Origin of the sequence: Nibribacter koreensis, from assembly GCF_039541795.1 — a bacterium.
Taxonomy (GTDB): Bacteria; Bacteroidota; Bacteroidia; order Cytophagales; family Hymenobacteraceae; genus Nibribacter; species Nibribacter koreensis.
Genome location: NZ_BAABGX010000001.1, coordinates 1435065 through 1492735 on the forward strand (window position 1 = coordinate 1435065; position 57671 = coordinate 1492735).

The window sequence follows — 57671 nt, forward strand, 5'->3', positions numbered from 1 at the left end:
AACGCCATGGGTTCTAACACCACAGCCATCTGGAGAGCGCATAAGAAAGGTGCTTTGTTCGCCAACCCTTGCTTCACTCAGATTCACCCTACTTGTATTCCAGTTTCTGGTGGCCATCAGTCTAAACTGACGTTGATGTCTGAGTCCTTGAGAAATGACGGACGTGTTTGGGTGCCTAAGGCCGTAGGTGACAACCGCATTGCCAGCGAGATTCCTGAAGACGAGCGTGACTACTTCCTGGAGCGTAAATACCCATCCTTCGGTAACTTGGTACCACGTGACGTAGCCTCCCGCAACGCTAAATTGGCGTGCGACGAAGGACGCGGCGTAGGAACCACCAAACTAGCCGTGTACCTGGACTTTGCTGACGCCATCAAACGCGAAGGCCTGAATGCCATCAGCCAGAAGTACGGCAACTTGTTTGAGATGTACGAGAAGATCACTGGTGAGAACCCGTATGAACAACCAATGCGCATTTACCCAGCGGTGCACTACACCATGGGCGGCCTTTGGGTGGACTATAACTTGATGACCACCATCCCTGGCTTGTACGCCACGGGTGAGTGTAACTTCTCTGACCACGGCGCTAACCGCTTGGGAGCCTCAGCGTTGATGCAAGGTTTGGCAGACGGTTACTTTGTGATTCCTTATACCATTGGTGACTATTTAGCTCAGAACCCAACCACCCGTGTAGAGACCAGCCACCCTGCCTTTAAAGAAGCAGAGCAGGCCGTACGCGCCGACGTGGACCGCCTGTTGAGCATCAATGGCAGCCGCACGGTAGATGATTTCCATAAGGCCCTGGGTCTTTTGATGTGGGATTACTGCGGCATGGCCCGTAACGCCGAAGGTCTGCAGTACGCCAAGCAGGAAATCAGAAAACTGCGTGAGGATTTCTGGAAAGACGTGAAGATTCTGGGTACCAACGAAGAACTGAACGTGACTTTGGAGAAAGCTGGTCGTGTGGCTGACTTCTTGGAGCTAGGTGAACTGATGGTAGACGATGCCTTGAACCGCAACGAGTCTTGTGGTGGTCACTTCCGTGAGGAATACCAAACCCCAGAGAACGAAGCCCTGCGTGATGATGAGAACTACGCCTATGTGGCCGCTTGGGAATATTCTGGCCCTAACCAACAGCCAGTGTTGCACAAAGAGGACCTCAAGTTTGAGAACGTGAAACTCACGCAGCGTAGCTATAAATAATGAATAATTAAGAATGAATAATTAATAATTAGGTACTTATCCCTATTTGTTCCTTGTTCCATTCTTAATTTTTAATTCTTAATTATTAATTAAAAAAATAATGGCTGGTAATAATCCTAACAGCAAACCAATGAACCTGACGCTCAAAGTGTGGAGACAGAGAAACTCCCAGGCGGCCGGTAAATTGGAAACTTACCAAGTAAAAGATATTTCGCCTGAGATGTCTTTCCTGGAGATGATGGACGTGCTGAACGAAGACCTTCTTCGTGGCGGGGTAGACCCCATCGCATTTGACCATGATTGCCGTGAAGGTATCTGCGGAATGTGCAGTTTATACATCAACGGTCGTGCCCACGGCCCCGAAAGAGGAACCACCACGTGCCAGTTGCACATGCGCAAGTTCTCTGACGGTGACACCATCACCATTGAGCCTTGGCGCGCGGGACCCTTCCCTATCTTGAAGGACCTTTGCGTGGATCGTTCTGCCCTGGACAGAATCCAGCAGGCAGGTGGTTATGTGTCTATCAACACGGGTGGTGTGCCAGACGCAAATGAGATTCCAATCCCTAAGCTAATTGCAGACAAAGCGTTTGACGCGGCTACTTGTATTGGTTGCGGCGCTTGCGTAGCGGCCTGCAAGAACTCATCTGCCATGCTGTTCACCAGTGCCAAGATTTCTCAGCTGGCCTTGTTGCCACAAGGGAAAGTGGAGCGCAAGACGCGCGTGGAGAACATGGTGGCCCAGATGGACATTGAGGGCTTTGGCGCTTGTTCTAACATTGGCGCCTGCGCTGCAGAATGCCCGGTGGGTATCTCTCTGGAGAACATTGCCATGATGAACCGCGAGTACGTATCTGCCAAGTTCACGTCAGAGAACGTTTAAGCACCACTTATGCATCTTGGAAAAGGCGAAGCTGTCAAGGCTTCGCCTTTTTCGTTTTTAGGCTGTTTTCAGGAAAACAGCCTAAAAACGGCTTCTGCTCCTTTTTTTGAGCCGGCCAGAAAACAGTAACTTTGAGCTACTTCTTCGGTTATAGAGACTAAAGACACCTTCCATGATTCTCATCATTTCTGGCACCAACCGTCCTGACTCCCTTTCGCTTCAGATTTCGCAATTGTACCAAGGCTTACTCAAAAGCCGAGGGCAGGAATCTGAAATCTTGGACCTTCAGGACCTTCCTTTAGACTTTGCCTCCCCCGCTTTGTATAACCGTGAGCTTTACTCGCCAGAATTCCTTGCCTTACGGGCCCAGGTGGCCAACGCCCAGAAGATTGTGTTCATAGTACCTGAGTACAACTGCTCTTTCCCTGGGGTCTTAAAAGCGTTCATAGATGGGTTAGAGTATCCAGATGCCTTACGCCACAAAAAAGGTGCTTTGGTGGGCCTTTCTACTGGCAGCCAAGGCGGTGTTTTAGCCTTAAGCCATCTGACGGATATTTTGAATTACTGCGGTTTCCATGTCTTGGCGCAGAAGCCCAGATTACCGTATGTGCACAAGCATTTACAGGATGGGCAATTTACCAATGCGCTGTACTTACAATTAGTAGAAGAGCAGATAGACGCCTTGATCCCGTTTTAGTCAATTCTATAGTTATCACATCAGCCAAGAGCCAATTCGTTTTTAGGCTATTTTCCATAAAACAAGCCAAAAACGATTACCATTGTGCAAGGCCCACTTCACCAATCAACCTGATAAACAAACAGCCCAAAACCGTTTCCGATTTTGGGCTGTTTTTATGAAATCAAGCTAAAAACGCTTAGTCTACATTGTCATGCAGAAAGCGGTTGTCGCCTAGCAACTCATTGTCATCATTCAAGTTGAAACGTGAGATCTGCTGTTCTGTAGATGGGGTTACCACTTCTAGATTCACGTTTCTGCGCAGATAGGCTGGCACTTCTAACTTCTCTTTGATGGAGGCGTCAGAGTGAATGTCAGCGCTAAGGCCACGCAGGCGATTGATGCGCTCTGCGTTGCTACGGCTCACCTCTCTGGTTTCTCTTGCGGGTTCTGCCACTGGTGCATAAGCTGTCTCTTGAAACACCTCCTGGAACACTTCATTGGTAGTTAAGTCAATGACCGTTCTGATGTCGGCTACGGACTCAGGTCTACGCACGGGCTCTGTGGCAATCACCGTAGACGGTGAAGCCGTTGGGGCCACGCTATGAGTTGGAGCTACTACAGGTGCGGTAGGTTCAGAAACATAAGAAGGTACTACCTGAGGCTGAGATACCGCTACTGGCTCTGCCTCAAACGCTTTTTTTGGCTGTGGAAGGTTCTCGTGGTTACGGGCAAAACCGGTGGCGATCACGGTCACTCTAATGCTGGCTCCCAAAGAAGAGTCAATGCCATGACCGAAGATCACTTCAGAGTCATCGCCGGCTTTCTCCTGGATGTAGTCCGTAATCTCCGTTAATTCATCCATCTCCAATTCTGCCTGGTCACCAGACATGATGGAAAGGAGGATTTTCTGTGCACCATGGATGTCCGTGTTGTTTAACAACGGAGAAGAAAGTGATTCTTCGGCGGCACGCAGGGCTCTGTTCTCGCCTTCTGTAATGGCAGAACCCATCACGGCAGCACCAGAGTCTTTCATGACCGTCTTCACGTCTTCAAAGTCCACGTTCACCTCAGAAGTCACGGTAATGATCTCAGCGATAGACTTGGCGGCCGTGGTCAAGACGTTGTCTGCCTTGGCAAACGCTGCTCTGATGGGCAGGTTACCAAACATCTCACGTAGCTTGTCATTGAGGATTACCAGGACGGTGTCACAGTTCTCGCTCAATTCTTTGATACCATTGTCTGCGGCGGTGCGCTTTTTCTTGCCTTCAAAGGCAAACGGAGCGGTCACTATGCCCACCGTCAGGATGTCCATTTCCTTGGCCACCTTGGCAATGACCGGGGCGGCACCAGTACCAGTTCCACCACCCATACCTGCCGTGATGAACACCATTTTGGTATGAGCGCCTAACAATTCTCTAATCTCTTCCTTGCTTTCCAGGGCGGCCTGCTTGCCACGCTCAGGATTGGCTCCTGCTCCCAGACCCTCGGTCAGAGTGGTTCCAATCTGTAGCTTGTTGGGCACGCTACTACTTTTTAAAGCCTGTTCATCGGTATTGCACACCACAAACTCCACGTCTTTAATGCCTTGACTGAACATGTGGTTCACGGCATTACTTCCCCCTCCACCAACACCAATCACCTTAATGATTGATTTGGAGTGTGATGGCACATCAAACTTGTACGATGAAAAACTCATGTCTTACCCTCCTGAATTACGCGTTAATAATTTTGCTGCTTGTCATCAAAGTCATCGATCAACAAGCTTTTGGTGCGATCCACAATATTTTTAAAGAAGCCTACCCCACTGGAGGCCGTCTTTTGCTGCGCTGGTCTGGCCTCGTTCACCAATCGTGCCTCTGAGTGGTTGTTCATCTCTGAGTAACGGTTGGCGCGCTCATCCAAGGCCTGGTAACCGGCCAACACCAATCCAACGGTAGTCGCATACATCGGGCTCTTCACCGAATCAATCCTGCTCTTACCCAAATGCTCATTAGGATAACCTAAACGGGCATCAAGGCCAGTCAAATACTCTACCAGTTGTACCAGATTCTGCAATTGAGCACCGCCACCCGTGATGACAATACCCGCCGCCAATTGGTTGGCATACCCGCTTCTAACAATTTCGGAGTAAACGAGTTCAACAATCTCCTCCATTCTAGCTTCTATAATATAAGCAAGATTTTTCAGAGAAATTTCTTTAGGCGTTCTATCTCTCAAGCCTGGGATGGAAACTATCTCATTCTCAGAGGCTTCGTCCGCAATAGCCTTTCCAAAACGCACTTTCAGCTGCTCAGCCTGGTTCTGCATCACCATGCAACCCTGCTTGATGTCTGAGGTGATAATGTTGCCGCCAAACGGTAGCACCGCCGTGTGACGGATGATGTTGTCCTTGAAGATGGCCAGGTCGGTGGTACCGCCTCCAATGTCAATGAGGGCTACGCCGGCTTCGCGCTCTTCATCACTCAGCACAGACATGCAGGATGCCAGGGGCTCCAGGATCAATTGCTCAATCTCCAGGCCGGCGCGGTTTACGCACTTGTTGATGTTGTTGATGGCGTTTGACTGGGCCGTGATGATGTGGAAGTTGCCCTCCAGACGCACGCCAGACATACCCACAGGGTCCATGATGCCGTCCTCATAGTCCACTTTGTAATCTTGTGGCATTACATGGATGATCTCACTACCCGGGGGGGTCACCAGACGGTACATGTCATTGGTAAGACGGTTGATGTCTTCTACCGTGATCTCACTGTCAGTGGAGGTGCGGGTGATGCTCCCGTTGTGCTGCAGACTTTTGATGTGCTGCCCGGCAATGCCCACGTTCACTACCTTGATGTCAATACCAGATTGCTCCTCTGCCTGACGGATGGCTTTCTTGATGGCGTCTACGGTTTTGTCAATGTTGCTCACCATGCCGCGCACCACGCCCTCAGACACAGCTTTACCCATGCCTAGAATCTCCAGTTTGCCATACTCGTTTTTCCGACCCACTAAAGCGCAGATCTTGGTAGTCCCAATGTCTAAGCCTACAACTATTTTATCGTTGTTCTGCATATTGTTATCTATTCACAAATAATCTGATCCTTGTACTCCACGTTCAGGCGGCTGTATTTCTCCCACCCTACCACTGGCAACACCTCCTTGTAGAAGATGAACAGTTTCCTGAACTTCTCCTCCAGGTGCGTGGGCTTGCCAAACTCTATGCGCTGGTCGCCTACCTGCGTTAAAAAACTTACTTTGCCTTTGGCGTCTATGTCCATATGGGCCAACTGAGCGTCCCAGAAGGGGTCCTGCTCAATGAAGCGTAAAAGCTCCAGGTATGGCCTGCCCACTGAATCCTGAAAAAAGGAGTTGGCAAGGGTTGGTTTCACAGCAGAAGACGTCACAGGAATGACATGCGCCGTGTACAATGAAGACAGAGGTAGCACGTTTCCTTCTTCGTCCAGGTACACGTCACGCTCTGCGCTGAGTAACCGGGCAATAGGTCTGTTTTGCTTGACCAAGACGTTGATGTTACCGTCAAGGTCGTGATAAACCTCCGCTTCTCTTACAAATTTATGCGATTTAATTCGCAATTCAAGTCGCTTGAGGTCAATCTCCCCTTTTTTCATTCCCACTAGCGGCTGGTCTCCATTTCTGGTGATGAGCGCTAGAACTTCCGTTTCACTAAGAAAGTAATTGTTGTACTCATTATCAATTTTAATATTGACTTTTTTACATATTTTATCCTGTTGCCGGGACTTGGAAAATGCCGCCAAAAACAGGAAGCCGCTTAAACACAAAACGGCAAACAGGAGCGCTTTTACTTTTCTATTCCAGAACATGGGCTCTCTCCTCCAAAAGGTCTTTAATACCAGGCACTAAGGTGTCAATATCCCCTGCGCCCACCGTGGCCAACACCGCAAAATCCAAATCCTTTTCTAAGGCGGCTAAGACATCTTTTTTTTCTAAGATCCGTTTGACCGGTCCTTCTATTTTATCATAGATCAACTGGCTGGTTACACCCGGTATGGGGAGTTCCCGGGCCGGGTAAATATCCAGCAACCAAACCTCATCTGCCAGGCTCAAGCTCTCGGCAAAACCCTCCAGAAAATCACGTGTCCTGGTGAACAAATGCGGCTGGAAAATAACCCGCAGTTTCTGCTCTGGGTACAAGGCTCTTACAGATCTTAAGAACGCCTCAATCTCTCTGGGATGGTGGGCGTAATCATCTAGATACACCTTGCCGTTTTTGCCCCAAACTCGCTCAAAACGTCTTTTTACCCCGTTGTAGGCTTCAATTCCCTGTTGGATTTGACTTGGGCTTAACCCTACTAAAGAAACTGCCTGCGCAGCGGCCACGGCATTCTCCACGTTATGGAAACCAGGCACCTGCAAAGCCGTTTCTGGCAGTGCAAAGTTCCGACCTTTGGCAGAGAATTTCATACTTCCGTCGGCAATTTTTATGGGTCCAGCCGCAAGCTCTTCATGCTCAAGCCCATAAGTTATTACCTGCACTGTTGGGTGCACCGAAGTTTTTAAGCTTTGGTCTGCCGTATGGTTCAAAAGTAAGAACCCATTGGGTTTAATCTGGCTCACAAACTGCTTGAAAGACTCCACCAGCGCCTCCTTCTCCCCATAAATATCCAAATGGTCTGGGTCTGTGGACGTCACGATGGCAATGTCTGGATGCAGGGTCAGGAATGATCTATCAAACTCATCTGCCTCTACTACCGCCAAGGCCCATTCCTCCTGCGTGTGCGGCAACAACAAGTTAGAACCTAGGTTGGTAGAGATTCCGCCTAAGAACGCTGAGGTAGAGACATTGGCGTGCTGCAACAGGTGCGCCACCATGGAAGAAGTGGTTGTTTTACCGTGCGTACCCGCTACGGCAATCAGGTATTGGTCAGCCGTGAGCAGACCCAAGACCTGAGACCGTTTCATAATGGTATAGCCTTGCTCCTGAAAGTACTGTCTCTCTGAATGATTGGCAGGCACGGCGGGGGTCAAGACTACCAGCGTTTTTGCCTTGTTTTCCAGAAAAGAGGCCGAAATCAAGTTGATGTCATCGTCAAAGTGAATCTGAGCGCCTTCTTCTATCAATTTTTGGGTAAGGGGCGTCGGGGTACGGTCATAGCCAGCCACCTCAAAGCCTTTGGCCAGAAACCAGCGGGCAATGGCGCTCATGCCAATGCCTCCAATGCCCAGAAAATAGATATGACGGTATTGGCTCAGATTCATTTTACTAGTTTAAAAAGTTCCTGCACAATAGTTTCGGCGGCGAAGGGTTTGCCCAATTGGGCTATGTTTTGGCTTAATTGCTGTTGTTTTTCTGTGTCTTTGGCTAGGTTGAGTGCAATATCCCATAACGTCTGGGCCGCCTCTGCGTCTTTTACTAAGACAGCAGCATCTTTCTGTACTAGCGCCATCGCGTTTTTAGTCTGGTGGTCTTCGGCTACGTTAGGCGATGGCACCAGTATAGATGGTTTTTGCGCAAGGCACAGTTCAGAGATGGACAAGGCACCGGCTCTGGAAACAACTATGTCTGCCGCGGCATAGGCCAAGTCCATGCGCTTCAGGAAATCAAAAGCTTTGATCTGGTCCTGCGGCAATCCTTTCACGGCTTCTTCGGCGGTGCCATAATAGGCTTTGCCCGTCTGCCAGATGAGGTTGTAGCCTGCCTCCTGTATCTTATGCAAAGCCGCCTGCGTGCTCTGGTTCAAAGTCCTGGCTCCCAAGCTCCCTCCTATGACCAAAAAGGTTTTCCGCTCTGGATTTAACCCGAAGAAGCTCATCGCCTCGTCGCGTTTTCCTAGACTGTCCACAATGTCTCGGCGCACCGGATTGCCCGTCATTTCCAGCTTGCTGGCCGGAAAGAACTTGTACATGGTATCATAGGCCACACAGACCTTGTCTACTTTGTCAGCCAACAATTTATTGGTGATGCCCGCGTGCGAGTTCTGCTCCTGGATAAGCGTGGGAATGTGCTGTTTGGTAGCCGCATACAATGTCGGGCCGCTGGCGTAACCGCCTACGCCCACCACCGCGTCTGGCTTGAATTCTTTGATGATCTTACTTGCCTTGCGTAGGCTGGAAATCACCTTAAAAGGAAACGATAAGTTGTCCAGCGTCAAGCGGCGTTGCAAGCCACTGATCCATAGCCCAATAATCTTGTAACCGGACTCAGGCACGCGGGTCATCTCCATACGACCTTCAGCTCCTACAAATAGAATCTCAGCGCTGGGGTGCAGGCGTTTTATCTCGTTGGCAATGGCAATGGCCGGGTAGATGTGTCCGCCGGTTCCGCCACCACTGATGATGAATCTATACACTCTATCCGGCATGGCTCATGGCGTTTGGTTTGTTGGCTACCGGCGCGGCGGCCAACTTGGCCTCATACTCGCTTCGGCTTACAGACAAGATGATCCCAATAGAGATACCCGTGAAAATAAGAGACGTCCCGCCCATACTGAGCAAAGGCAAAGGCAAACCCGTAATAGGACCCAGCCCCACGGCCACGCCCATGTTTACCATGGCCTGTATGACCAGACTAAAACTAATCCCCGCTGATAACAGACCGCCGAACGCTCCCGAGCTGTTCGTGACGGCCACCATCCCTCGATAGAGAAAAGCCAGGTACAGGAAGAGCACCATGGCCCCTCCTATCATGCCATATTCTTCTATGATGATGGCGTAGATAAAGTCTGAGTACGGGTGCGGCAGAAAGTTACGCTGGTCAGAATTTCCCGGACCCTTCCCCAGTACACCGCCCGTGGCGATGGCAATGTAAGACTGCTCCAGCTGGAAGACCGTTTGCGTAGGGTCCATGAAGTTTTCTATGCGGCTGATGGCCGTCTGCATACGCTGGCCAATGGTCAAGGCAATGGTCCCGAAGATGGCGCCCACCACAATCATGATCATGATCTGCTTGAACGGCACGCGTCCAATGAACATCAGCAAAAGACACGTCATGAACAGCAACAAGCCCGTGGAGATGTTACTCATGGCGATCAAACCACAAATCAAACCACTCCACAAGACCAAGGGAATCAAGGTCTCTTTGTAGTTGTCAATGTTCATCTGGCGCTTGCTCAGCATGCTGGCCAGATAAGAAATCAAGGCCAGTTTGGCCAAATCTGAAGGCTGGAACGTCTGGTTGATGATGGGAATGGTCAGCCAGCGCGAGGCCTCGTTGATGTTGGAGCCTTTCAAATAGGTGTAAATCAGCAAGGGCACCGAGAAGACCAGCGCCAGCAAGCTCAGCTTGGCGTAATACTTGTAGTTTACCTTGTGGGCCAGCCACACAAAGGCCAGACCAAGTATGATAAGGCTGGAGTGCTTGAACAGATAGTACTCCGTGTTGCCACTCATTTTCTTGTAAGCCAGCGTACCCGTGGCCGAGTACACTACCGCAATGGAAATCAACGAAAAAGACAAGACGATGCCCCACAGGATGGGGTCCCCTTTCAAGTTGTCACGCAACCAATTCTTCACCTCTGTCATATCCCAGCGCTTTTCAATTTTTGCACCGCCTCGGCAAAAGCACGTCCGCGGTGTTCATAGTTGTTAAACAAGTCAAAACTGGCACAGGCCGGCGACAGTAGAACCACGTCACCTGCCTCGGCGAAGCCTTTTGCCATTCTGACTGCTTCGTTTACATCTTGGGTTTCTACCAGTTGTGGGCAGACCGGCGAGAAAGCGGTTACAATTTTAGCGTTGTCCACGCCCAAGGCCACGATGGCTTTTACTTTCTCTTTTACCAGCGGCAACAAGGTAGAATAGTCATTGCCTTTGTCTTTGCCGCCTACTACCCACACAATGGGTTGCTTAATGCCATCCAGGGCGTACCAAACGGCCTCCACGTTGGTGGCTTTGGAGTCATTAATGAATTTCACCCCGTCCACCTCGCCCACTGGTTGCATGCGATGTTCGGCATTCTGGAAAGTGCTTAGCCCTTCATCAATTTGCTCAGGGGTCAATCCTACTAGTAAGGCCGCACCTACTGCTGCCATGCTGTTGTATTGGTTGTGCTGGCCAATGAGCGGCGATTTGCTTGTGTCTACTTTTGCCGAGATTCCTGAAAAAGAGGCCAAAATCGACTGATCCTCATAGCGCAAGGCCAAGCCGTTTTCATTCTTCAATCCAAAAGGGACAGGCGTTCCTGACACTTCATGGTTGGCTTTGTATTCCTGAATAAGAGCATCATCTTGGTTGAACAGGAGGTACTCAGAGGCTGTCATGTTCTGAGCCAATCTAAACTTGGCCGCCGCATATTTCTCCATCTGGTACTCATAGCGGTCCAGGTGGTCTGGCGTGATGTTTAGCAGAATCCCGATGTGCGCTTTGAACTGGTACATATTGTCCAGTTGGAAACTGCTTAGCTCTACCACATAGTAATCGTAGCCGCCATTAAGTACTTTGCCCGCCAAGCTCTCGCCCACGTTACCCGCCAAGGCTACTTTCAAACCAGCGCTTTTCAAGAGGTGGTAAATCAGTAGTGTGGTAGTGGTTTTTCCATTGGTGCCCGTGATGCAAATGAACTTGCCATCCGTGTATCTACCAGCAAATTCTATTTCTGAGATAACAGGAATACCTTTCTCAAGCGCACCTTTTATTACCGGAGTTGTGTTTGGAATGCCCGGACTTTTGATGATTTCATGGGTGGCGTAAATTTTATCCAGCGTATGGTCGCCTTCCTCGAAGTCAATACCTGCCTTGGTCAACTCCGCTCGGTACTTCTCAGAGATGGCGCCTTTGTCAGACACAAACACGTCATAGCCCTTGGCCTGCGCCAACAAAGCGGCACCTACGCCGCTCTCTCCTGCTCCCAAAATGGCTATTCTCTTGTTCATGGTATTCTTTCGTTTTTGGCTTGTTTTCTGGAAAAGAGGCGAAAAACGCCTATCTCAATTTTAAAGTAGCTAGAGTCAGAATTGCAAGCATGATGCCCACGGTCCAGAAGCGCGATACAATCTTGGCTTCATGGTATCCTAACTTTTGGTAATGGTGGTGCAAGGGTGACATTTTGAAGATTCTGCGACCCTCACCGTACTTCTTCTTAGTGTATTTAAAGTAGCCCACCTGCAACATCACAGATAAGTTCTCAATCAGGAAGATGCCACACAGCACCGGAATCAATAGCTCTTTGCGAAGAATCAAGGCCAACACAGCTATGATTCCGCCAATGGAAAGTGAACCGGTATCGCCCATGAACACTTGCGCAGGATACGAATTGTACCACAAGAAACCCACGCAGGCGCCCACAAACGCGGTACAGAAAATTACCAGCTCACCGGTGTTAGGAATGAACATGATATTCAGATAATCTGCGAAAATGGCGTTACCAGACACCCAGGCAAACACAATCAAAGTAGTAGCTATGATAGCCGAAGTTCCTGCGGCCAGCCCGTCAATCCCGTCGGTGATGTTGGCGCCGTTAGACACTGCTGTGATGATGATAATCACCAGCGGGATGTATAGAAAACGGGCATACGATCCCAAAACTGGACTCGCGAAGCTGAAGAAATTATGATAATCCAGCTCATTGTTTTTAGCGAACGGGATGGTAGTAATCATCTGACGGACGTCTGTGTAGACAGAAGAAGCCTCTACTGCTGAGAGTCCATTGGCCGTTACATATTGGCGCACCACCACGTCATCTGAGAAGAAAAGCGTCAGACCTACAATCAAACCTAACCCGATTTGTCCCAGCACTTTGAATCTACCCGCCAAGCCTTCTTTGTTCTTCTTAAAGACCTTAATGTAGTCATCCAGAAACCCGATGGCACCCAACCAAATGGTGGACACAATCATAAGTAGGATGTACACATTGTCCAATCTGGCCAGCAAAAGCGTGGGTACCAGAATGGCCAATAGAATGATGAGACCGCCCATGGTAGGCGTGCCTCTCTTCTCTAACTGACCGGCCAAACCCAAATCCCGTATAGACTCGCCTACCTGCTTGCGGTGAAGCATTTTAATGAGCCTACCACCAAAAATCATGGCAATCAGGAGAGAGATAAGCGCCGCCAAGCCCGCTCTAAACGAGATATACCGGAAAACCCCGGCCCCGAAGAGGTCAAAGTGCTGGTCTAAGTAGTTAAAAAGGTAGTAGAGCATCTGGTTCTTTTAAGGAAAAGAAGCGCCTGTTAAGGTGATCGCCTCGCCGTAGAATCTAATATCTATTTCTTTCTATTTCTGGAGCAGGGTAAACGTCTCCTGCAGAATTTGCTTGTCGTCAAAAGGTGAGCGTTGTCCCTTCACCTCTTGGTAAGTCTCATGGCCCTTGCCCGCCACCAAGATGATTTCATCTGGGTCGGCTAGCATCACCGCGGTTTTAATCGCTTCCTTGCGATCTACCACGCTCAAGACCTTCTTTAAATCGGTGTGCTTTACGCCCGCCTGCATCTGATTCAGGATTTCCTGGGGGTCCTCGTCGCGCGGGTTGTCTGAGGTTAAGATGACTCTGTCGCTCATGCGGGCGGCGATGTCGGCCATGATGGGGCGTTTTGTCGCATCCCGGTTTCCGCCGCAACCCACAATGGTGATGACTTTCTGCTCTGGCTTTCTGATTTGCTGAATGGTCTGCAACACGTTCTCCAAAGCATCTGGCGTATGAGCATAATCCACAATGCCAGTAATCATGCCCGGGCTTACCACATAATCAAAACGACCGGCGGCGGATGTCAACGAAGAAAGGCTTGTCAAGACTTCCTGAGGGTCTTCGCCAAGCAAAACCGCCGCACCGTACACAGCCAGTAAGTTGTAAGCATTGAAGGTACCGATGAGTTTGAACCACACTTCCTGACCGTCCAATTCCAGTTGCAGGCCTTGGATGGAGTTGTCTAGGAGACGAGCTTTAAAATCAGCCTCTTTGCGCAGGGCGTAGGTTTTCTTCTCACCTTTGGTGTTCTGCAACATGACCATGCCACGCTTGTCATCTGAGTTCACCAGCGCGAAAGCCTTGGGAGACAGATTGTCAAAGAAGAGTTTCTTGGCTCTGATGTATTCATCGAAGGTCTTGTGATAATCCAGATGGTCGTGCGACAGGTTGGTAAAGACCGCGCCGGCGAACTCAACGCCGGTCACTCTGTGCTGTACCAGGGCGTGAGAACTCACTTCCATGAAAACATGCGTGCAACCTGCTTTTACCATCTTCGCCAACAGCGCTTGTAATGTGATGGCATCTGGCGTGGTGTGCGTGGCCGGAATCACCGTTTCGTTGATTTGATTCTGCACCGTAGATAGTAAACCGGCATTGTAACCCAACTCTCTGAACAGTTTATGCAGAAGCGTTACGCAAGTGGTTTTGCCGTTGGTGCCAGTCACGCCTACCAGTTTCAATTGCTTGGATGGATGTCCGTAGAAAGCGGCGGCAACATGACCCATCGCTTCGGCAACGTCCGGTACAATGACAAAGGTGACGTTGGCAGGTGCGTTTTCGGGCTGTTTTTCAGAAAACACGACAGAAACGCCTTGCACTATGGTCTGGGTTATAAAGTCATGGCCGTCGTGCACGGTTCCCTTGATGGCAAAAAACGCCACGCCCGGTCCCGCCTGACGCGAGTCCATGGTTAACGCAGAAAGCTCGGGGTTAGTAGGCCCGAGCAATTGCGAGGACGGTATCGCCTGCAATAGGTTTTGTAGTTGTGCCATTTCGTTCTAAGGTAATAGTAATCCACATGCCTTTTCTCACTGGTACCCCAGCCGGCACGCTTTGTGCTTTCACTCTGCCCAAGCCGGAGGCTCTCACCTTCAAGCCTTGATTTTCCAAGAGGTAAAGAGCGTCCTTTAAGGTCATGTCCTTTACATCGGGCACGCGGCCTTCCTTCACAGGAACCGGCTTCATGGCCACGGAATGCTTTTGCGTATCTACTCTAATCCAGTCTTCTTCTGGGTTCACCGGATGGGCGCTTACCCCTAGCTTGTTGCAAAGCAAGGTCAACTCCTCTTGGTTACCCGCGTGTAGGCTTGGTAGTTTAGGTGCCACATTGGCGGGTCTGCGTACCATTGGCGCGTGTATAGCCAAGTCTTGAGCGTATGCTTTATCAGCTAACTCCCTGAACACGGGGGCCGCTACATCCCCACCATACTGGGCGTTTCTGTTGGGGCTGTCAATAATGACAATACAGCTATACTTAGGTCTATCAGCCGGGAAATAACCCACAAAAGAGGTAGAGTATTTTTTAGTGTACTGGCCCTTTATAACCTTTCTGGCGGTACCTGTTTTACCGGCTACCTTGTAGTCTTTGCTCTTAAGGTTTTTAGCTGTTCCTTTTTCAACCACGCCTTCCATCATCAACTTCAATTCTGCCAATGTCTCATCAGAACAGATTTTCGGGTTTAGGACTTTCGCCTCAAACTTCTCTAATACCTGGTCAGCGCGCTTGATTTCTTTAACGATGATGGGCTGTACCTTCACTCCATTGTTGGCCACGGCATTGTAAAACGCCAAGGTCTGCAACGGCGAAATCTTCAACTCATAGCCAATGGCCATGGTAGATAGGGACGGACGGCTCCAGCTGCGGTCTTTAGGCGTTTTAATGTATGGCACGGCCTCTCCATTCATTTGGAAGCCCAGCGGTTGGTGAAGCCCGAACTTGAACAGATAGTCTACATATTTCTGGGGGTCGTTCCCGAAATGCTCCTGAATTAACTTGGCAATCCCCACGTTAGACGACTTCTCAAACACCTGTTGCAGGGTGATCTTGCCATTGCCGTGGGTATCTGTTTTGACGGCTCCGCCAATACGCATAGACCCGTTGCCGGTGTCAATGGTGTCGGTGAGTTTCATGTCTGAGTCTTCCAGCAATGCCATCATAGAGGCTAGCTTGAAAGTAGAGCCCGGCTCTGTGCGGCCTTGGTTACCCACCGCGTAGTTGTAGTCCTCAACATATACACCAGGACCCGCCTTGCCTAAGTTGGCAATGGCCTTAATCTCACCGGTGCTCACTTCCATCAAAATCACGCACCCGTGGGCTGCGTCATTCAGGGTCAAGGCCTTGTAAAGTGCGCTTTCGGCTACGTCTTGCAGATTTATGTCAATGGTGGTTCTAATGTCGAACCCCGGTAATGGCTTCACTTCGGTGCCATCATAGATGGGCTTGTTACCACCGGCCATGCGCTCGTATAAGGCTTCGCCGTCTTTACCCGCCAGATGACGGTTAAAGCTAAATTCCAATCCCGCGCCTTTCTTGTCCTCGTTTAAGAACCCGATGGTCCGCTTGGCCAAGGAACCGAACGGCAGGAACCGGCGGTCCAGCTTCTCAAAAATGACGCCTCCCTTGTTTTTACCGGCTCTAAAGATGGGCCACTTGGCCATTGCTTTCTTCTCCTGGTAATTGATAAGGCGGTTGTTAATGCGCACATACTTGCGTTTGCTCAGGCGGGCGTTCTTAATCTTGCGCTTATAGTAGTCTGCTGAACGGTCTCCGTAAAAACGTGACAGCTGTAAAGCCAAGGAGTCAATGCCATCTCTAAAGACTTCATCCTTAGAGATGGTAGGGTCAAAGGCCACTCTGTAGAAGGGCAATGAGGTAGCCATGATGCGCTCATCATTGGAATAGATGTTACCGCGGGTGGCAAAAATGGGCTGGTAATGGAAGCGCTTTTCCTGGGCCAGTTCCTTCCACTTATCCCCGTCTTTGAACTGGATATAGCCAACCTTGTAAATAATAGCAAACGCAAACAAGCAGATAGCCAAAAAAGCCACCCGCACGCGCGTTACGATGGACCTTTTAATATTCATCTTTTGGTATCACTACTTGTATGGGTGGGGAGGAACTTTCCATTAAGCCAGAAGCTGCCACGTTGCGGGCCACTTCAGACTGCTTACTCGCCTCCATGTAATCAGACTTGAGGGTGGTAAAGTCAGCGCGTAAATCTTCAGTGTCTGACTTGGTTCTGTCTATCTGTCTAAGGGTGCGCTCTGCGTAATGGCTGTTGCCTATGTAAAAAATGGTCACCGCCATCAAGAACAAAATCTTAGGCAGGTACTTGACCGGCAAACCATCTGCAAAGAACCAGTCTACTTTGGTGTAGCGGTCCAAGAGCTCAAACAGACTGGTACCCTTCTGGCGCGGCGGTCTTGGCGGACGCACGGGCTCCGCCTTAGGCACCGCACGCTGGGTGTTGGCCTTAGATGGATTGGTTCGTGGACGTACAGTATTGACTGCCATGTGCTATACTCGTGTAAAAGTTTTCTACCTCTCTATTTCTTGATTGGTGTCTCTGGGTTTTCTCTTTTCTCAGCTACCCGCAGCTTGGCGCTACGGGAGCGGTTGTTTTCTTGCAACTCCTGGGCGCTGGGCACGATGGGCTTGCGGGTCACAGAATCCAGTGGCTTAATCTCATTCCCAAAGAAGTCTTTCTCCACCTCGCCAAAAAACTTGCCTTTGTTGATGTAGTTCTTCACCAAGCGGTCTTCCAGGGAATGGTATGAGATCACCGATAGGCGCCCGCCTGGCTTTAGAAGCTCCACGGCTTGCTCCAGCATTTCTTCCAAGGCCTTCAGCTCATCGTTTACTTCTATGCGTAGCGCCTGGAATACTTGGGCCAAGTACTTATTTTCTTTTCCTTTAGGCGTGCAGCCAGCTATGGCTTCTTTAAAATCTGCGATGGTCTCAATGTCGCGCACGTTGCGGGCCGACACTATCTCCCGCGCCAGGGTCTTGGCATTCTTCACCTCGCCGTACAGTCCGAAAATGCGGTGCAACTGGTCCTCCTCATAGGTCATGATGACATCCTTGGCCGTCAAGGGGCTGTCTTTATCCATGCGCATGTCAAGAGGGCCGTCAAAACGGGTAGAGAAGCCGCGCTCAGCAGTGTTAAATTGATGCGAGGAAACGCCCAAGTCAGCTAAAATGCCGTCCACCTGGCGCACGCCATACAAACGGAGGTATTTTTTAAGGTACCGGAAGTTGGCCTTGACAAACGTGAATTTGTCAGAAATGAGGCGCTCAGACTGGCGCTCGGCATCAGTGTCCTGGTCAAATGAATATAGTTGGCCGCCTTGCATCTGCTCTAGGATGCGGGCAGAGTGGCCACCGCCGCCAAAAGTGACGTCCACGTAAATGCCTTTGGGTTTTATAGCCAAAGCATCTACCGATTCCTGTAATAAAACGGGGTTGTGGTATTGCATGGCTTGCGTTATTCTATAATGGTGGAAGCCGGTGGATTCCCCAGGTACTTCTGGGCCAGCTGTGAGAAGTTTTGTTGGTCTTTTTCCAGGAACGCGTCGTATTTCTCCGGATTCCAGATTTCTACCCGGTTACCCAACCCTACTACAATCGCTTCTTTGTCAATCTCGGCGTAGCGTACCATGGTCTTGGGCAGGATGAACCGGCCCGCGGTGTCCAGTTCTATCTCTGTGTTGCCCCTAAAGAAATTCCTTTGAAAGTGGCGGTACTCCTCGTTGAACTCATTCAATCCGGCTACGCGGTCATAAATGGCTTTCCACTCGGTTCTGGGGTACAGCACCAAGCAAGGCTCAAACCCTCTGGTCAAAACCACCTGGTTGCCGGAGTCTTCTGGCAGATTGGTTTTGATTTTAGAAGGCAGCACCAATCTTCCCTTGGGGTCTAGCTTACATTCATATTCGCCGGAGAGGAAGTTCATTGGTGTAGGGAGATAACTCTAGTCTTTGGTACAAAACAAAAGTAATAAAGGGGACACCAAAGTCAACCACAGTCTCCCACTTTTTCCCACTTTGTGGATAAATCATGGTTATCCACCCCACTTATGCACATTATCCACATTCTTTCCTGCCACTTCGGGAAAACTTTCTAATAACTATATAGAAAAATTCTTTTATTAAACACGCGAAAACCGAGCTAACAAACTGAAAAACAATTATTTAACCTCATAACCACCAGTAACCTTTTGGCCAAACCAGCAAGTGGAATGAAAGTGGTACAAAGTGGGGCGTTTTTCCGTACCTTTGCGCCATGCGGCCCACTTACCGACATATTCTCCTCCTTTTACTGGCCTTTAGCGTGCTGACGGGCTCTGTGGGCATTGCCGCCACCCAGCGGTTCTGCGCCATGATGGGCATGGAGATTTCTCCGGCCAAGGCAGAGAAAATGGAGGAGATGGGCTGTTGCCAAAAGAAGGCCCAGGCTAATAAATCCTGCGAAGCCGCCGCCGCTCAGGTTGAAAAAGAAGACTGCTGTACTGCCTCTATCACTTATCACAAGCTGGACAACTTAGCGCTTAAGCTGAGTGACAAAGTTGTATTCTACACGCTACTACCAGCGCTGACAAGCTCCTACATAGTACCGCCAACCTTCGTGTTGGTAGCCTCTTCCTCCTGGCCTTCTTTCACAGACGCCTCGCCGCCTCTGGCCGGGCGTGATCTGCTGACCAGACTGCGCATCCTCAACATTTAAAGATTCTATTTCAACCATAAAGAAGTAACGCCTCTTGGCGCGTATTTACTTCTACCTAAAGGAAATAGAGTACTCTTTAAATAAACGCCTTCATGTTTTCATATAATTACCGCGTCTTCTGGACCATGGTATTTCTGGGCCTTTGCCTGCCCAATCTGTCTGTTGCCCAATCGCTTTCTGGCCGGGTGATAGACGCCAACACTTCCTCTGCCCTCATTGGCGCAACGGTCACCTGGTTGGGCACTACCCAAGCCACCAGCACAGACGCCACAGGGTTCTTCCAACTGAAGTCCGCTCCAGCTGGTGAGTCCTCTCTGCTAGTTACTTACATTGGCTATAAACCAGACACCATCCAAGTGCAGGGCCGCTCCAACCTGGTGATCAAACTTCAGTCTAGTGGTTCTTTGAAAGAGGTGACCGTTACTGCCAAGCAGGACCGCTATGATGCCATGTCGCCCACCAACTCACAGGTGATCACAGCCATGGACCTAACCAAGTCTGCCTGCTGCAACCTAGCCGAAAGCTTTGAAACCAACGCCTCTGTGGAAGTCTCCACTTCTGATGCCGTGTCTGGGGCCAAGCAGATTCAAATGCTGGGCTTGGACGGTTCTTACACGCTGTTGACGACTGATAACGTACCGGCCCTCAGAGGCCTGGCCACGCCCTATCGCTTGAACTACCTTTCAGGCACCTACATAGACGCTATTGACATCATTAAAGGGACCGGGAGCGTGCTGAACGGCTACGAATCCATTTCGGGCCAGGTGAACGTGCGTTTGAAGGACCCTGAAAAAACAGATAGACTACATGTGAACCTGTACGGCAACAGTTTTGCCAAATGGGACGCCAACGTGAACACCTCAGCTACGCTCACGCCCAAGTTGAGCACTATCCTCATGCTGCACACCGACCAGCTGAACAACCGTGTGGATGGCAATGACGATGGATTCCTGGATCTGCCCTTAGGCAAGCACTACAATGTGTTCAACAAATGGAAGTACAATACGGGCAAGCAATGGGTGGCGGAATTGGGTGTACAAGCCCTTCATGAAAAACGGACCGGCGGGCAGGTAGGCTACAGAAGCGGCATGCCCCAGGTAGAAGATAGTTTCTATGGCACCGAGTCTGAAACCGACCGCTACAGCGCCTATTCCAAAACGTCCTACACGTTCAAAAACCGGCCGTACCAAAGCCTGGGCTTGATTCTATCTGCCGCACACCATGACTTTGACTCTCAGTACGGAGCCAGAACCTACAACGGACGGCAGAACAGCGGCTTGGCTAATTTGATTTTCCAGTCGGCGTTTGGCAATACGGCGCATACCTATAAAACGGGCTTGAGCTACCAATTAGAAGACTACCAGGAAGAACTAGCTGGCAAAGACTACACCCGCAAAGAGCAAGTGCCGGGTGCCTTCTTTGAGTACATCTACCAGAACAGCACCAACCTCACCCTGGTGGGCGGCGTGCGCGCCGACCATCACAACCTGTACGGCTGGGTGTACACGCCGCGCTTCAATATAAAGTATGACTTCACGCCCAACACCATTCTGCGTCTGGCGGCGGGCAAGGGCTTTAGAGTAGCCAATCCCATCGCCGAGAACGTGGCCTCTCTCATCAGTAACAGGGAGTTTATCTTGGCAGACAACTTACAGCCAGAAAAAGCCTGGAACCTTGGCGGTAGCTTTACCCAGTACTTTGAAGTGGGTGCCCGCAAAGGCGCCTTCATCACAGATTACTACTTCACCAGCTTCCAGAACCAGGTGGTGCCAGATATGTACAGCAGTGCCAACCAAGTGGTGTTCAGCAACCTGGACGGCAGGTCCTTCTCCAAGAGTTTCCAGGCAGAGCTACAGTATGAACTCACTGAGCTACTGGATGTGAAAGCGGCTTACAAGTATTTTGACGTGCGCACCACTTATAACGACCAACTCTTGCAACGTCCCTTCATTCCCAACCACCGCGCCTTCCTGAATCTGGGCTTTGCCACGCCGTTTGACAAATGGCGCGCTGATTTGACGGCTCAGTGGTTTGGTCCGCGCCCGGTACCAGCAATGGAAGCTGAACATGAGGCACACGATGGAATCATCAGGACGCGAACTGTTAGCCCTTATGCCGTGTTTAATGGGCAAATCACCAGAGCGTTCAAGAAATGGGAAGTGTACCTGGGTGGCGAGAACCTTTTGGGTTACAAGCAAAAAAATCCGATTATTGCCGCTGACCGGCCCTTCAGCCAGGATTTTGACGCCAGCATGGTCTGGGCCCCTATTACCGGCAGAGTCATTTACGCCGGCATGCGCTTTACCATAAAATGATTGTTGATTGTCAATTGCTGGTTATTATTAGTTTTAAACAAACACCAATTGACAATTAACAATAAATCCGTTTTTGGCCTGATTTTGGTAAAACAAGCCAAAAACGGATTTGAAATTGAAAACTTATAACTCATACCTTTTAACTCTTAACTACTCAAAATGAAAACGTTAAAAATCTGGATGCTTGCTTTGGTCATGACTGGTTTCGCCTCTTTAGCATTTGCGGCCGGCGGCAAGAAAGGCGATGAAGTGAAATTTAAAACCTCGGCGGTGTGCGGCATGTGCAAAGCCACCATTGAAAAAGGTCTGGCCTATGAGAAAGGCGTGCAGAAAGCCGTGTTGGATGAGAACACCAAGATTGTCACTGTGACCTATGACGCTAAGAAAACGTCACCAGAGAAACTGAAGAAAGCCGTGAACGAGTTAGGCTATGACGCCGATGACAGCCCGGCCACGCCACGTGCCTATGACCGTCTGGATGCGTGCTGCAAGAAAGACGCAGTTCACTAAATAGCGAGCCCTTCCTAATTTCAGAAAAGCCTGCACTTCAGCAGGCTTTTTTATGCCCTTCGTTTTTGGCCTGTTTTCATGAAATCAGGCCAAAAACGAAGGGCTCTTGGCAACATACCATGCACTTCGTACAAACATTAGAAATTCATATTACCTTTAATCCTTCTTGTCTTAGTAAGGCAAACAAACCATCACCAATCCATCCTTCATGCAACTCCGTGCTTCATCAATCATCTGGGCCTTCTTATTCTTAGGAGCCTATCAGAGCGTTGCCCAACAACTGCCCATGCCCCGCAACATTGCCGCCGCTTATCAAAAAGGCACGCGTAATTTAAACGGCACACCCGGCGCGTCTTATTGGCAGAACACCGCTGACTATACCCTCAACATCAATTTTGACCCCAAGTCCAGAAAAGTAGCGGGCACGGTAGAAATTGACTACACCAACAACAGCCCAGACACGCTCAAGCAGATTGTCTTCAAACTGTATCCTAACCTGTACCAGAAGGGCGCCCCCCGAGCCGGCGGCATTTCACCTACAGACGTGAGCGAGGGCGTGCAGATTGAAAAACTGAGCTACAACCAAGAGGCCCAGGATGTGCAGAAACTGCGCATTGACCACACCAACATGACTGTGCGCATCAAGCCTTTGGCGCCTAAGCAGAAAGGCAAATTTAGTATTGCCTATAACTATGAATTGAACGCCGGGTCGCATAACCGCACGGGTCAGGTAAATGAACAGGGTGCCGCTTTCCTGGCCTATTTCTTCCCACGCATTGCCGTTTATGATGACGTGGACGGCTGGAACCGGACGCCTTACCTAGGCCCTCAGGAGTTTTACAATGATTTCTGCAACTTCAAAGTGAACATCACCGTGCCACAGCATTTTGTGGTCTGGGCCACCGGCGATTTAAAAAACGCTGATGACGTGCTCACCAAGAAATACGCCAAGCGTTTGCAAAGTGCAGAGAAGAAAGACGCCATCATCGCCATCATTGACAGCACAGACTTGAAACTCCGTGACATTACCGCCAAGAACGCCCAGAACACCTGGAAGTTTGAGGCCAGCAACGTGATTGACTTCGCCTTCGCCACGTCAGACCATTATCTCTGGAACTCTACCAGCCTGGTGGTAGACCCCAAGACCAAGCGCCGCACGCGCGTAGACGTAGCCTTTAACCCTATTCACCATGACTTCAGAGAGGTGATTGACTTCTCCAGAAAAACAGTAGAGGCCATGAGCTATACCTTCCCTAAATGGCCTTTCCCCTACCCGCACATTACCGTGTTTAACGGCCTAGACCAAATGGAATACCCTATGATGGTAAACGACAACCCAGTGGAGACCCGCGAGGACGCCATCACCCTCACCGTCCATGAGATTTTCCATACCATGACTCCCTTTTACATGGGCACCAATGAAACCAAGTACGGCTGGATGGACGAAGGCTGGGCAACTATAGGTGAGTGGATCATCTCTTCCATCATTGAGCCCAAGTATACTGATGATTACGGTGTAGCGCCTTATGCCACGATGGCCGGCACCGAGGCCGACATGCCCATCGCCACGCTTTCCACGCAACAGTCGGGCACGCCGTTCTTCTTGAATTCTTACCCTAAACCGGCCTTGGGCTACCTGTATGTGAAAGAGATGCTAGGCGATGAGTTGTTCACCAAAGCCCTGCACACTTACATCCGGAACTGGAATGGCAAGCACCCACTCCCTTGGGACTTCTTCCACTCCATGAACGCAGGCGCGGGTCAAAACCTCAACTGGTTCTGGCAACGTTGGTTCTTTGACCACGGCGTACCAGACTTGGCCATCGCCAACGTGCAACAGCAGGCCGGAACTTACGTGGTGACCGTAGAAGCCAAAGGCACCAAACCCGTACCGGTAGAACTCAACATTACCTACGCAGACAATTCTACTGAGAAAGTAAAGCGCAACATTAGCGTCTGGGAAAAAGGAAACACCACCACGCAGCTAGAATTCAAGCCTACCAAAGCCGTGAAGAAACTGGAACTGAAAGGCACCTACATTCCAGATGTCAACCCCAAAGACAACGTCTACGAAGTAAAGTAACATCGCCTTTTAAACGAAAAGCCCCGCTACCTCTTTTGAAGTTGCGGGGCTTTCCGTTTTTGGCCTATTTTACAAAAAACAGGCCAAAAACAGGTTTAAAATATTTACTGAACCTGTTTAGAGTTTTCTAAAATTCCATGGCGCAAGCGTCCGCTTGTGTCCGCACGCATTTTTGATCTGCCATGCGTGCGGATACAAGCGGACGCTTGCGCCATGGAACCCAGTTGTATATCGGCTTTTTATAAACTCTAAACAGGTTCACTGATGACTTTTTACTGTTAACTGCAAATTTTTTACCTGTTTCCTGAAAGTCGGTCTTTCTCTTGGTAGAGTTTCCACCAGGGCAAATAAGGTTTATCATGGTGCTCATAATGATACCCGAAGAAGTAGCAACTGAGGAACGCCCATACGTGATTTCGGCCCTGGGTGGAGGATTTGTGCTTGTTGTCTGGTTCGTGCTCCCCGCGGTGCGGCAAATACGTCCCGAAGTAGAACAACTGAAACGTGGCTAGCACGGCCGGGGCCATCCAAAACAGGATGATGTTCTCCACTGGAAACCAAAGTTGCAGCAAATTATACGTCCCCGCCATCAACAGCACTTGAAGGATGGTGATGTACTGCCGGGCAAAGCTTATGAACCACAGAAAGAAGTTGCCGCCGTGGTAATCGGGGTCCTCCTCAGTAGCTACGTGTTGGTGGTGCAGGTGGTGCTTGGGCAAAAGACGTCCGTAGTAATTGTACGCGAACAGTCCGGCCGTGACGGTGCCTATGATGGTATTCAAACGCTTGTTGCCGGGGGCTACCACGCCGTGCATGGCGTCATGGGCCGTTATGAACAAACCTGTGTACAGATGCGTCATCACCAATACCGCAACATAGGTCAACGGCGACGTAAAAGAAACCTCCCAATGCAACAGAAACCACAACAAGCTGGCCCAAGCCGTTAAGATGAGCAAGGCAATGAGGACGCCGGTGTAGGGTTGGTTTTTTGGCTTCAATGCGAGTAAGGTGCTTGAATGTTTAATAACTCCTGCCGCAAGTTTTCAACTTGTGGCTTTAATGATGGAAGTTTGCAACTTCCTTAATAGATACGCAAGTTAAAAACTTGCGACAAGGTGGCTCCAAGTTGGAAACTTGAAGCAGAGAATTAGCTCGTTTTTAGGCTATTTTCTGGAAAACAGGACAAAAACGGATTCTTCTCTACATTATGCTTACAGCGTCTGCAGCGCGTCACGCACTTGTTCCATCAGCCACATGGGCGTAGAAGTGGCTCCGCAAATGCCCACCGTTTCACCATCAGCAAACCAGTCAGGCTGTATCTCTTCTACCTTAGACACAAAGTAAGTATTAGGGTTGGTGTCTTTGCAGACTTGATACAATACTTTGCCATTAGAAGACTTGGTGCCCGAGACAAATACAATTTTGTTATACTTCTGGGCGAAGAGACGTAGTTCCTTGTCTCTGTTGGAAACCTGCCGGCAGATGGTGTCATTGGCGTCTACCGCGTAGCCGCGCGTCTCCAACTCGTTCTTGATGTTATAAAAGCTGTTGGTGCTTTTGGTGGTCTGGCTGTAGAGCGTGATGTTCTGGGGCAACTCATGACGCAGCAACTCGTCCAGGTTCTCAAAGACCACCGCCTCGTTGCTGGTCTGGCCTAAAAGGCCTAGCACCTCGGCATGGCCGTGCTTGCCGTAAATGAAAATCTGTTCTTTCTTGTCAAAGGAGGTCTTGATGCGGTTCTGCAGTTTTAACACCACCGGGCAAGAAGCGTCAATCAAAGTGAGGTTGTTCTGCATGGCCATCTGGTAGGTAGACGGCGGCTCACCGTGCGCCCTGATCAAGACATGCTCGTCTCTTAGCTCCTGCAACACGTCATAGTTGATGATGCGCAGGCCCTTCTTCTGCAGGCGCTCCACCTCCTCATCGTTGTGCACAATGTCTCCCAGGCAATACAGGTAGCCGCGCTCCTCTAGCAGGTCTTCTGCCATCTGAATGGCATAGATCACCCCGAAGCAAAATCCTGAGTTGGCGTCTATGGTTACCTGTAGTTGTCGCATATGTCAGTTAACAAGCGCAGCGGTGACTTTGTTTGCAGGTGCTTCGGCTTTTTGCTTCAAGAACTCATAAATGATGATGGTCATGAGCAAAAGCAATAGGGAGTACATGGTGTCTTCGGCGGGAATAGTAGTTATACGGACGCCCGTGTTGTGTGCGTTATTATACAAAACCACGGGCAGGGCCGTGAGTACCCCGTTCACCAGCAGAAACGGCACCAGATGCACCAAGTACGCCAGGTAAAAACGTCCCATCTTCTTATACCTGAACAGCCCATAATACACCACTAGCAGGACCGGCACCAGCAGACAGGTGAGCATGGTGTACCACCTTCCCCAGAAAAACAGGCCTATGGCCAAGTTAGCTATCACCAAAAACCAGGTAATAGCGGGGGCATATGGCTGTAGCCATTCACGTGTTATATACGTGTTTAAGCATTCATAGATAAAGACGCAAGCGTACGGAACAGTGATGAAGAAGAGAACCTCCTCTAAGGGCAGGTTGCCCAGGTAAAGTCCTACCAGATAGTCTGGGTTGAAGCTCCAGACGCCTTCGCGGGTGAAGGCCATGTCCCAGGCAATGAAGCAGAGCGCCGTCACGGCCATGGCCGGAAACAGATAGCGCCAGTTGGTATAAAAGTGCACCCGCTTGTCAAAGGAGAGCACCAGGGGAAAAAAGATGGTGAAAATGTTTAAGTAGAGGTAGATGTAACTCATAGTTTCAGGTTGGTCACCTGCTCGCGCTCCTCACCGGTCAGGTGCTCTGGATGCCGCAAGAGAAAGTCCTTCATGATCTTTAGGGACTCTACCGGCATACCCGACTTTGGATGGCGAAGCATGGCACTCAAAAATATTTTCTTGTCTTCCTGCAAATGACCGCTCATGTTCAAGTAGCGCGGCACAAAGAACTCAATGGAATAGCGCAAAAACCGCACTTCTGGGTCTTGCTTGTCTAAGGCCACCGCCTGCTCAAAAATCTGACCCGAGGTGCGCAGGTACTTCAGTTTGGCGTACGGGCTCCAGGTGTGCTTGGCCATCACGGCGTTGGACACGGCTTTGTAACCCAACTTCAAGGGGTCTTTACCCTGGTACTTCTCCATTAAGGCATGAAAGTCATCGGCTAGGGCTTCGTTCTTGGCAGACTTCTGATAGAAGCTCAATAACACCGAGTGCCGGTAAGCGTCTGTTTCCTGGGCCACTGGCACAAACACTAGACTAAGGGAGAGGAGAACCGCGGATAAAAGCATAAGCGCATTAGAAAGTATTAAACTGGTACCTAATATACGAACTAAGCAACAATGCTAACTTCGTATTATCTGGCACTCTTACGCGTTCTGCTAAAATTTGGGCAGCCGGGGCCTTTTTTATTTTCTTGAAAAGCTTGAGATAATAGATGTACGCCAGGTACACGCCCATCTTTGCGCCTTTGGGCAAGGCCATGATTCCTACATACGCATCATCAAAATCCTTCTGGATGTCTGCCTCAATTTCTTCTTTGTCCTTGTTACAGAAGGATAAGAAATTCACCTTCGGGAAGTACACGCGGCCGCGGTCATGGTAGTCACTTTTTATGTCTCTTAAGAAGTTCACTTTCTGAAAGGCGGCGCCTAGTTTACAAGCCGGTGCCTTCAAGCGTTCAAACATGGCCTCGTCGCCTTCACAGAAGACTTTCAGGCACATCAAGCCTACTACCTCGGCGGAGCCATAGATGTATTCCTCGTAGCAGTCGCAGTTGTACTCGCGGTCTGTGAGGTCCATGGCCATGCTGTTCAAAAAGGCGTCTATGTAGGCATGGTCAATGCTGAACTCGTTTACCACCAACTGGAAGGCGTGCAGCACCGGGTTCAGGCTGATTTTCTCCTCCAGCGCTTGGTAGGTGTCTTTTCTGAAGCGCTCCAGCAGCTCGGCTTTGTCATGGTCATGGAAGGTGTCCACAATCTCATCCGCGAAGCGTACAAACCCATAGATGGCGTAAATGGAATCATGGAACTTGGGGCTGAGCGTCTTGATGCCCAGCGTGAAGGACGTGCTGTAGCGCTGGGTGATGAGCTTACTGCATTCCAGCGTGGTGGTGTCAAAAAGTGTCTTGGGAGGTACCATGCATTAATGAGTTAAGGACGCTTTTTGCGGGGCAAATTCTTTCACAACTTCGGCGGACACTACCTGCCCAGAAATGAGCGAAGGCGGCACGCCCGGCCCCGGAACGGTCAATTGACCTGCGTAGAACAGGTTCTTTATCTTTTTGCTCTTCAAGCTGGGCTTCAGGACGGCCGTCTGCGTCAAGGTGTTGGCCAAACCGTAGGCATTGCCTTTAAAGGCGTTGTAGTCTTGTATAAAGTCTTGGTGTGCGTAACTGCGTTTGTAGATCACGTGGCTTCTCACGTCCTGGCCGGTAATCTGCTCCAGACGGGTCATGACCATGTCATAGTAGCGTTCCCGGGTTTCATCAGTGTCTGTCAAGTCTGGGGCAACGGGTATCAAGATGAACACATTCTCTTGCCCTACCGGGGCCACGCTGGTATCTGTCTTAGAAGGCACCGATACGTAGAACAGCGGTTTCTCGGGCCAAGCCGGACGGGTGTAAATCTCCTGCGCATGCGGCCCGAAGTCCTCGTCAAAGAACAGATTGTGGTGGTGCAGCCCGGTGAGCTTTTTGTCAACGCCCAGGTAGAAGATGAGCGATGACGGCGCCATCACGCGGCTTTCCCAGTATTTATCTGAATAACTACGATAGGCGGGTGGCAACAGTTGGGTTTCCAGGTGGTGGTAATCGGCGGCGCCCACTACTACGTCTGCGGTATAAATGCCTTTGTTGGTGGTAAGCTGTGTGATGCGTCCGTCTTGAATATCAATCTTCTGAACCTCCTCGCCTAGCCGCATCTCCACGCCCAGTTCTTGTGCCAAAGCCACCATGCCTTCCACAATCTTGTGCATGCCGCCCATGGGGTACCAGGTGCCCAAAGCCATGTCTGCGTAGTTCATGAGGCTGTACAGGGCCGGCGTGTTTTCTGGCAAAGCGCCCAAAAAAAGGATGGGGAACTCCATCAATTGAATGAGGCGCGGGTGCTTGAAGAACTTGCGCACGTGCTTAGCCATGGATTGGAACACGTCCAGACGCATGACGTCCACCAGCAGTTTCAGGTCCACAAACTCGGTCAAGGAACGGCTGGGTTTGTAGACTAGTTGGTTGATGCCTACCTCATACTTATAGGCGGCTTGTTTTAAGAATTCTCTCAGCTTAAGGCTGGACCCGGGTTCCAGGGTGTCAAAAAGTGCCTCCAATTCTGCCATAGAAGCAGGCAACTCTAACGTGTCTCCCTTGCCATACAAAACCTGGTAGGATGGATCCAGGCGCACCAAGTCATAATAGTCAGTTGTGGTTTTCCCGAATTTCTGAAAAAACTGCTCAAAAACGTCTGGCATCCAGTACCAGCTAGGCCCCATGTCATAGGTGAAACCTTGCGCGGAGAACGTGCGCGCCCGGCCACCGGCTATTTCGTTTTTCTCAAGGACGGTCACATGGTAACCGGCTTGGGCCAGACTGGCCGCGGTAGACAGGCCGGCAAAACCGGCACCTATCACTATGGCTTTGTTCTTGGGGAGGGATTCACCCATGGGGATTGGAGGTCGTTTATAACTAGTGATTCTTTTTACGGATTAAATACCGTACGCGTACACCCGCAGCTGTTGTTTTAATTCTTTGCGGGCCAAGTGGATTCTGTTCTTCACGGTTCCAATGGGAATCTTCAACTTCTCTGCAATCTCCAGGTACTTGTAGCCCACATAGTATAGCATGAACGGCGTCTTAAACTCTTCTGGCAACTGTTGCACCGCGTCTTCAATGTCTTGGGCGGCAAACTCGCCAGTAGCCCCGTTCACAGCCACCATACGGTCGTCATTGGGAAAGTACTGAAAATAGTCTGTGGTGTCAAGGGAGCTGGTACGCTTGGTCACTTTGTTGTAGTGATTGATAAACGTATTGCGCATGATAGTGTACAACCAAGCTTTAATGTTGGTGCCGGTTTTAAACTTGTCACGGTTGGCAAACGCTTTCAGCAAAGTTTCTTGAACCAAGTCTTTGGCGTCATCGGTGTCCCGGGTGAGGTTATAGGCGGCTGGCCGTAGCGTAGGCGCTATGTTCTCTACTACAGTTGAAAATTCTATGGCAGTCATTTTGTTTAACGTTTGAAGTGAAACATTAAACAATTATACGAATCAAAAATCAATGTAGCTACTTTTGTTTAATGTTTTTTTAAAGAAATTAAACAACAAGGTCCCTGTCGTTCTGTAAAGAACGAGACATACGAAAAGAATATAGGGCGTGGATTGCCTAAGAGGCTGAATTTTGGGCTAACCAGTTCTCTAGCTCTTCTATTTCTTTGAAGAACTGGACAGGCTTGGGCATGTCCTCTACCGGGAAGTAGTGGAGCAAGGAACCACTCACCAAGATTTGCTTTACAGGCACCTGTTCTGCCAACTGCTCCAAATACTCAGAGACCGTAGTGCGCAGAAATGGCGTAGTAAAGACAGAATAGACAAAATCTGGTTTAAAGTAAGTGGCGGCTCTTACCAAGTCCACCAAGGGCAAATGCTGTCCCAGATACAAGGTGTAGAAACCCGCAGAGCGCAACAGGTAATGCACATACAATAAAGAGATTTCGTGCATTTCGCCTTCTGGCAAATACAAAATCACGCGCGGGGCATTGTCTTGTCTTTTCACCGGCAGCGCGTCAATGGCCACCAGCATCTTTTGGCGGACTAGCTGGCTCATGAAATGCTCATGCGCCGGCGTGATGTTGCCCGTCTGCCACAGCAAACCAATCTTGTGCAGGAATGGATATATGACCGTGCGCACCGAGACGGAAAAGCCCAACTGCAGAATGGCCCGGCTTAAGATGCGCTCAAAGAGCACCTCGTCCAGCTCTACCATGGCCACAATCAATTGAGAGATGTATTGTTCCTGCCCCAACTCTGAGCCGGTGATTTTAAGGACTTCCTGCGCTACCTGGTCTTTTGCCAGTTGGGCAATCTTGGAGATTTTGTATCCCTCTTGGTAGAGCAAGGCTACGTTGAGCAGATTTTTAAGGTCTGCGTCATCATAGTACCGGATGTTGGTGTCCGTGCGCTTGGGTTGCAACAGCTGGTACCGCTGTTCCCAGATACGCAGGGTATGTGCCTTAATGCCGGATAAATGCTCCAACTCCTTGATAGAGTATTGCGCCACAGGTGAGAGAAATTAAGTTAAACCGCAATTTAGCGCTTTCGGGCGGCCATACGAAAGAATTTAGGATGTACCCACAGCATGCCGAAGGACTCAGAACCGTCTCTGCCTTTGGTTTTGTGGTGTACTTTGTGCGCTATGTCTAAGGCTCTTAGGTAGGTGTTCCTTGTCTTGCCAAACAGCTTCATGCGCCTATGGATGAACAAGTCATGCACTAGAAAGTAAGCCATGCCATACAGCGTGATGCCTACTCCCACCCAGAACCGGTAGTCCAGCGCCTCTGTCCCGTAGATAAAGCAAAGTGCCGCAATCACCCCGTAAAAGACAAATGACACGTCATTCAGCTCAAACTTGTGGGTATGCGGTTTGTGGTGTGACTCATGGATGTTCCATAAGACCCCGTGCAGCACGTACTTGTGCACCGCCCAGGCCACCAGCTCCATCAACAGAAACGTTCCTAACACTATCGCCGCGTTCGTCAGCATATTCTCTCAACCGTGAGTCTTGACAATTGTTTAAGAATGTGGAAATTTGGAGATGTGAAAATGTGAAGATGTCCCATAGTCGTTTTTGGCTTGTATTCTGGAAAACAGGCCAAAAACGGGATTCGAGTGAAATACTTAATTGAAAGCAGTTTTCCTTTAAGCTTTACCATTCCCCTACCTTTTAATTTAAGAGAACGCAGTCACGCAGTATGCTTCTTGGTGATAACACCAACAAGCACAGGCGGTAAGGCTAATTAAAAAAATCATTTTCACATCTGCACATCTTCAAATTAAAAAATAGCACATCAGCACATTATCTCATTAGCACTTTAAAAAAAGCTACCAGGTCAAAGGCTGTTTGTCCAGAAAGGATTGGATGCCGCGCTGGCAGTCCTCAGTAGAACGCGCGAAGGCGTTTTTCTCGGCGGCGTATTCCAGAGCGGCTTTAAGGGGCAACTCCTGGACGCGGGCAATCATCTCTTTGGTGGTCTCCATGCTCTGGCCCGAGTTCTGAGTGCAGAGGCGCTGTGCCAATTCATCTACGCGGCTTGCCAGTTCATCTTCGGCTACTACTTCGTTTATCAAACCTATGGCCATTGCTCTTTCCGCCGAAATCAAGTCACCGGTCAAGAGCAGTTCCTTGGCCTTGGCTTCGCCGATTTTACGAAGCAAGAAGATCTTGACGATGGCCGGAATAAAGCCAATCTTGACCTCGGTGTAGCCAAACTTGGCGCTAGGCACGGTATAGGCAAAATCGCAGATTGTGGCCAGTCCGCAACCACCCGCTATGGCGTGGCCGTGCACCTGCGCAATGACCACTTTCTTGAGCGTGTAGATTTGGTAGAACAACTGCATAAGGTGCGTAGAGTCCTCCAGGTTCTCCTGGAAGGTGTTCTGTTGCAACTGTTGCAGATACTCTAAATCTGCCCCGGCGCAGAACACTGCACCAGACGCCTTGAGGACAATCACTTTGCAGTCATCATCGTTCTCGGCGTAGTCAAAGGCCTTCTTGAGTTCAGTGACCACCTGGTAATTGAGGGCGTTGCGCTTCTCTGGACGGTTGAGTGTAATAAACCCTACCCTATTAGCACATTGGTACTGAATGTATTGCAGGGATAAGGTTTCAGCGGTATTCATGTCAATGTCTGTCATAGTCTACTTACCTACGAATTGCTTAAAGCTAAAGGTATGAAAATTAAGAAACCCGCCTTAAATAGTGATGACCTGCTTCACAAATTCTAGGCTGGTTTACCGTAATCTCAAGGTCCAGGCGCCGTCCTGCTCCAGGTTATGCACCTTATACCCCGCGGCCTGCAGCTCTTTGGTTTTGCGTTGCATGTACCAAGGCGCGTTGGTCTGGTCCAGCACTACATAGGCACAGGCAATGGTGGTCCTGAGTTGGGCAACGTCTGCCCAGACGTTCTTCTGCAACACCAGTACATCTACTGGCAATGGCTTAGCCAGCTGGCGGGGTAGTTTCTGCAACCAAAGAATCCGCTTGCCCTGCCAGACCATGAGCCTGTTTCCTTCCTTGGTGGCATGAACCGCCAACGCGCGTTTTTGGTCTGTTTTCTGGAAATCAGGCCGAAAACGATGCTCCTCTTGGACGCCCCTCGCCCACCAATGCTGTTGCACCTGGAATGTGAAGTTCTTAGGCTGAGAATAAAAGGCAGAGTCGGCCAGCAAACTAGCTTTCCGGCCTTGCAGAATACCTACGGCACTGCTTTTTCTAGTACTGTACAAGACCAGCTCTTTTGTCTTGCGTTGGTGGCGGGCTTCCACAATTTCTGTAGTGGAGACAAAGGCCAGACAGACAACGGCCAGACCAAGCCATGACAGTTTCCTATAAACCAAAAACAGCACCACGCCCATCAGGAAGAGATATAAGGCCAGCACCTGCCCCGTGGTAATGACAAACCCGTCCAGCACAGAGTATGGCCAGCGCTCCAGCCAAAGTAAAAGTTCATTCAATGCCCACAACACCCATTCCAGTAAACTACCAAGCCACCCATTGAGCACCGGCACCCAAAACAAAAGCATGAACGCCACGCCCAGATAAAGCCCAACAGTTGTAGCTGGTACCGCAATCAGGTTGGCCACCCAGAAATACACCGGAAACTGATGGAAGTAAAACAAGCTAATTGGAAACGTGGCCATCTGCGCGGCAATGGAGATAGCCATCAACTCCCAGGTCCAGCGCACCAATTTCTGTTCGGGGTACCATAGTTTTAAAAAGAGCGGCTGCAGCAAAACAATGCCCGCTACCGCCAGAAACGATAACTGAAAGCCCACGTCAAACAAGAAATTGGGATCATACAGCAGCAATACCATGGCCACCGCCGCCAGCGTGTTTAAAACCGAAGACTTTCTACGCAGCAGCAAGCCCAACTCCACCAAAGAGAACATGCACACTGACCGTAGCACCGAGGCCGACAGTCCCGTAACAAAGGCATAAAACCAGACCACGCCCACAATGAACAAGAAGATGACCAGCCGTGATTTTCTACCGCGCCGCAGATGCTTTAGAAAGAACAACAGGACGCCGTACAGCAAACCCACATGCAGACCGCTTACTGCCAGCACGTGCATGGTGCCGGTTCTGGCGTAGGCATCCCGCAATGACGCATCCAGATCATCCTGCACGCCCAGGACCAAGGCGTTGGCAATGGTGGCTTCTCGCTTGGCTTGGATATGAGTTTTAAAAGCGGCCTCCAGTGTTTTTCGCACCTGTAAGCTAATGGCCACCATAACGCTGGGCGGTTGTAACCCGATGACTTGCCAGGAACCTTCAGGTAGATACGCCTGCCACTGAATGTGCTTGAGCGCCAGGTAGCGGCGGTAGTCAAATTGATAAGGATTGGCAGGTTTAGCAGGCGGTTGTAATGATCCCTTGATGAGTAATTGCTGACCGTATTGCAACCTGTCTGCTTCTGGCGAGTGCGGGAGAAAAATGGCTACCTGTCCTTCTGCCGAATGCCAGTTGCCCAAAGAATCACGCACGGCCTCTATCCTGCCCACAGAACTCACCGAGGTTGGCTTTAGAGCCACGGCCTTGACTAAGGTCACTTTGAAGTGAGTAATGGCGCTACCAGGGACCGGAAGCGTTTTTGGGCTGTTTTCCTGAAAAGAGGCTAAAAACGCCAAGAATAGAATGGTAGTTAACCCAAGCCAACCGGTCCTCGCCCTTGCTCTCCAGTTAGGTTTTCTCAAGGTTACGTACCAAGCTACCACAAATGCCAGCACAGATAATGTCGCAACCAATCCTATCCAAGCCTCACCTGGGCCCAAGTAGTAAAACAGCAGAATGCCGGCCAACGCTGCTGCCAGAGGACGCATCATGCCAGTTAAGCGCGGTTTAGCCATTCAATGCTGAGGTTCTTAGGTTGAACTAGATGTAATCACCTGACTTCCTACCAAGTACGCGGACTTTTATAGATGCGTTTTCTCATATAGAACCCAATAGCCATAAAAACAGAGAGGGCATGCTAAGCATGCCCTCTCATATAATTTAAAATACGTAGTTGACTAATCTTCGCGGCGGTACTGCTGACGTCGGCGTGGTGGGTCCTGGTGGCTGTCATTGCCCTCTGACTGCTCACGCTCACGTTCCTGGGCGCGGCGCTCATCATGTTTGGTATAGGCATCTACAATGCTCTTCACCAATCTATGGCGCACCACGTCATCCACGGTCATCTCTACAAAGCCAATGCCCTGCACATCTTTTAAGACGTTGATGGCCTCAATCAAGCCTGATTTCTGGTTACGCGGCAAGTCTATCTGCGTGCGGTCCCCGTTGATCATCACTTTAGAGGTAGGTCCCATGCGCGTCATAAACATCTTAATCTGCATGGGCGTGGTGTTCTGCGCCTCGTCCAGCAAGACAAACGCGTTGCTCAGGGTTCTACCGCGCATGTAGGCCAAAGGTGCAATCTCAATCACCTTGTTCTCATAGTAGTACTTGAGCTTTTCAATGGGGATCATTTCCTCCAGGGCGTCATAAATAGGGCGCAGGTACGGATCTACCTTGTCCTTCATGTCGCCGGGCAAGAAACCCAGGCTTTCGCCGGCTTCTACCACGGGCCTGGAGATGATGATCTTTTTGACCTCCTTGTTCTTGAGCGCACGCACGGCCATGGCCACCGAGATGAACGTCTTACCAGAGCCAGCCGGTCCCAGGGCAAACACCAGGTCATGCTTGTTGATCATGTCCACCAGTTTCTGCTGGTTAGGCGTCTTGGGCTTGATCACGCCACCCTTGCTGCCGTACACAATCACATCTGGAGACGTAATGACCACGTCATCCTCAAAGTCATTGTCGGCGGTCAGGAATTTATGGACGCTCTTGTCTGTGATCTTGCCAAACTTATGGTAATGCTCAATTAGCGAAGACAGGATTTCATGGATCTTGGTGATCTCTGGGGTCTGGCCCTGGATCTTGATCTCATTGCCCCTAGAAATGATTTTGCTGCTAGGAAAAGCGGCGGCTAATTGCTTTATGTTTTGATTCTCTGCCCCCAGGAAGTCTATCAAAGAGATATCCTCAAGGGTTATCGTTTTTTCTACCAAAGGCGTGTGTGTTTAAAAGGGTTTATGAACCAATCTACCGAAAAAGCAGTAGTTTTGTTATGAAACATATATAGAATTTTTAAAGTTCTTTAGACCGACCGTTCCCATGGGTTTTATCACCTTCTTATCAGATTTTGGTACTACAGACCACTATGTGGCCGCGGTAAAGGCTAAAATCCTGACACTCAATCCGGCACAAGTCATAGTAGACATTACGCACCAGGTAGAGCCGTTCAATATTGCCTACGGGTACCACGTGATCTCCTCGGTGTATGAGGATTTTCCGGCGGGCACCGTGCATTTGATTGCCGTAGACACGCACGGTAGCAAGCAAGGGCGCTTCCAAGTGGCTCGCCACAAAGGACATTATTTTGTCTGCTCAGACAACGGCTTGCTCTCCCTCCTCACCGACGGCGACCCCGAGCAGTTGATAGACCTGCCTGAGCAACCCAACTCCCCTTCGCCGGCTAGAGACATCATGGCCCCCGCGGCGGTAGCTTTGGCCAATGGCGCTTCTATGGCCGAAGTGGGCGAACTGGCAGACGGTATGCTCCAGCTCATCAACCGTCAGCTCAAATTGAATGACCATTCTGTAACCGGCCACGTGGTGCACGTAGACCACTACGGCAATCTTATCACCAACATCAGCAAGGACAGCGTGGACGCCATTGGCCATGGCCGTCCGTTTGTGGTCAAGTTTGCCCGGGAAAAGGTAGACCGTATGTATTCGCGCTACAACCAAGTAGGCGAAGGCGATTGCGTCATCCTCTTCAACCGCCAGGGCTTCCTGACCATAGGCATTAACAAAGGCAACGCCTCTGAGCTTTTGGGCATGTATTTTGACTCCAGCGTGGAAGTCCAATTCGCGCAAAACGCTTCTTAATTAATAATTAACAATTAAGAATTAATAGTTCTTAGATGTGCTTGAAAGCGTTTTTGGGCTGTTTCCTGAAAAATAAGCCAAAAACGCCACCATCCCTTATATCGCTCCCGCAAGCTTAGAGCTTGTGGGTAGACATGAGGCAAGTTTACAAACTTGCGGTACTAGAACCGGTGGTAAATGCAAATTTACAAACTTGCCTGGATGAGTGGCTGTAAGCTTGAAGCAGGAAAAGGAGTTCGCGTTTTTGGGCTGTTTTCTTGAAAACAAGCCAAAAATGGTTCTTTGCCGCTAGTCGTCATCAATCTAGTTTGCCCATAAGATCTCCCGAGTCAGGCCCGGGATGTGCCCCCTTCAGGATGACAAACAAATGAGTGATTGAATGATTGAGAGAATGAATGCTTGATAATGTTTAACGGCCAAATCAGTTAATTCTTAATTCTTAATTCTTAATTCTTAATTCTTAATTCTTAATTCTTAATTCTTAATTCTTAATTCTTAATTAAAAAAAATGTTGATCAGGATAGTGCGCATGACGTTTCAGGAGGACAAGGTTGAGGAGTTTCTAGCCATCTTTCATGCATCTAAACACCAGATTGCGGCTATGCCCGGCTGCCATGGAGTGGAGCTGTTGCAGGATTACCATCAACCCAACATTTACCACACCTACAGCACCTGGGAGTCTGACCAGGCTCTGAACCAGTACCGCCAGTCTACCTTGTTTGGCACCGTTTGGAAACCTACCAAAGCGTTGTTTTCGGCGCCAGCTCAAGCTTTTTCCATGCGGAAGAACTAAGTCTCAGGAGCATCACTGTATCTTCTGACCTTGCACTTACGTCTAGTATACACCACTCCATCTTAAGCCATTAAAACTGTGAACTACTTTACCTTCTACCAGATACCAGAAAGCTTTCTACCCGATGAGAAAGCCATCCAGGCCAAATACTACGGCTACAGCCGCGAGTACCACCCAGATTTTTACACGCTGGAGCCGCAGGAGAAACAGCAGGAGATTCTGGAGAAGTCTACGCTCAACACCAATGCCTACCGCACGCTCTCCAACTTTGACAAGCGCATGCAGTACATCCTGGAGCAGCACGGGCTTTTGGAAGAGGGCGGTGCCAATGACCTTCCCCAGGACTTCTTGATGGAGGTGATGGACCTGAACGAGCTGCTCATGGACCTGGAAATGGAGTACAACTCCACCACTTTCAAGATAATCTCTGACCAAACCATGGAAATTGAAGGCCATATCAAGGCCGAGATCTGGCCGGTGCTGGAAGCCTATGAAACTTTTCCGCCTGAGAAACAGGAAGAAGCGCTTAAACAGATAAAAAATTACTACTTAAAAGAGCGCTACCTCTTGCGTATAAAGGAATCATTGAATAAGTTTGCATCCTCTTCTGACAGATAAACCACTGCAAAGCGGTCATTATATCAGAATCTACCAAACAGTAAATGCCCAGATGGCGGAATTGGTAGACGCGTTGGTCTCAAACACCAATATCTTTGATGTGCCGGTTCGACTCCGGCTCTGGGTACTGAAACAAAAAAGCCACTGAAGATTCAGTGGCTTTTTTGTTTACTGGTTGTTAGTAAGGTGACAAACCTTAAAAGGCCTCTATTTTTTGCATTATAAATTTATGAGCGAAAAAATACCTACTCTTTTTGACTAGCAGAGGATACAAGCACGTCCTTATTTTAAAGTAAGAACTCCAAGACTGTTTTTGCGGGCCTTCCGAGGATGTACGGAATATCATTCTGAACCATCGACATATACGACATTCTTCCATCCAGCATTTGCTTGACGAATTCGATGTTTGCGCTGGCGTACCAACTATCCGCACCCTCGGCTTTCCAGGCCTCAATAAGTTGCTTGAATTCTTCTACGCCTTTCTCCTCGCACTTGATTTCAAGCCCGGTTACTTCACTCATGAGCTGTGCGATCTCTTTGCCATTATGGCTCTCCACACTCAGCCAGTAATCCTTGCTGGCGTGCCGCTGTGGTCCTTCCTCTAGGACTTTTGCCGCCACGGCCGCAATGTCACTTGAAGCAATGTACCCTACCCTGCGGTCTTTCCAATAGGTGGTATAGGTAAGATTTTTTGGTAGGTAAGCACTTGTAAGGGCCTCCATAAACATATTCAGGTGGAGGTGCGTCCAGGCTATCCCGCTTGCCTCAATGTATTTCTCAATCATCTGGTGCCACGCAAAATGGGCATCCGTTGTATCCCATTCGGCGAATACGCCCACATGCACGATATGACTGACGCCTGCTTTCTTCGCAGCATCCACCAGTGTCTTGCTCTGCGTGAGCATGCCAACCGTGTAGCCGGTTAGTAGAAAGACTCGGTCAACGCCGGCAAGTGCAAGCGCAAAGGTTCGCGGATCATCAAGGTCAAGGTACCTGCAGTCTTTCCCTTCGCTGCGCAGCTGATCCACCACGTCCTGTCTGCGTGAAGTGATGCTGACGTTGACGGCCTTGCCTTCCAGGTCTTTCACCACTTGGTTGCCGATCGTGCCGCTGGCTCCCAAAACAAGAATTGTCGGATATTGATTATTTTCCATTAGAGTATATTCAGATTTTTCTATTAGCAATCCGATGGAGTGCTTTTGCGCTCTCCACTTGTGCTTGTCTAGTGCTCCTCTATGCTTCCAACCGCCAATTGAAGACCTTAATAATTTAATCCTAAAGCTTAGGTGTTCCCATTTGACCACCTAAAAACCCATAGTTTTTAATACTCTCCCTTATTACTTATTCTACTGTCCTCCTTAGTGTTGCTTCCATTGATCTCTGCCATAATCTCTGCAAATAGTCGGGCAGATTTTAGTCGGTCATGTATATCGTACATGGTAGAAACAGCAATGAGCTCGTTTACTTGGGTCTGGCCGAGGAATGCCTGTATCTGCTTCTTTACGGTCTCCTTTCTTCCCACAAAGGAATACTTCAGCATTTGGTTTACGGCGGGGTGTTGAAGCAAGTCTTTCAATTCGTTTGTCATCTCAGTAGGTGGGTGCAGCGGTTCCTTGGCCCCGGTCAGCACCCCCACAAACATCCTGATCAGGCTGGTGAACAGCCTTTCCGCCTCCTCATCCGTGTCGGCGATGTAGACATTCACCCCCGCCATGGTGTAAGGCTGTTCCAAGAACTCAGATGGCCGGAACTCCTGGCGATAAATCTTCAAAGCGTTGAGTAAGTGCGTGGAGGCAAAGTGGCTGGCAAACGCGTAGGGCAACCCCTTCTGGGCCGCCAGGTGGGCGCTGTCCGGGCTGGACCCAAGGATATACACCGGCACCTCCGTGCCTTCGGCCACGGCTGCCCTTACAGGGGCATTCTTGTTCTCTGGCGAGAAGTACCGCTGGATTTTAGAGACTTCTTCAGGAAACGAATGGGCCGCCTTCATGAAATCCGACCGGATGGCCTTCGCTGTCGCCTGGTCGGTGCCGGGCGCCCTGCCAAGGCCCAGGTCAATGCGACCCGGGTATAAATGGGCCAGGGTGCCGAACTGCTCTGCAACGATCAAGGGAGAGTGGTTGGGGAGCATGATTCCTCCTGAGCCCACCTTGATGGTTGAAGTATTCTCTGCCACGTACCCGATGAGCAGGGAGGTGGCACTGCTGGCGATGCTGTCTGAGTTGTGGTGCTCGGCAAACCAAATGCGTCTGTAGTCATTCGCCTCCGCCTCTTTCGCCAGCGCCAGGGAATCGTTCAGGGTCTGTTTTATGGAATTCCCCTCCGAAACAATGGCAAGCTCCAGAATGGAATAGGCTACCTTTTGGTTATCCATAGGATTCGATAATGTTAGGGTATTGTGGCTTTTTGCCTTGCTCCGATTCGCGGCAACTCATTGATTATTGGTTGTCGTCAGTTTCACCTCTATGTTATTGCGGGTGGCATTAGAATAAGGGCATACCTGGTGCGCCCGTTCGGTCAGGCGCTGTGCTTCCTCTATCGGCACCCCAGAGATATTCACCGCCAGGTTCACTGCCAACCCGAATGCGCCGTTTTCAATGGAACCGATCGACACTTCTGCCATCACGGACGTTTCTCCTGTCTTCACCTTTTCCAGGCGGATGACGTGGTTCAAGGCGCTGTCGAAACAGGCGGCGTAGCCCGCTGCGAAGAGTTGTTCCGGATTGGTGTGATCGTCATTAACGCCGCCCATGGCTTTGGGCGCCCTAACCTGGATATCCAAAACGCCGTTGTCTGATTTTACATGGCCGTTTCTGCCGCCTGTTGCCGTTGCTATGGCCGTATACATTGCTTTCATAACTATATTACTTCGTATTTAAGAAAAACCTACTTCGTTCTCACCTGATATAAACGGTTGCCGGCTAAAACTTCTTCATATGAAGGCCATGACTCCTTTTTCCTCAGATTGTCCATGATGAAATCCCGGATGGCAGGGGCTTTCCCTTTTTCAGCGTTGGCCAGGGCCTGTTCCAATTCCGGTGCATTCAATTCAGTACAATAGGCCGGCGTGCCGGGCTGCTGTCTCCAGGACTCGGCCAGGCTTCCGCCGTCCACGGTGTCAAAGCCAGTCTGATCAACCAGTTGAGCCACTAGTTTTTTATGCTCCTCGTTATCGCCCGCAATGGAAATTGCTATTCTCCCTTCCGCACCGGCTGCTTTGCCTTTGTATTTTAGGGTGTGTTCCAGGATATTATTAAACACTTTAACAAGCGGGCGTTTCAGTATTCCCGAGATATACTCGCTTTCGGACATGTGCTCCAGTTCGGCAATCTCACCATCCCTGAAAGGATAATAGTTGGAAGTATCCATTACCACTACCTCCTGCGGTACTTCCTTCAACAAATCCTTCGGCAGGTCTTTGTATGCATTGAAGGGCATCGAGAAGATAAGGGCATCCACGTCTTTTACCACATCCTGTATGGTGGCAGCGGTTGCGCCCAACTGGGCAGCTATTTTTTCTAATTCAGGCATTGCCCTGGTGTTGGTCACCTTTACCTGATGACCTGCCGCAGAAAATTTTTCTACTAAAATGCTCCCTATGGCACCTGTGCCTATGATTCCTATTTTCATCACAATCTCTTTATAAATAATATTCTTACATATATAACACCCGGTTCAAGCGAACCAGATAATCTACCGTCAGGTCTTCGTAAGAATCCGCGAATCGTTCCTGAAGTATGGCACCTGCTAAATCCCGGCGTTTAGAAATGCGTTCCTTTTCAGCTGCGGCAACTGCTTCGGCCATTTCATCCAGCCTCAAATCTGTGCAATAAACAGGTGCGCCGGGCTGTAACCGCCACGAGTCTGCGATAGAGCCTGCGTCAAATGCGTCCACGCCGCTCTCATTTACGAGTGACATCGTAACCTCGCGGTCCCTGTCGCGGTCTGCTGCAATGGGAATTGCGATACGGTCCGGGCTTCCGGCTGGCTTGTCTCTATCCGCCAACGATCCAGCACCAATAGCGTTCCATGCTTTTGCAATAGGGCGACCCAGTTTTTCGGCGACCCATACACTTTCTACCTGACCAGCATCAATGGCTTCTATATTTCCATCCCGGTGCGGGTAGTAGTTTGATGTGTCGATCACGACGGTTTCCTCTGGAACATCAGCGAGAAGGCCAGCCATTTTTGGGTTGTGCTGAAATGGTATGGAGAGAATGATGACTTCTACATCCTTCACGGCATCCTTTGCAAATACTGCTTTAGCGCCTGTAGACAAGGTTTCAGAATCAATTGATTCCGGTTCTTTTGAATTGGCAACCTTTACGCTATGACCTGCCGCGCTCAATCTTATTGCCAGCGTTTTACCGATGTGGCCGACGCCAATAATTCCTATTTTCATGGTGTGGTAATTCTAGTTGATAAAAATTTAATTCTGTTGATGCATATGGTATTCTCAAACTCTTGAATAAGACGGGCAAGCAAAAAGGGGTTCGTTTGCGTTTACCCAGCACTGACCTTTCTGAAAGCCGGCTTCGGAATCTCCAAGTTTCCCCTGAGGGTATCTGCCTCGTATTCTGTCCTGAATATCCCACGCTCTTGGAGAATGGGAACAACCAGCTCCATAAAGTCACGCTGCCCGTGTGGGTGGTCCTGCCTTATCATGAACATATCCATCGCCCCGGACTCGTACCAAAGCTGGACCTGATCGGCAACCGTCTTTGCAGAGCCGAAAAACAGAGGGGTCGGTAAGCTGTTTCTTGGACGGAGGCTCAACAACTCCATGTACTTCTCTAAGGCCTCCTTATCTGTTCTTCCCACAATTGGGTTCTGAGAGATGGCTATGATAAAGTCCTCGGATTTCCGGCCTTTTTCCGCCAGTTTTTTCCGTATCCTGCCTGCCACGGCCACTGTGGCTTCCAGCGTTTCGCCATGCGTAAAGGCACCGTCCGTGTAGCTGGTGGCATGCTCGATGAATTTCTCGGAGGTACCCGCCGTGTACAGCACGGGTCTGCCCTGCACCGAACGGCTAAGGTTCAGTGGCCCGTCAACGGAGAAATATTCTCCCCGGTAATTTAACGTATGCATCTTGCGGTGGTCTAAATAAATCCCCCGGGCTTTGTCGCGGATAAAGGCATACTCTTCATAAGTGTCCCATAGACCAATCAGGATCTCCATGAACTCCTTGTTCATGGGATACTGGTCCTCCTTACCCAGATGCCCACGGCTGAAATTCACCATTCCGCCCGGATTGGAGGTGATGGCATTGAGGGAGGCCCGCCCCTTACTGATCTTATCCAGCGACAGGATCTGCCGGGCGGCGCTGTAAGGATCACCGTAAGAAGAGGCAATGGTGGCAGACAACCCTATATTCTTGGTTTTCATGCTAAGGGCTGACATGATGCTGACGCCCTCAAACATGCTGAGGTAATGGGGTATATTGCCGGGGCCCACGTGGCTGACATCCACCAGGAAAAGCGTGTCAAACTTGGCAGCCTCCGTAAGCTGAGCCTGCTGCACGTAAAAATCGATGCTCTCACTTGCATCTGCCGGCATTTCAGGATGCTGCCAGGCCATGTGGTTCCACCCCAAGCCGTCCAAGACGGCCCCCATCTTCAGTTTCTTTCTCTTACTCATAACGTCCGGGCTTATAAGGTTCAGTGGGTTTGCCTAGTATTAAATAATCAAGTGGCAAGGGCCTATTCAGTGATACCCGATCATTCTTGGGATTGATATTTAGCTAAGCCATGAAACCTTGCCCATTCTACATCCCCTACAAAGCAATGAGCTACAGATGAATAGACGGTTGCAAAAGTACGGACATTAACTTACCTTTGTATAGTACTTTCCTAAAGGAAAGTGGAATCATTTATTTCATGATATATGGCCAATAAAATGGGATACCTGTCCTGCTTGGACACGGTGAAGCCGGTGCGGGACGCGATAGACGTGATCAACGGAAAATGGAAGCTGGCCATCATCATCTCCCTGGGTGCCGGCAATGAGCGGTTCACCGACATCCAGGAGAGCATCCCCGGGATCTCTCCGAAAGTCTTAGCTAAGGAACTCAAAGACTTGGAGCAGCATCAGTTGATAAAGCGGGTGGTAATAGAGGATTACCCGGTGAAGATCCTGTATAAGCCCGAACCCTACGCCGATACCCTGACTCCCATCATCCAGGCCTTAAAGGTTTGGGGTCTTACCCACCGGGAGAGGATTTTCAGCAAGCCATAAACCAGGCTTTCTCAAATGTCAGTAGCTCCTGCAAACTAAATGACGTACTAATACCCTTTAGGCATTTAAAACTGACAGTTGAAATATGAGCAAAGTAGCGTTGGTGGTGGGGATAACCGGAATAACGGGTAGCAACCTTGCCCAGGAATTGTTAAAGCAAGGGTGGGTTACCTATGGGTTGGCTAGAAACCCATACATTAGAATGGAGGGTTTATTGCCAATAGCTGCAGACCTGTTAAACCCCGAGCCTCTGGCAACCGCATTCGCCAATATTGCACCTACGCATGTGTTTTTCACCAGCTGGACCCGCATGGAAACGGAGGCTGATAACATTAGGGTGAATGCCTCCATGGTTAGGAACCTGCTGAAGGCACTGGCTCCTCAAAAATCTGTGCAGCACATGGCGTTGGTAACAGGGCTTAAGCATTACCTAGGACCTTTTGAGGCGTACGCCCAACAGGGCTTTTTACCAGAAACACCCTTGCGCGAGGAACAACCCCGGTTAGATATTGAGAACTTTTATTACGCCCAAGAAGATGAGGTATTTGCCGCTGCGGCACGTGATGGTTTCACCTGGAGCATCCATCGGCCTCACACAGTAATAGGAAAAGCGGTAGGCAACCAGATGAACCTGGGTACTACCCTCGCGGTATATGCCACCATTTGCAAGGAGACTGGGCGCCCTTTCCAGTTCCCAGGTTCTGAGGCGCAATGGACCGGCCTTTCTGACGTGACAGATGCACGGGTATTGGCAAAGCACTTGGTTTGGGCATCCACCACCGAAAGTGCCCGAAATGAGGCTTTCAATATAGTAAACGGAGATTACTTCCGATGGAAATGGTTGTGGCCGCGCCTTGCTAATTGGTTTGGTGTAGAGGCAAAGGGGTTTGACGGTGTCATTCATCCTCTGGAACCTGAATTAGCCAATGATGCCCCAGTCTGGCGTGAGATAGCAAAGCGGCATAATTTACTAGAACCTAATTTGGACAAGCTTGCCTCCGCTTGGCACACAGACTTGGATTTGGGGCGCCCTATTGAAGTGATGACCAACATGTCCAAGAGCCGCAAATCAGGGTTTTTGGAGTTCCAGAATACCGAGGAATCCTTTTTTGACTTGTTCACCCGCTTGCGCACTGACCGGTTAATTCCTTAATTCCACCTTTCATTGACGCAAAGGAACCAGCATTCCATAAGAGGACGAGATGGATGGACCTGCAACCTTGAAACTTTATAGAAATCTGTAATTGGAAGTGAAAATGGCTTACTTATTATGATTGTTTTGTTCAGTTGAGGCTATTACAGAAATTCAATTTCTTCTTTAATCTCAATAGTAAGGTACTTGTATTCAAGACTGAAATTAAGGATAAGGATTATCCATCACTATCTAAAAGCTCAACTATCGCATAAAGACTAGGTGGCAGAAAAGGTGGCAAAACTTAGGGTAAATTATGTTTACAATTATTATAAAATATCAACAACACTTATAACCAGCTCAAAACCCTTGTTTACAAGAATTTATAAATGCTAAAAACCCAGTTAAGAACGGCTCTGGGTACCAAGCCCCTTTAGCAAAACGCTGAAGGGGCTTTTCTTTTTGCTAGTAAATCCGTTGGCTTAACCGTCCTTAGCACCTCCAACCAAGTAAGCCTTACTATCTGTTAAAGTGTTGCCTCACAAAAAGCTAACCTACCCGTAAGCCTATCCAGAAAACAAGCCTAAAACTAAAATTTAGCGCCAATCCTGTATCTTGGGCCAAAACTGATCACGTGCCGTCAAACCAATCTAACTCTATGAAGGACATCATTACGCAGCCCGTCACCCAGGAAACCATCCAACGAATTAATCAACTCACCCCAAGCAGCCAACCGCTATGGGGGAGTATGACCGTGGCCCAGATGCTGGCTCACTGCAACGTCACCTATGAGATGGCCTTTGAAGACAAGCACCCCAAACCCAACGCCCTTATGCGGTTTTTACTCAAGGTATTTGTGAAAAACGCGGTGGTCAATGAGACGCCTTACAAGCACAACACCAGAACCGCTCCTCAGTTTCTAATCAAAGAGACCAAGGACTTCGACCAAGAAAAAAACCGACTGATAGGCTACCTCCAAAGAACGCAGGCGCTGGGCCCCGCCTATTTTGAGGGCAAGGAATCCCTTAGCTTTGGCGCGCTTACTAGCCAGGAATGGAATAATATGTTCTACAAGCACCTGGACCACCACCTCCGGCAGTTTGGGGTGTAAGTAGCCAGGGCTGCTTACGTACAAATACATTTTCTTAAATGCCTGAACGCCGTTTTTGGCCTGTTTTCTGGAAAACAGGCCAAAAACGGCGTTCCTTTTATTACCTGGCTGGCTATCAGTGGCCAGTAACTATTATGAACGTAGAGCGTTAAAAGTTCAGGCTATTCTTTTACCAGCCAAATAAATAAACACGCTCACCCTCAACTATTTACTTTCTGCCAGGTAAAAGCGAGGGCAACTATAATACACCAATAAAACCTTAGTGATATGATAAAAAATATGGGAAGCACCGACCGCATGATCCGGTCTATTCTGGCCGTTGGCGCCTTGGGTTTAATTGCCAGCAAGAAAGTAACCGGCGGCACAGCCGTTGCCTTGGGGGCGCTGGCCACCATGTTTGCCCTTACCAGTTCTTCTGGACACTGCCCCGCGTATGACGTGGCGGGAATAGACACCTTGGAGGCCCGTGATATTGTAAATCTGGATTTTTAGCCTTCAGGCCGTTTGCAAGGCTAAGATTTCATCTGCCCAAGGAAGGCACTAGAAGCCTGTGGTTACGGGTGCCCTACCTTGGCAGATGATTTTCCAATAATTCCTTCTTCTTCTCTCAGCCTCACCTATCTAACGGTAGAAGAAATATATAGTAAAGAGAAACAGGAAGACCGGGCACGGGAAAGCTCCCGTGAGGAGCAAAACCAAGACATTGACCAGACGGCTATGGAGAACATAGCTCAATACAGCTATGGCCCAACCGCCACCCTCCAGCAAAGGTTCAAAGAAGTAGACCAGGAAAGCAGCATGGAGCGGGAGCTGGAAGTAGATGCCTCTATCTCAGCCTGGCAGGCCTAATCTTGAGTACCACTATTAACAAGCGCTGGTTTGTCTTGCCCGGCATGGTAAGCACGTTTCTCCTTTAGCACGGGCTACAAGGCTGGTGCCCTCCCTTTCCTTTGCTTAGAGCGCTTGGCTACCGAGTCAGGGGCGAGCTTGACGAAGAACGCTATTCATTAAAAGCACTCCAGGGAGATTTCAAGAATGTATCCAACTCCACCTCGCCGGCCACCTTACTCAAAACCATAAGGTCCTAATATTCTTTGGGCGGATGAGGATTTACCCGTCCAAGCCATTGAATGCTGATATAGGCCGTACTTCTTTTATAACTGTACTTCTCATTAAATAACTAAAGCACTCCGTTTTTGCTCTCTTTCCCAGAAAGCAGGCCAAAAACGTCCTCAGTATGCGCGCATGTAGAATCCGGTAATAGGCTTCTCCTTCCTTAGGCCTGCCCTTGGTTCTTATCCTGCTTATGTAACAAAAGTCACTGAACGCCCTATATCCATACTATACCTTTGTACCATTCACTAACCAAAAGCAGTACCGCTATGAAAATAAAGCAGTTTGAAGACAAAGGATTAGCGCACTACTCTTACGCCATTTTAAGCGAATGCCAGAAGGAAATCATGTTGGTAGACCCGGCCCGCAATCCCCAGCCATACTATGACTACGCCCAGGAGCACGACGCCAAGATTGTGGGCGTGATAGAGACCCACCCGCACGCCGATTTTGTGAGCTCGCACTTGGAGATTCATGAGAAAACAGGCGCCACCCTCTACGCGCACAGCCTAGTGGGTGCCGACTATCCGCATACAGCCTTTGACGAAGGCGCGGTGCTGGAGATGGGCAAGATAAGGCTCAAGTCCCTGCACACGCCCGGCCACTCGCCAGACAGCATCAGCATTGTGCTGGAGCATGAGGGCAAGGACAAGGCCGTATTCACCGGTGACACCCTGTTCATTGGTGACGTGGGCCGCCCAGACCTGCGCGAAAACGCCGGCAACCTCACCGCCAAGCGCGAGGAGCTGGCCAGGCAGATGTACCACAGCACCCGCGAGAAACTGATGAAGCTGGCAGATGACGTAGTGGTCTACCCGGCCCACGGCGCCGGCACGCTCTGCGGCAAGGCCCTAAGCGAAGCCAACAGCAGTACCATTGGGGACGAGAAGTTCAGCAACCCGGCCCTCAAAGAAATGACCGAGGAGCAGTTTGTTGCGTATCTCACCTCAGACCAGCCGTTCATTCCCAGGTACTTCGGGTATGACGTGGGCCTGAACAAGCAGGGCGCGCCCAACTACCAGCAAAGCGTGCAGGCCGTCAAGCGCCTGGAGAAGAACTTCACGCCAGAAGATGGCGCCTTGATCATTGACGCGCGCCCGCAGGAAGACTTCAAGAAAGGCCATTTGGCGGGTGCCTACAACATTCAGAACGGGGGTAAGTTTGAGACTTGGCTGGGCAGCATCGTGGACCCCAAGGAGACCTTCTACCTGGTTGCCCAGGACGACAAGACCTTGGACGAGCTGATTGACAAAGCCTCCCGGATTGGGTATGAGAACAAGCTCAAAGGTGCCTTTGTGCTGCAGGAGGAAGCCTCGGTTTCATCGCCTAAGATAGACGTGGAGCAGTTCAAGGAGAACCCAGCGCAGTACACCATCGTGGACATCAGGAACGCCTCTGAGGTGAAGGACAAGAAATACTTTGCTCACGCCTTGAACATCCCGCTGCCAGAACTACGCGACCGCGCCCAGGAAATCCCTACGGATAAGCCGGTGGTGATCCATTGCGCCGGCGGCTACCGCTCGGCGGCCGGCAGCAGCATTGTAGAGGCAGAACTACCCAAGGCCAAGGTGCTGGACTTGAGCGAGGCCATCAGCGAGTTCAATCCGTTGTAATGAGTAGTTTCCATCAACGTACGTGAGGCCGGTGCCTGGTTTTTAACCGGGCACCGGCTTTTGTTTCTATGACTGGGTAACCCTTTTGCCGGGAGAATTGCTGCAACAATTTGTAGCTTGCCCGGCAAGAACCTTACTTTGTTACGCCAGGTTAAGTCGTTTTTGGCCTGTTTTCCAGAAAATACGCCAAATCGCCCCTTCCGCCAATGCTTTCTCACCAACAGTTCCTATGCTAGACCCAGAGAAAATCAGCCTAATTCAAGAGAAGTTTCCGCAGTTTGAGCCCGCCCTGCTCCAGGATATTGCCCAGGCGGGTGTCATCAAGCATCTGGAGCCCGAGGACGAAGCCCTGCGCACCGGCCAGTTCCTGAAGTCCAACGTGCTAGTGCTGGGCGGCCTGGTGAAGGTCTACCGCGAGGACGAGGAAGGCGACGAGTTTCTGATGTACTACCTGCAAGACGGCAATGCCTGCGCCCTGTCCATGATGTGCACCGCCCGAGACGAGAAAAGCCAGGTGATGGCCAAAGCGGTAACCCCTTCTGAGGTGCTTTTTATTCCGGCGCACGTCTCTGAACTGTGGCTGGCCAAATACCCCAGTTGGCACACGTTCATCATTGCCTCTTACCGGGCCCGCTTTGATGAGCTCCTCCAAACCCTGGACAGCATCGTGTTCAAAGGCCTGGACGAGCGGCTGGTATTTTATCTTAAGCGCCACCAGAAAGTGATGGGCCAGGAGGTGCGGTTGTCGCATCAGCAGATAGCCGAGGAGCTCAACAGCTCCCGCGAGGTCATTTCTCGGCTCCTCAAGAAACTGGAGCAGACGGGGGCCGTGGTCCTGCACCGAAACTTCATAGAGATAAAAAACCTGGACCTTTTTTAGGTGTGTGACAACTGTCACTGAACGCCCTTATCGCCTCCCCTACCTTTGTGGTATACTTCATCAACCACTACAAGAAATGGAAATACTAGGATACATAGCGGCCTTGCTCATTGGTCTGTCATTGGGATTGATTGGCGGCGGCGGCTCCATCTTGACCGTACCGGCCCTGGTGTATTTGCTGGGCCTCAATCCCGTCATCTCCACGGCCTATTCGCTCTTCATCGTGGGCCTCACCAGCCTGGTGGGCAGCTATCGCTTTTACAGACAGGGTCTGGTGAGCCTTAAGACCGCCCTGGTCTTCGGGTTGCCGTCCATCGTGGCCGTGTACGCCACCCGCCGCTACATCGTGCCCGCCATTCCAGAGAGCATCTTCACCGTGGGCGGGTTTGAGGTCACCAAAGGCATTCTGTTCATGCTCCTGTTTGCCGGCCTCATGGTGTTCGCCTCCATTAGTATGATCAGGCAGAACCGCAAGGTGAACGGCGAGGTGCTAATAGACGAAAACGTGGACCATGATATCCTGGAAGAGAACGGCACAACAGAGTCCCATCCAGAACCCAAATTCAACTACGCCGGCATCTTAGCCGAAGGGGCTATCGTGGGCACCCTGACCGGGCTGGTGGGCGCCGGCGGGGGCTTCCTGATCATCCCGGCGCTAGTATTATTCTCCAAGCTGGACATGAAGACGGCGGTGGGTACGTCATTGCTCATCATCGCGGCCAAGTCCCTCTTCGGGTTTCTGGGCGACGTGGCCAACTATGAGATTGACTGGTCCTTCCTGGGCGTCTTCTCCTCCCTTTCCATCGTGGGCATCTTCATAGGCTCCTACTTCTCCGCCAAGATCCACGCCGACAAGCTCAAGACCGCCTTCGGTTGGTTTGTGCTGGTGATGGGCGTGTACATCATCGCCAAAGAGCTTTTCTTTTAATCTTCCTGCCAAGGCTGGCCTTGTGTAACCTAAGTCACTGACCGGCCCATTCTTACCCTGTACCTTTGTAGCGTAAAATTCAACCACCCAAAACTAAACGCCATGTTAGTAGAACAAATATATACCGGTTGTCTGGCGCAAGGCGCTTATTATATTGAGAGCAACCAAGAAGCCGTCATCATTGACCCGCTCCGCGAAATCCAGCCGTACCTGGCCAAAGCCGAAAGCCGTAGTGCCAAAATCAAATACGTGCTGGAGACGCACTTCCACGCTGACTTCGTGTCTGGCCATGTGGACCTGGCCAAGGCCACCGGCGCACAGATCGTGTTCGGGCCTAATGCGGTGACCACCTATGACGCGTACATCGCTATAGACGGCGAAGAGCTGAAAGTAGGCGACGTGACCATTAAAGTCCTGCACACGCCGGGCCATACCATGGAATCCACCACGTTTCTTTTAAAAGACGAATACGGCAAAGACTACGCCCTGTTCAGCGGTGACACGTTGTTCATTGGAGACGTGGGACGCCCTGACCTGGCCGCCAAGTCTGATTTAACCCAAGACCAACTGGCCGGCCATCTGTTTGACTCTTTGCGCAACAAGATTATGCCCTTAGCCGATGACGTGCTGGTATACCCGGCGCACGGGGCGGGTTCTGCCTGCGGTAAGAACATGAGCAAGGAGACCTTTGACACCCTGGGCCACCAGAAAGAAACCAACTACGCCCTGCGCCAAGACATGACCCGCGAGGAGTTCATCAAAGAAGTGACCGACGGCCTTACCCCTCCGCCCAGCTACTTCCCGCTCAACGCGCAGATGAACAAGCAGGGCTATGACAACATCGCGGATGTCTTGGAGAAAGGCCTGCAAGCCCTGAGCCCAGAGGCGTTTGAGGCCGCCGCCAATGAAACTGGTGCTTTGGTGCTGGACACCAGGAAACCGGAGGACTTCGCCAAGGGCTTCATCCCTAACGCCATCAACATAGGCATTGACGGAAACTTTGCGCCATGGGTGGGCACCCTGATCCCAGACATTAAACAGCAGATTTTGCTGGTAACCGAAGAAGGCCGTGAGGAGGAAGTAGTGACCAGATTAGCCCGCGTGGGTTATGACTATAGCATCGGCTATTTGCAGGGCGGTTTCAAGGCCTGGCAAGCCGCTGGCAAAGAGACGGATGCCATCCCGTCCATCTCGCCAAGTGAGTTTGAACAGCGGTACCAGCAGAACCCTACTTTAAAAGTGGTGGACGTGCGCAAGCCCAGCGAGTACCAGTCTGAGCACGTAGAAACCGCTAGCAACGCGCCTCTGGACTACCTAAATGACTACCTGGCGGAAATCCCGAAGGACCAGCAAGTTTATTTGCACTGCGCCGGCGGTTACCGCTCCATGATTGCGGCCTCCATCTTGAAAGCCCGCGGCTATGACAACCTGGTGAACGTGCAAGAAGGCTTCAAAGGCATCTCGGGGACCAGTATTCCCAGAACCGCCTTCGTGTGTCCTTCTACCTTGAAGTAAGAAAAGGCCAGTACCCAAGTGCAGGACTTGTACTTGGGTACTGGCTTAACTCTTTTTTATACTGGTTTTAGTTGACCTAGCTGTTTGCTGTCCGCTGTTCGGGATTTATCAATCCCGAACCCTCTGTCGGGGATCTCCAGATTCCCGTTGCGGACCAATTGAAAAAAATGCAGGCACAGGGATTGAGAAATCCCCTACAGACAACTTCCGGATTGGTAAATCCGGAAGAGTGGAGTAAGTAGAAAGAACGAAAAAGTAAATGCCTAGTCGCTGGCATAAATTTTCTACAATTTTTACCAGCGTGACATAAGTCACTGAACCGCTCCTATCAAAGCTAGACCTTTGTAGAGTAATGGAGAATCAGCTGAAAAGCGGCTGATGGCAACAGACATGAAAACCGTTTTTGGGCTATTTCCTGGAAAACAGGCCAAAAATAGATAAAACAAAAAGGGCCGGCCTTACCGCTGGCCCACCCCAACCTTCAAAAGACAAACAGCCATGTTTAATTTATTTAAATCAGCCCCCAAGAACTATCAAGATTTAGACGGGCAATCATTTAAAAAGGCCTACACCAAAGCCGGCAAAGCCGAACTGCTGGACGTACGCACTCCCGGCGAGTTTGCCTCTGGTACCATTCCGGGCGCTAAAAACCTGGACGTGATGTCATCTGAGTTTAAAACGGCCCTTGACCGTTTAGACAAGGACAAGGAGTACTTTGTCTTCTGCCGGAGTGGTACTAGAAGCGGCTCTGCCTGCCAGTTGATGGCCGAGAAAGGCCTGAAAGCCTACAACCTGCAGGGCGGCGTAGGTGCTTGGCCCCGGTAATCCAATATTTAACTTATAGAAGCGAAACGGCTTCATGTAAAGATTTAAAATTATGTTAGAAACACTCAGTCAGCCTTGGCCCTGGTACGTGTCTGGGGCAGTGATTGCCCTCATCATGGTCATCATTCTCTTCTTCGGGAAGTCCTTTGGGTTTTCCTCTAACCTTAGGGTGATTTGCGCGGCCTGCGGGGCCGGCAAGCGCGTGCCCTTCTTTGACTTCAACTGGAAAGACCAGCGTTGGAACCTGCTGTTTCTGGTAGGCGCCATTTTGGGCGGATGGATTTCTTCTACCTTTTTATCCAACGGTGAGGCGGTACAAATCTCACAGTCCACCATACAGGACATTCAGGCGTTGGGCTTCTCTGCCCCGCAAGGCATGCAACCCGAGGAGTTGTTCGGGATGGAGTCGCTGTTCAGCTTTAAGACCATTGCGCTCTTGCTGGGCGGCGGTTTGTTGATCGGGTTTGGGTCACGGCACGCAGGCGGTTGCACGTCCGGGCACGCCATCAGTGGCTTGTCTAACCTACAGTGGCCATCATTGGTAGCGGTCATAGGCTTCTTCATCGGGGGACTTATCATGACGTTCCTGCTGTTCCCGCTTATTTTCTAACCTGACATCTCATTTTAAAGACATAAAGACGTAGCCCTATGAAAGGACTTAAATTTACATTGACGGGGATCCTCTTCGGGATTGTGATGAGCAAGTCTGAGGCCATCTCCTGGTACCGCATCCAAGAGATGTTCCGGTTCCAATCATTCCATATGTACGGCATCATTGGGACGGCCGTGGTATTGGGCGTCATTGCCGTGTACCTGATCAAGAAATACAACCTGCGCGATTACCAGGGCAACCCCATCACCTTTACGCCCAAGGAAAAGTCCGTTCCCAGATACCTGTTTGGGGGTATTATCTTCGGGTTGGGCTGGGCGCTGGTGGGCGCCTGTCCGGGACCGCTGTTCGTGAACCTGGGCTACGCATACTGGCCTATTCTGATTGCCATTTTTGGCGGTGTGGCAGGCACCTATCTGTACGGCGTCCTCAAAGACCGACTCCCGCACTAATCTTCTAACCGTTTTTGGCCTGTTTTCTGGAAAACAGGCCAAAAACGGCTTTCTTTCATTATACCAATCTGACACTCCTACCACTATGAATACTCTACCAGTAACCAAGCTTGGCTTAAAAGAAAACGCTTTACAATTCTGGCTGTTGGTGCTGGTCAACGGGTTTGTTGGGGCCATGGTGGGCTTGGAGCGGTCGGTAATCCCGGAGTTTGCCGAGAGCGTCTTTAACTTAAGCGGGCATACGGCCCTGCTGTCGTTTATTGTGGCCTTCGGGCTGGCCAAGTCGTTTGCCAACCTCATGATGGGACGTTTGGCTAAGCAGTATAGCCGCAAGCAATTGTTGACCTTAGGTTGGCTGTTTGCCTTGCCCGTGCCGTGGCTCTTGCTCTTTGCTGAGAGTTGGAGCTGGGTCATCTTTGCCAACGTGCTCTTAGGTTTGAACCAAGGCCTGGCTTGGTCTTCTACCGTAGTCATGAAAATTGACCTGGTGGGTGAGAAGAACCGCGGGCTGGCCATGGGCATCAATGAGTTTGCCGGCTATCTGGCGGTGGGTCTGGTGGCGTTTCTGGCGGGCTACATTGCCTCAGAATCTGGTAACGTAACCTACGCCTTTATTCCGGGCATCGGGTTTTCTATCATAGGCCTGTTGTTGACCATCTTTTTGGTAAAGGATACGCAATCCCACGCCAGCACCGAGGCGGCCCAGACCACCATTCCGCTCTTGTCTAACATCTGGCAAGATACCACCTGGCGGCATGGCAACCTGGGTTCGGTGACCTTGAATGGCTTTGTCAACAACCTCAATGATGGCATTCTCTGGGGACTTTTACCGGTGCTGCTGGCCACCAAAGGCTATTCTCTGGCGCAGACTGGGCTTTTGGCGGGCATTTACCCCGTGGTATGGGGCCTGGGCCAATTGGTGACGGGCAAGCTAGGCGATGTGTATTGCAAAAAGCAGTTGCTCACGCTGGGCATGGTCTTGCAGGGAATGGCCATTGGGCTGTTGTTGTTTGCGGGAGCCATTCCGGTGCTGGTGACGGCTCTGGTGATACTGGGGGCCGGAACGGCGCTGGTGTACCCTAACTTTCTGAGCGTGGTGGCAGAAAATACGCACCCTGCACAAAGGCCACAAAGTTTGGGCATCTTCCGGTTCTGGCGCGACTTCGGGTATGTGGCCGGGGCCGTGGCAGCGGGCGTGTTCAGTGATCTGTTTGGTTTGGAAGCGGTGTTACTGGGTACGGCCTTGCTGACCGTTGGGGCCGGCGTTTTGTCTGAGGTGCGCATGTGCTGTACCAAAAAAATGCTGTGGCCAAGTCAAGTTTGCCTTACCGCCCAATAAAAAAAAGAAAATCGAGTTTAACAGAGGGCTCTATCATGTTGGACTGAAGCCGTTTTTGGCCTGTTTTCCAGAAAATACCCTAAAAACGAATAAAATGACCAGAGATAAATTTTCATTCAAGAATATTCCGGGTTGGGTTTACACCCTGGCCATTTTTGGCGTGTTGTATGCCACCGGCCTGCACACCGAGGTCTTGGGCGGAGTACAGCGCCTGATGCTAGCCACGGGCCTCAAGAACGCCGATATTCCCACCGCCATAGAACCGGCTACGCCGGCCACTTTGACGGCCACCACAGAGCCTATGGCAGGAGCTGGTTTTCAGATGACGGACTTGGAAGGCAAGGTAGTCGCGTTTGAGTCACTCAAAGGCAAAGTCGTTTTCCTGAACATTTGGGCTACCTGGTGCCCGCCCTGCATTGCTGAGATGCCCAACATTCAGCGCCTGTATGAGAAAGTGGGCTCTGACAAGATAGCGTTTGTGATGCTGTCCGTAGACCAGAAAGGCATGGACAAGGTCAAGAAGTTCATCAGCAAGAAGGGTTTCACGTTCCCGGTGTACATGCCCGCCAGCCAAATGCCTGAAGAGTTCAGCAGTCCGGCCATCCCCACCACGTATATCATTTCGCCAGAAGGTAAGATTGTGGCCCAGCAGAACGGCATGGCCGAGTATGACACGCCCGAGGTAATTGAGTTCCTGCAGAAGCTGGCAAAGTAACCTGTCCTCCAATTTAATAGACTGACTTTGTTAAGAGGCAAGGAGGGGAAAGGCGTGCCCGCATTGCAGCGCATGGCTTTCCCCTCTCATAATAACTTGAATATGTAGGTTGTTTTACGGGAACAAACCAAGGGCTAAAGGGTTAACTTAATAACTGTTTAAGGAGTAAAACCTTTAATGGTAAAGTTTTATCTTTCTCAAAGCCATTCAACCTATGAAAAAACTAACGCCGTCCCAGAGTCTAATCAATAGACTAAGGACTTCTAAAAGCCTATTCTTTTCCTGTCTGCTGGCCCTTACTGCTACAGGCGCTTGCAGCCAGAAATCCATCACCACAGACCCGGTTACCGGAGAATGTACGTCCTTAGAGACGCGCCAACCCAATTCACCTGACCAGAAACCTACCTTTGCCGGACAGACGCGGGCCTGCGGCATGACGTCTACCACTGCCTATCAGGTAGAGGTACTAGCCAAGGGACTAGACAAGCCTTGGGCGGTAGAGCCCATGCCAGACGGCAATTTACTGGTAACAGAAAAGCCTGGCAGA

The 57671-nt window shown here is 50.2% G+C and carries 56 protein-coding genes and 1 tRNA gene (2 of these 57 cut by a window edge); 26 read left to right on the forward strand and 31 right to left on the reverse strand.

Going from position 1 to position 57671, the window contains the following annotated elements:
• The 3 genes from ABD880_RS06175 to ABD880_RS06185 form a co-directional block, all read left to right on the forward strand.
• Nucleotides 1-1203, forward strand: partial view of a fumarate reductase/succinate dehydrogenase flavoprotein subunit gene (locus ABD880_RS06175; RefSeq protein ID WP_345163653.1) — the 3' portion only. It extends 711 nt beyond the left edge of the window; 1203 of the gene's 1914 nt are visible here — the last part of the coding sequence; its start codon lies off the left edge, out of view; it ends in the stop codon at nt 1201-1203.
• A 130-nt stretch (nt 1204-1333) separates the two neighbouring features.
• Complete coding sequence (locus tag ABD880_RS06180) at nt 1334-2086, forward strand: succinate dehydrogenase/fumarate reductase iron-sulfur subunit (RefSeq protein ID WP_066512325.1); 753 nt, start codon at nt 1334-1336, stop codon at nt 2084-2086.
• 172 nt (nt 2087-2258) lie between these two features.
• Complete coding sequence (locus tag ABD880_RS06185; protein ID WP_345163656.1) at nt 2259-2783, forward strand: NADPH-dependent FMN reductase; 525 nt, start codon at nt 2259-2261, stop codon at nt 2781-2783.
• Nucleotides 2784-2961: 178 nt separating this feature from the next.
• On the opposite strand, the gene ftsZ is transcribed toward ABD880_RS06185, so the two are convergent.
• The 13 genes from ftsZ to mraZ all read right to left on the reverse strand — a co-directional run bounded on the left by ftsZ (nt 2962) and on the right by mraZ (nt 18359).
• Nucleotides 2962-4461, reverse strand: coding sequence for a cell division protein FtsZ (ftsZ, locus tag ABD880_RS06190; RefSeq protein WP_345163659.1), 1500 nt, complete (start codon nt 4459-4461; stop codon nt 2962-2964).
• A gap of 23 nt (nt 4462-4484) precedes the next feature.
• Nucleotides 4485-5819: a cell division protein FtsA gene (gene ftsA / locus ABD880_RS06195; RefSeq protein WP_345163662.1), complete on the reverse strand. Its 1335-nt coding sequence runs from the start codon at nt 5817-5819 to the stop codon at nt 4485-4487.
• 8 nt (nt 5820-5827) lie between these two features.
• Nucleotides 5828-6376, reverse strand: a complete 549-nt coding sequence (locus ABD880_RS06200) for a cell division protein FtsQ/DivIB (RefSeq protein ID WP_345163665.1) — start codon at nt 6374-6376, stop codon at nt 5828-5830.
• 199 nt (nt 6377-6575) lie between these two features.
• Nucleotides 6576-7985, reverse strand: a complete 1410-nt coding sequence (murC, locus tag ABD880_RS06205; RefSeq protein WP_345163667.1) for a UDP-N-acetylmuramate--L-alanine ligase — start codon at nt 7983-7985, stop codon at nt 6576-6578.
• On the reverse strand, nt 7982-9088 hold the full coding sequence (gene murG, locus ABD880_RS06210) for an undecaprenyldiphospho-muramoylpentapeptide beta-N-acetylglucosaminyltransferase (RefSeq protein WP_345163670.1): 1107 nt from the start codon (nt 9086-9088) through the stop codon (nt 7982-7984). The genes murC and murG overlap by 4 nt, the downstream gene beginning before the upstream one ends.
• Entirely contained in the window at nt 9078-10247 is a 1170-nt protein-coding gene (locus ABD880_RS06215; RefSeq protein ID WP_345163673.1) for an FtsW/RodA/SpoVE family cell cycle protein, read from the reverse strand. The genes murG and ABD880_RS06215 overlap by 11 nt, the downstream gene beginning before the upstream one ends.
• Nucleotides 10244-11596: a UDP-N-acetylmuramoyl-L-alanine--D-glutamate ligase gene (murD, locus tag ABD880_RS06220; RefSeq protein WP_345163675.1), complete on the reverse strand. Its 1353-nt coding sequence runs from the start codon at nt 11594-11596 to the stop codon at nt 10244-10246. The genes ABD880_RS06215 and murD overlap by 4 nt, the downstream gene beginning before the upstream one ends.
• A gap of 49 nt (nt 11597-11645) precedes the next feature.
• Entirely contained in the window at nt 11646-12863 is a 1218-nt protein-coding gene (gene mraY, locus ABD880_RS06225; protein ID WP_345163678.1) for a phospho-N-acetylmuramoyl-pentapeptide-transferase, read from the reverse strand.
• 72 nt (nt 12864-12935) lie between these two features.
• On the reverse strand, nt 12936-14399 hold the full coding sequence (locus tag ABD880_RS06230; protein WP_345163681.1) for a UDP-N-acetylmuramoyl-L-alanyl-D-glutamate--2,6-diaminopimelate ligase: 1464 nt from the start codon (nt 14397-14399) through the stop codon (nt 12936-12938).
• Complete coding sequence (locus tag ABD880_RS06235) at nt 14338-16491, reverse strand: penicillin-binding protein (protein WP_345163683.1); 2154 nt, start codon at nt 16489-16491, stop codon at nt 14338-14340. The genes ABD880_RS06230 and ABD880_RS06235 overlap by 62 nt, the downstream gene beginning before the upstream one ends.
• Entirely contained in the window at nt 16481-16921 is a 441-nt protein-coding gene (locus tag ABD880_RS06240) for an FtsL-like putative cell division protein (RefSeq protein WP_345163686.1), read from the reverse strand. Before ABD880_RS06240 ends, ABD880_RS06235 begins: the two co-directional genes overlap by 11 nt.
• A 32-nt stretch (nt 16922-16953) precedes the next feature.
• Nucleotides 16954-17883: a 16S rRNA (cytosine(1402)-N(4))-methyltransferase RsmH gene (gene rsmH / locus ABD880_RS06245; RefSeq protein WP_345163689.1), complete on the reverse strand. Its 930-nt coding sequence runs from the start codon at nt 17881-17883 to the stop codon at nt 16954-16956.
• Nucleotides 17884-17891: 8 nt separating this feature from the next.
• Complete coding sequence (mraZ, locus tag ABD880_RS06250; protein ID WP_066504172.1) at nt 17892-18359, reverse strand: division/cell wall cluster transcriptional repressor MraZ; 468 nt, start codon at nt 18357-18359, stop codon at nt 17892-17894.
• Nucleotides 18360-18688: 329 nt separating this feature from the next.
• Here mraZ and ABD880_RS06255 point away from each other — a divergent pair, with 329 nt between their 5' ends.
• The 4 genes from ABD880_RS06255 (at nt 18689) to ABD880_RS06270 (ending at nt 24037) form a co-directional block, all read left to right on the forward strand.
• Entirely contained in the window at nt 18689-19129 is a 441-nt protein-coding gene (locus ABD880_RS06255) for an HYC_CC_PP family protein (protein WP_345163699.1), read from the forward strand.
• A 92-nt stretch (nt 19130-19221) separates the two neighbouring features.
• Entirely contained in the window at nt 19222-21444 is a 2223-nt protein-coding gene (locus ABD880_RS06260; protein ID WP_345163702.1) for a TonB-dependent receptor, read from the forward strand.
• A 159-nt stretch (nt 21445-21603) separates the two neighbouring features.
• Nucleotides 21604-21954 carry a heavy-metal-associated domain-containing protein gene (locus ABD880_RS06265; RefSeq protein ID WP_345163705.1) on the forward strand — a complete coding sequence of 117 codons (351 nt, stop codon included), beginning with the start codon at nt 21604-21606 and terminating at the stop codon, nt 21952-21954.
• Between the two features lie 208 nt (nt 21955-22162).
• Nucleotides 22163-24037, forward strand: coding sequence for a M1 family metallopeptidase (locus ABD880_RS06270; protein WP_345163708.1), 1875 nt, complete (start codon nt 22163-22165; stop codon nt 24035-24037).
• A gap of 293 nt (nt 24038-24330) precedes the next feature.
• Here ABD880_RS06270 and ABD880_RS06275 read toward each other — a convergent pair whose 3' ends face one another.
• From ABD880_RS06275 to ABD880_RS06330, 12 genes are all read right to left on the reverse strand, one after another.
• Nucleotides 24331-25035 carry a fatty acid desaturase gene (locus ABD880_RS06275; protein WP_345163711.1) on the reverse strand — a complete coding sequence of 235 codons (705 nt, stop codon included), beginning with the start codon at nt 25033-25035 and terminating at the stop codon, nt 24331-24333.
• 213 nt (nt 25036-25248) lie between these two features.
• The gene (locus ABD880_RS06280; protein WP_345163714.1) at nt 25249-26094 is read right to left on the reverse strand and encodes a 4-hydroxy-3-methylbut-2-enyl diphosphate reductase; all 846 of its coding nucleotides are present in this window, start codon (nt 26092-26094) and stop codon (nt 25249-25251) included.
• Between the two features lie 3 nt (nt 26095-26097).
• Nucleotides 26098-26808 (reverse strand): lycopene cyclase domain-containing protein, encoded by a 711-nt coding sequence (locus ABD880_RS06285; protein WP_345163717.1) that lies wholly within the window; start codon nt 26806-26808, stop codon nt 26098-26100.
• Nucleotides 26805-27338 carry a hypothetical protein gene (locus tag ABD880_RS06290; RefSeq protein WP_345163720.1) on the reverse strand — a complete coding sequence of 178 codons (534 nt, stop codon included), beginning with the start codon at nt 27336-27338 and terminating at the stop codon, nt 26805-26807. The genes ABD880_RS06285 and ABD880_RS06290 overlap by 4 nt, the downstream gene beginning before the upstream one ends.
• 7 nt (nt 27339-27345) lie before the next feature.
• Entirely contained in the window at nt 27346-28191 is an 846-nt protein-coding gene (locus ABD880_RS06295) for a phytoene/squalene synthase family protein (RefSeq protein WP_345163723.1), read from the reverse strand.
• Nucleotides 28192-28194: 3 nt separating this feature from the next.
• Complete coding sequence (locus ABD880_RS06300; RefSeq protein WP_345163726.1) at nt 28195-29706, reverse strand: phytoene desaturase family protein; 1512 nt, start codon at nt 29704-29706, stop codon at nt 28195-28197.
• A 42-nt stretch (nt 29707-29748) separates the two neighbouring features.
• On the reverse strand, nt 29749-30264 hold the full coding sequence (locus tag ABD880_RS06305) for an RNA polymerase sigma factor (protein ID WP_345163729.1): 516 nt from the start codon (nt 30262-30264) through the stop codon (nt 29749-29751).
• 157 nt (nt 30265-30421) lie between these two features.
• Complete coding sequence (locus ABD880_RS06310) at nt 30422-31315, reverse strand: MerR family transcriptional regulator (protein WP_345163732.1); 894 nt, start codon at nt 31313-31315, stop codon at nt 30422-30424.
• Between the two features lie 29 nt (nt 31316-31344).
• The gene (locus ABD880_RS06315) at nt 31345-31797 is read right to left on the reverse strand and encodes a sterol desaturase family protein (RefSeq protein WP_345163735.1); all 453 of its coding nucleotides are present in this window, start codon (nt 31795-31797) and stop codon (nt 31345-31347) included.
• A gap of 339 nt (nt 31798-32136) precedes the next feature.
• Entirely contained in the window at nt 32137-32949 is an 813-nt protein-coding gene (locus ABD880_RS06320; protein ID WP_425575823.1) for an enoyl-CoA hydratase/isomerase family protein, read from the reverse strand.
• 96 nt (nt 32950-33045) lie between these two features.
• Nucleotides 33046-35160 carry a ComEC/Rec2 family competence protein gene (locus ABD880_RS06325; RefSeq protein ID WP_345163738.1) on the reverse strand — a complete coding sequence of 705 codons (2115 nt, stop codon included), beginning with the start codon at nt 35158-35160 and terminating at the stop codon, nt 33046-33048.
• Nucleotides 35161-35322: 162 nt separating this feature from the next.
• Nucleotides 35323-36363 (reverse strand): PhoH family protein, encoded by a 1041-nt coding sequence (locus ABD880_RS06330; RefSeq protein ID WP_345163741.1) that lies wholly within the window; start codon nt 36361-36363, stop codon nt 35323-35325.
• 106 nt (nt 36364-36469) lie between these two features.
• On the opposite strand from ABD880_RS06330, the gene ABD880_RS06335 reads away from it, so the two are divergent.
• The 4 genes from ABD880_RS06335 (at nt 36470) to ABD880_RS06350 (ending at nt 38784) form a co-directional block, all read left to right on the forward strand.
• The gene (locus tag ABD880_RS06335; RefSeq protein ID WP_345163744.1) at nt 36470-37246 is read left to right on the forward strand and encodes an SAM hydrolase/SAM-dependent halogenase family protein; all 777 of its coding nucleotides are present in this window, start codon (nt 36470-36472) and stop codon (nt 37244-37246) included.
• A 508-nt stretch (nt 37247-37754) separates the two neighbouring features.
• Nucleotides 37755-38039, forward strand: coding sequence for a putative quinol monooxygenase (locus ABD880_RS06340; RefSeq protein ID WP_345163747.1), 285 nt, complete (start codon nt 37755-37757; stop codon nt 38037-38039).
• 78 nt (nt 38040-38117) lie between these two features.
• Nucleotides 38118-38657 carry an iron-sulfur cluster co-chaperone HscB C-terminal domain-containing protein gene (locus tag ABD880_RS06345; protein ID WP_345163750.1) on the forward strand — a complete coding sequence of 180 codons (540 nt, stop codon included), beginning with the start codon at nt 38118-38120 and terminating at the stop codon, nt 38655-38657.
• A gap of 46 nt (nt 38658-38703) precedes the next feature.
• A tRNA-Leu gene (locus tag ABD880_RS06350) sits at nt 38704-38784 on the forward strand.
• A gap of 160 nt (nt 38785-38944) precedes the next feature.
• On the opposite strand, the gene ABD880_RS06355 is transcribed toward ABD880_RS06350, so the two are convergent.
• From ABD880_RS06355 to ABD880_RS06380, 6 genes are all read right to left on the reverse strand, one after another.
• Complete coding sequence (locus tag ABD880_RS06355) at nt 38945-39811, reverse strand: NmrA family NAD(P)-binding protein (protein WP_345163753.1); 867 nt, start codon at nt 39809-39811, stop codon at nt 38945-38947.
• Between the two features lie 167 nt (nt 39812-39978).
• Nucleotides 39979-41031: an LLM class flavin-dependent oxidoreductase gene (locus ABD880_RS06360; protein WP_345163756.1), complete on the reverse strand. Its 1053-nt coding sequence runs from the start codon at nt 41029-41031 to the stop codon at nt 39979-39981.
• Nucleotides 41032-41088: 57 nt separating this feature from the next.
• Complete coding sequence (locus ABD880_RS06365; protein WP_345163758.1) at nt 41089-41514, reverse strand: organic hydroperoxide resistance protein; 426 nt, start codon at nt 41512-41514, stop codon at nt 41089-41091.
• Nucleotides 41515-41543: 29 nt separating this feature from the next.
• The gene (locus ABD880_RS06370) at nt 41544-42287 is read right to left on the reverse strand and encodes an NADPH-dependent F420 reductase (RefSeq protein WP_345163761.1); all 744 of its coding nucleotides are present in this window, start codon (nt 42285-42287) and stop codon (nt 41544-41546) included.
• A gap of 25 nt (nt 42288-42312) precedes the next feature.
• Complete coding sequence (locus ABD880_RS06375) at nt 42313-43059, reverse strand: NADPH-dependent F420 reductase (RefSeq protein ID WP_345163764.1); 747 nt, start codon at nt 43057-43059, stop codon at nt 42313-42315.
• Between the two features lie 101 nt (nt 43060-43160).
• Nucleotides 43161-44294: an LLM class flavin-dependent oxidoreductase gene (locus ABD880_RS06380; RefSeq protein WP_345163767.1), complete on the reverse strand. Its 1134-nt coding sequence runs from the start codon at nt 44292-44294 to the stop codon at nt 43161-43163.
• A 285-nt stretch (nt 44295-44579) separates the two neighbouring features.
• On the opposite strand from ABD880_RS06380, the gene ABD880_RS06385 reads away from it, so the two are divergent.
• The 15 genes from ABD880_RS06385 to ABD880_RS06455 form a co-directional block, all read left to right on the forward strand.
• The gene (locus ABD880_RS06385; protein ID WP_345164126.1) at nt 44580-44891 is read left to right on the forward strand and encodes a winged helix-turn-helix transcriptional regulator; all 312 of its coding nucleotides are present in this window, start codon (nt 44580-44582) and stop codon (nt 44889-44891) included.
• Between the two features lie 85 nt (nt 44892-44976).
• Nucleotides 44977-46044 carry an SDR family oxidoreductase gene (locus ABD880_RS06390; protein WP_345163770.1) on the forward strand — a complete coding sequence of 356 codons (1068 nt, stop codon included), beginning with the start codon at nt 44977-44979 and terminating at the stop codon, nt 46042-46044.
• Between the two features lie 637 nt (nt 46045-46681).
• Nucleotides 46682-47134, forward strand: coding sequence for a DUF1569 domain-containing protein (locus tag ABD880_RS06395; protein WP_345163773.1), 453 nt, complete (start codon nt 46682-46684; stop codon nt 47132-47134).
• Nucleotides 47135-47401: 267 nt separating this feature from the next.
• On the forward strand, nt 47402-47626 hold the full coding sequence (locus tag ABD880_RS06400) for a YgaP family membrane protein (RefSeq protein WP_345163776.1): 225 nt from the start codon (nt 47402-47404) through the stop codon (nt 47624-47626).
• A 78-nt stretch (nt 47627-47704) separates the two neighbouring features.
• Nucleotides 47705-47983, forward strand: coding sequence for a hypothetical protein (locus ABD880_RS06405; RefSeq protein ID WP_345163779.1), 279 nt, complete (start codon nt 47705-47707; stop codon nt 47981-47983).
• Between the two features lie 533 nt (nt 47984-48516).
• Nucleotides 48517-49860, forward strand: a complete 1344-nt coding sequence (locus tag ABD880_RS06410; RefSeq protein WP_345163781.1) for an MBL fold metallo-hydrolase — start codon at nt 48517-48519, stop codon at nt 49858-49860.
• Nucleotides 49861-50089: 229 nt separating this feature from the next.
• The gene (locus ABD880_RS06415; RefSeq protein ID WP_345163784.1) at nt 50090-50740 is read left to right on the forward strand and encodes a Crp/Fnr family transcriptional regulator; all 651 of its coding nucleotides are present in this window, start codon (nt 50090-50092) and stop codon (nt 50738-50740) included.
• Between the two features lie 76 nt (nt 50741-50816).
• The gene (locus ABD880_RS06420; protein ID WP_345163787.1) at nt 50817-51668 is read left to right on the forward strand and encodes a sulfite exporter TauE/SafE family protein; all 852 of its coding nucleotides are present in this window, start codon (nt 50817-50819) and stop codon (nt 51666-51668) included.
• A 102-nt stretch (nt 51669-51770) separates the two neighbouring features.
• A complete protein-coding gene (locus tag ABD880_RS06425) occupies nt 51771-53183 on the forward strand; it encodes an MBL fold metallo-hydrolase (RefSeq protein ID WP_345163790.1) in 1413 nt (470 codons plus the stop codon).
• 498 nt (nt 53184-53681) lie between these two features.
• The gene (locus ABD880_RS06430) at nt 53682-54008 is read left to right on the forward strand and encodes a rhodanese-like domain-containing protein (protein ID WP_345163793.1); all 327 of its coding nucleotides are present in this window, start codon (nt 53682-53684) and stop codon (nt 54006-54008) included.
• A 52-nt stretch (nt 54009-54060) separates the two neighbouring features.
• Nucleotides 54061-54618 (forward strand): YeeE/YedE family protein, encoded by a 558-nt coding sequence (locus tag ABD880_RS06435; RefSeq protein ID WP_345163796.1) that lies wholly within the window; start codon nt 54061-54063, stop codon nt 54616-54618.
• A 38-nt stretch (nt 54619-54656) separates the two neighbouring features.
• Nucleotides 54657-55070: a YeeE/YedE family protein gene (locus ABD880_RS06440; protein WP_345163799.1), complete on the forward strand. Its 414-nt coding sequence runs from the start codon at nt 54657-54659 to the stop codon at nt 55068-55070.
• 85 nt (nt 55071-55155) lie between these two features.
• The gene (locus ABD880_RS06445; RefSeq protein WP_345163802.1) at nt 55156-56409 is read left to right on the forward strand and encodes an MFS transporter; all 1254 of its coding nucleotides are present in this window, start codon (nt 55156-55158) and stop codon (nt 56407-56409) included.
• A gap of 94 nt (nt 56410-56503) precedes the next feature.
• Nucleotides 56504-57124 (forward strand): TlpA family protein disulfide reductase, encoded by a 621-nt coding sequence (locus tag ABD880_RS06450; RefSeq protein ID WP_345163805.1) that lies wholly within the window; start codon nt 56504-56506, stop codon nt 57122-57124.
• A gap of 214 nt (nt 57125-57338) precedes the next feature.
• Nucleotides 57339-57671: the 5' portion of a PQQ-dependent sugar dehydrogenase gene (locus ABD880_RS06455; RefSeq protein ID WP_345163808.1), read on the forward strand. 945 nt of this gene lie beyond the right edge of the window; only the first 333 of its 1278 coding nucleotides appear in the window; its start codon is at nt 57339-57341; the stop codon falls past the right edge of the window.

Coding starts and splice junctions, on each gene's coding strand:
- ABD880_RS06430 (WP_345163793.1), top strand. CDS start 53,682: ATGTTTAATTTATTTAAATCAGCCCCCAAGAACTATCAAGATTTAGAC.
- ABD880_RS06415 (WP_345163784.1), top strand. CDS start 50,090: ATGCTAGACCCAGAGAAAATCAGCCTAATTCAAGAGAAGTTTCCGCAG.
- ABD880_RS06440 (WP_345163799.1), top strand. CDS start 54,657: ATGAAAGGACTTAAATTTACATTGACGGGGATCCTCTTCGGGATTGTG.
- murC (WP_345163667.1), bottom strand. CDS start 7,985: ATGAATCTGAGCCAATACCGTCATATCTATTTTCTGGGCATTGGAGGC.
- ABD880_RS06365 (WP_345163758.1), bottom strand. CDS start 41,514: ATGAAAGCAATGTATACGGCCATAGCAACGGCAACAGGCGGCAGAAAC.
- ABD880_RS06315 (WP_345163735.1), bottom strand. CDS start 31,797: ATGCTGACGAACGCGGCGATAGTGTTAGGAACGTTTCTGTTGATGGAG.
- ABD880_RS06280 (WP_345163714.1), bottom strand. CDS start 26,094: ATGCGACAACTACAGGTAACCATAGACGCCAACTCAGGATTTTGCTTC.
- ABD880_RS06390 (WP_345163770.1), top strand. CDS start 44,977: ATGAGCAAAGTAGCGTTGGTGGTGGGGATAACCGGAATAACGGGTAGC.
- ABD880_RS06215 (WP_345163673.1), bottom strand. CDS start 10,247: ATGACAGAGGTGAAGAATTGGTTGCGTGACAACTTGAAAGGGGACCCC.
- murD (WP_345163675.1), bottom strand. CDS start 11,596: ATGAACAAGAGAATAGCCATTTTGGGAGCAGGAGAGAGCGGCGTAGGT.
- ABD880_RS06445 (WP_345163802.1), top strand. CDS start 55,156: ATGAATACTCTACCAGTAACCAAGCTTGGCTTAAAAGAAAACGCTTTA.
- ABD880_RS06375 (WP_345163764.1), bottom strand. CDS start 43,059: ATGAAAATAGGAATTATTGGCGTCGGCCACATCGGTAAAACGCTGGCA.
- ABD880_RS06235 (WP_345163683.1), bottom strand. CDS start 16,491: ATGAATATTAAAAGGTCCATCGTAACGCGCGTGCGGGTGGCTTTTTTG.
- ftsZ (WP_345163659.1), bottom strand. CDS start 4,461: ATGAGTTTTTCATCGTACAAGTTTGATGTGCCATCACACTCCAAATCA.
- ABD880_RS06290 (WP_345163720.1), bottom strand. CDS start 27,338: ATGCTTTTATCCGCGGTTCTCCTCTCCCTTAGTCTAGTGTTTGTGCCA.
- ABD880_RS06240 (WP_345163686.1), bottom strand. CDS start 16,921: ATGGCAGTCAATACTGTACGTCCACGAACCAATCCATCTAAGGCCAAC.
- mraZ (WP_066504172.1), bottom strand. CDS start 18,359: ATGAACTTCCTCTCCGGCGAATATGAATGTAAGCTAGACCCCAAGGGA.
- ABD880_RS06370 (WP_345163761.1), bottom strand. CDS start 42,287: ATGAAAATAGGAATCATAGGCACAGGTGCCATAGGGAGCATTTTAGTA.
- ABD880_RS06395 (WP_345163773.1), top strand. CDS start 46,682: ATGAAGGACATCATTACGCAGCCCGTCACCCAGGAAACCATCCAACGA.
- mraY (WP_345163678.1), bottom strand. CDS start 12,863: ATGCTCTACTACCTTTTTAACTACTTAGACCAGCACTTTGACCTCTTC.
- ABD880_RS06325 (WP_345163738.1), bottom strand. CDS start 35,160: ATGGCTAAACCGCGCTTAACTGGCATGATGCGTCCTCTGGCAGCAGCG.
- ABD880_RS06450 (WP_345163805.1), top strand. CDS start 56,504: ATGACCAGAGATAAATTTTCATTCAAGAATATTCCGGGTTGGGTTTAC.
- ABD880_RS06425 (WP_345163790.1), top strand. CDS start 51,771: ATGTTAGTAGAACAAATATATACCGGTTGTCTGGCGCAAGGCGCTTAT.
- ftsA (WP_345163662.1), bottom strand. CDS start 5,819: ATGCAGAACAACGATAAAATAGTTGTAGGCTTAGACATTGGGACTACC.
- ABD880_RS06230 (WP_345163681.1), bottom strand. CDS start 14,399: ATGGCACAACTACAAAACCTATTGCAGGCGATACCGTCCTCGCAATTG.
- ABD880_RS06265 (WP_345163705.1), top strand. CDS start 21,604: ATGAAAACGTTAAAAATCTGGATGCTTGCTTTGGTCATGACTGGTTTC.
- ABD880_RS06435 (WP_345163796.1), top strand. CDS start 54,061: ATGTTAGAAACACTCAGTCAGCCTTGGCCCTGGTACGTGTCTGGGGCA.
- ABD880_RS06185 (WP_345163656.1), top strand. CDS start 2,259: ATGATTCTCATCATTTCTGGCACCAACCGTCCTGACTCCCTTTCGCTT.
- ABD880_RS06300 (WP_345163726.1), bottom strand. CDS start 29,706: ATGGGTGAATCCCTCCCCAAGAACAAAGCCATAGTGATAGGTGCCGGT.
- ABD880_RS06295 (WP_345163723.1), bottom strand. CDS start 28,191: ATGGTACCTCCCAAGACACTTTTTGACACCACCACGCTGGAATGCAGT.
- ABD880_RS06360 (WP_345163756.1), bottom strand. CDS start 41,031: ATGGATAACCAAAAGGTAGCCTATTCCATTCTGGAGCTTGCCATTGTT.
- ABD880_RS06380 (WP_345163767.1), bottom strand. CDS start 44,294: ATGAGTAAGAGAAAGAAACTGAAGATGGGGGCCGTCTTGGACGGCTTG.
- rsmH (WP_345163689.1), bottom strand. CDS start 17,883: ATGCAATACCACAACCCCGTTTTATTACAGGAATCGGTAGATGCTTTG.
- murG (WP_345163670.1), bottom strand. CDS start 9,088: ATGCCGGATAGAGTGTATAGATTCATCATCAGTGGTGGCGGAACCGGC.
- ABD880_RS06335 (WP_345163744.1), top strand. CDS start 36,470: ATGGGTTTTATCACCTTCTTATCAGATTTTGGTACTACAGACCACTAT.
- ABD880_RS06200 (WP_345163665.1), bottom strand. CDS start 6,376: ATGAAAAAAGGGGAGATTGACCTCAAGCGACTTGAATTGCGAATTAAA.
- ABD880_RS06255 (WP_345163699.1), top strand. CDS start 18,689: ATGCGGCCCACTTACCGACATATTCTCCTCCTTTTACTGGCCTTTAGC.
- ABD880_RS06400 (WP_345163776.1), top strand. CDS start 47,402: ATGATAAAAAATATGGGAAGCACCGACCGCATGATCCGGTCTATTCTG.
- ABD880_RS06340 (WP_345163747.1), top strand. CDS start 37,755: ATGTTGATCAGGATAGTGCGCATGACGTTTCAGGAGGACAAGGTTGAG.
- ABD880_RS06305 (WP_345163729.1), bottom strand. CDS start 30,264: ATGACTGCCATAGAATTTTCAACTGTAGTAGAGAACATAGCGCCTACG.
- ABD880_RS06410 (WP_345163781.1), top strand. CDS start 48,517: ATGAAAATAAAGCAGTTTGAAGACAAAGGATTAGCGCACTACTCTTAC.
- ABD880_RS06180 (WP_066512325.1), top strand. CDS start 1,334: ATGAACCTGACGCTCAAAGTGTGGAGACAGAGAAACTCCCAGGCGGCC.
- ABD880_RS06270 (WP_345163708.1), top strand. CDS start 22,163: ATGCAACTCCGTGCTTCATCAATCATCTGGGCCTTCTTATTCTTAGGA.
- ABD880_RS06355 (WP_345163753.1), bottom strand. CDS start 39,811: ATGGAAAATAATCAATATCCGACAATTCTTGTTTTGGGAGCCAGCGGC.
- ABD880_RS06320 (WP_425575823.1), bottom strand. CDS start 32,949: ATGACAGACATTGACATGAATACCGCTGAAACCTTATCCCTGCAATAC.
- ABD880_RS06420 (WP_345163787.1), top strand. CDS start 50,817: ATGGAAATACTAGGATACATAGCGGCCTTGCTCATTGGTCTGTCATTG.
- ABD880_RS06260 (WP_345163702.1), top strand. CDS start 19,222: ATGTTTTCATATAATTACCGCGTCTTCTGGACCATGGTATTTCTGGGC.
- ABD880_RS06285 (WP_345163717.1), bottom strand. CDS start 26,808: ATGAGTTACATCTACCTCTACTTAAACATTTTCACCATCTTTTTTCCC.